Genomic DNA, 56,466 nt, shown 5'->3' with positions numbered 1-56,466 from the left:
GCCAGCGCGGCGGAAGTGGACAAGGATCGACTTCGTTTTTCACACGCACCATTGGTGATCGCGGTGGTTGCCAAGCTGGGACCCGACGACAAGATCCCGGCATCCGAACGGTTTTCATCGGCCTCCTGCGTTTGTTTCGCACTGCTGCAGGCGGCACAGGCGGCTGGCTTCGGGGCGCAGTGGCTGACCGGCTGGCCGGCCTACGATCCGGTCGTGCATGGCATCCTCGGCGTCGACGCGCAGGAAAAAATCGTCGGCTTCATCCACATCGGCACCCCGCAGCTCCAGGCACCGGAGCGCGAACGTCCCGACCCGCGCGCCCTGCTCAGCGACTGGACCCCGCAATGACCTTCGATCCGGCGCCGCCCGGCGCCCCTGCCGCCGTACCGACGCTCTATCTGGTCGATGCCAGCCTGTATGTCTTCCGCGCCTGGCATTCGATGCCGGACGACTTCCGCGACGCCGATGGCTGGCCGACCAACGCCGTGCACGGTTTCGCGCGCTTCCTGCTGGAGCTGCTGGAGCGCGAACGCCCGCGGCACATCGCCATCGCCTTCGACGAAGCGCTGGACAGTTGCTTCCGCAACGCGCTGTATCCGGCGTACAAGGCCAACCGCGACCCGGCGCCGGAACAGCTGCGGCGCCAGTTCGGCCACTGCAAGGCCCTGTGCCTGGCGCTCGGGCTGGTAGTGCTGGCCCACCGCGAATACGAAGCCGACGACCTGATCGGCAGCGCGCTGCATGACGCGCGCGCGCGCGGCTTCCGCGGGCTGATCGTCTCGGCCGACAAGGACCTGTCGCAGCTGCTGGGCGCGATCGACGAGCAATGGGATTACGCACGCGGCGTGCGCTGGGGTGCGGCCGGGGTCAAGGCGCGCCACGGGGTGCACGCGCACCAGATCGCCGATTACCTCGCGCTGTGCGGCGATGCGGTCGACAACATCCCAGGCGTGCCCGGCATCGGCGCCAAGACCGCGGCCGTGCTGCTGGCGCATTTCGAAAGCCTCGACGGTTTGCTGGCGCGCATCGACGAGGTGCCGTTCCTGCGCTTCCGCGGCGCGGCGCAGGCGGCGGCGAAACTGCGCCTGCACCGCGAGCAGGCGCTGCTGTGCCGGCAGCTGTCGACGATCGCGCTGGATGCGCCGCTGCAGGCGGCGGGCGATTTCCGCCGCAGCGACGCCGATGCGCCGACGCTTCTGGAGCTGTGCGATCGCCTGGGTTTTGGCCCCTTGACGCGGCGGCGCCTGCACGAAGCCTGTGGCCTGGCCTTCGCGCCCGCCTGAGGCAACGCGCCGCGACACATCGGCTCCGCTGACGGAACGATCACCCACGTTGGCTACGATCACGCAGGGAGGCGACATGGACCAGCCACGCACCGTCTACGAAGGCCGCTACCTGCGCATGGTCGTGCGCGGGCAGTGGGAGTACGTCCAGCGCACGCACGCCGACGGCATGGCGGTGATCATCATCGCCGTCACGCCGGACGATCGGGTGCTGTTCGTCGAGCAGTACCGGGTACCGCTGGATGCGCGCACGATCGAGATGCCGGCGGGCCTGGTCGGCGACGACCACGCGCACGACACCCTGGAAAGCGCCGCCCAGCGCGAGCTGGTCGAGGAAACCGGCTGGAAGGCGGACAAGGTCGTGGTGCTGCTGACCGGTCCGACCTCGTCAGGCATGAGCAGCGAGCGGATCGCCTTCTGCCGCGCCACCGGCCTGACCCGCGTCGGCGACGGTGGCGGCGTCGATGGCGAGGACATCGTCGTCCATGCCATCCCGCGCCCGGAGGCGCCTGCCTGGCTGATGGAACGGGCCCGCGAGGGCTTCGAGGTCGACCTCAAGCTCTGGGCCGGGCTGTGGATGATCGATCACAACCCCGACGGCAGCCCCGCCAGCGCGGCCAGGTGAGCGTGTGGTTGCCCCGCGGGGAACTTCGCCGAGGCTGCCTCAGGCTCGCACGTTCCCGCCGATGCCTGCGCGTCGAGCGCGGCTTCCCGCGTGCCGGCCGCACGCCGGCGCCGGGCCCCGCCTAGGCGAATCGATCCGTCGCCGAGACCAGTGCGTCGATGTTTTCCGCCTCGAATGCCGAATGCCCCGAGGTCGGGGAAACCAGCAGCTCCGCTTTCGGCCAGGCCTTGTGCAGGTCCCATGCGCTCTGGATCGGGCAGACGACGTCGTAGCGGCCGTGCACGATGACGCCGGGAATATCGGCGATGCGTCCGGCGTTGCGCAGCAGCTGGTCGTCGGCTTCGAAGAAGCCGCCATTGACGAAGTAATGGTTTTCGATCCGCGAGAAGGCGAGCGCGAACGCGGCGTCCTCATGGCCGATGATGAAACCCGGGTCAACGCGCAGGAAGCTGGTGGCGCCTTCCCAGACGCTCCAGGCGCGCGCCGCCTCCAACCGAGTGGCCTCATCGGGTGATGTCAGCCGGCGATGGTAGGCGGCGATGAAATCGTCGCGCTCCGCTTCCGGGATCGCATCGCGGTACGGCTCCCAGGCATCCGGGAACAATCGCGATGCGCCCTGCTGGTAGAACCACTCCAGCTCCCAGCGCCGCAGCATGAAGATGCCGCGCAGCACCAGTTCGCTCACGCGTTCGGGATGGGTCTGCGCATACGCCAGCGCCAGCGTCGAACCCCAGCTGCCACCGAACACCTGCCAGCGATCGATCGCAAGCGCGGTGCGCAGGCGCTCGATGTCGGCGACCAGGTCCCAGGTGGTGTTGTCGACCAGGTCGGCGTGCGGGGTGGAGCGGCCGCTGCCGCGCTGGTCGAACAGCACGATCCGGTACCTGGCCGGGTCGTGGAAGCGCCGCATCTTCGCGCTGCAGCCCGCGCCCGGTCCGCCATGCAGCAGCACCACCGGCTTGCCCTGCGGATTGCCGCACTGCTCGTAATAGAGCGTGTGGCGATCGTCGACCGGCAGCATGCCGCTGTCGAAGGGTTCGATGTCGGGATACAACGTCCGCATGTCGGCGTCCGGTCCGGTGGGGGCGACAGTCTAGCGCCGGGTCGATGAAGGCGGCAGCGGCGCTGCCCCCGGTAGGAGCGGCTTCAGCCGCGAGCTTGTGCGTGCAGGGTTGGCGTGGTTTGGTCCGGTGTCCTGCGGAGAGCTCGCGGCTGGAGCCGCTCCTACGGAACAACTGCCGATGATGGAACGTCCGGCCAACGCCCCGCGCTGACGCGATCGCGCGACTCCAGGTCGCGATGCGTGTCGACTGCCTCGAACCCGGCTTCCTGCAACAACGCGCGCACCGCCGTCCCCTGCGTCCAGCCGTGCTCGAGCAACAGCCAGCCACTGGGCACGAGATGCAGCGGCGCATCGGCAACGATGCGGCGGATCGCGTCCAGCCCATCGCCGCCGGAGGCCAGCGCCGCGATCGGCTCATGCCGCAGGTCGCCCTGCCGCAGGTGCGGATCGGCGGCTTCGATGTAGGGCGGATTGCTCGCGACCAGGTCGAAACGCGCCTCGCCCAGCGCCGCGCACCAGTCGCCGCGCTCGAAATGCAGGTTGGCGACCGCCAGGTGCCTGGCGTTGCCGCGCGCCACCGCCAATGCGGCATCGCTGGCATCGGTGCCGAGCACGCACGCGCGCGGGCGTTCGCGTGCCAGCGCGATCGCGATCGCGCCACTGCCGGTTCCCAGGTCGGCCACGCGCAGGTCGCGGTCACGTGGCAGGCGCGCCAGCGCCAGCTCCACCAGCAGTTCGGTTTCGGCACGCGGGATCAGCGTGTCCGAGGTCACCGCCAGCTCGAAGCTCCAGAAACCGCGCGTCCCGGTCAGGTAGGCGACCGGTTCGCCCGCCGCCCGACGCGCGACCAGCGCGTCGTAGCGCACGGCCGCGTCGGCATCGACGGCGGCGTCGGCATGCGCGTACAACCATGCCGGCGTGCGCGCCAACACATGCGCCAGCAGCCACTGCGCGTCGACCGCCTCGATCCGCGCGCAGGCCTGCCGCAGCAGGCCATCCACGCGTGCGCCGGGAACCGTTTCCATGGGCGCCATCCTACCGGCTGGGTCGCCGTCGGGCGCGGCCTGCCTGCCGCTACGGACGAAGACGACACCGCTGCCGTTTGCCCGCAGCGGAAACGGCGCTGGCCTCAGCGCTGCGGAAACTGCAGCGGCAGCCCCTGGCGCGCAGCCTTCTGCGCCGCGCACAGGTGGATCGCCTCGGCGGTCTGCCGCAGTTCCATCGGCCCGCCTTCGACGTCCTTCATCCGCTGCGCGAACTTGGCCTGCAGCTGCGCGGCATCGGCATCGCTGCACATGCCCTCGGCGTACACGCCGACCAGCCGTGCACCGGCCGGCGCCAGGCGCTTGTCGAGCGCGTCGAAGTTCGCATCCACCCACGCGCGCACCGCCGGACGCAACGCCATGTCGTCGGTCTGCTGCTCGGCGGCGATCAAGACCTCGTTGCGGCGCAGCAGCCCGGGCTCGGACACCAGCGCGCGCGCACGTTCGGCCAGCGCCGGATCGGTCGCGCTGCCCAGCGCGGCCAGCATCTGGCTGCGCACCACCGCATCCTCGCTGGCACGGAACTGGCGCTCGGCCGCATCGAAGGCCGGCGTGCCGCCATCGCGCACGGCCACCGCAAGCGCGGTGCCGCGCAGGTCCTGCGATGTCGCATCGAGGTCGAGCTTGCCATCGCCGTCCAGGCCGAGCACCGCTCGGCCCTGCTTGCCCAAGGCTTGGCGCACCGCCGGATCCTGCAGCGTGTCGGCGAAGAACGCAGCCAGCGTACCGCGCAGCAGGCGATCGTCATCCGGCTCGCCGGGCCTGGGGGCCAGGCCGAGCTGCTGCAAACGCGGACGATAGATCGCCGCGACCTTGGCGTGGAAGGCATCGCGCGCCGCGTCATCGGTGAGCAGGTGTTCGGCCATCCACTGCGTGCTGCCCATGCCGGCGGTGACCGTCTGGCGCACCGGCGCGGCGGCGAACTGCGGCAACGCCGCCAACAGTTGCGACGGCGTCAGCGCGCCGGCGCCGTAAGCCGCCGTGACCGAGTCGGCGAACATCCGCTGCTCGCGCTCGTCGAGGCTGGCGAAGGCGCCGGACAGCGCCTGCTGCAGCTTCGGTTCCAGTGCGAACCGGTAATAGCCCGCACCGTGCGCGTTGGGCATCACCCAGCTCGGGCACTGCTGCGCGTCGGTCAAGGGCAGGCGCGCGCTGGCCTCGAACACCAGCGCCTTCTGCTCGCGGATGGTGCCGCCGTCGGCATAACGCACCGTCAACGGGGTGCCCCAGGTCTGCGCGGCGCTGGCGGTCGACCCCAACGGCAGATAGCGCTGCTGCTGCAGCACCAGCGTCGGTTTGGCGCCCGCGCTGCAGTCCAGTGCGACCTTGACGAACGGGACGCCCGGCTGGTCGATGAAGCTGGAGAACGCCTTGCTGACGCCGGCCTGGTTTTCGCTTTGCGCTGCGACCGCGGCGATCAGGTCGGCGCTGGTGGCGTTGCCGCGCGCGTGCGCCTTCAGGTAATTGCGGATGCCGGTGCGGAATGCGTCCGGACCGATGTAGCTTTCGAACATCGCCAGCGTCGCCCCGCCCTTCTGGTAGGTGATGCCGTCGAAGGCGGACTGGATGTCGGTGAAATCCTTGATCGGCTCATGCACGCGGCGCGTGCTGGCCAAGCTGTCGGCGCCCATCGCATGGATCGCGCCTTCCAGCAGGCCGCGATCGGTGTGCGCATCCGGTTGCAGCTGGCCGTGGATCTTGTTCCCCATCCAGGTGGCGAAACCCTCGTTGAGCCAGATGTCGTCCCACCAGCGCATGGTCACCAGGTCGCCGAACCACTGGTGCGCGAGCTCGTGCGCACTCACGCCCCAGAAGCTCTGGCGGCGCGAGACCGCGGACGTTTCATCGGGGAACATCAGGCTGTCGCGATAGACGATCAGGCCGGCGTTCTCCATCGCCCCGGCCCAGAAATCCGGCGCAGCGACGTTGTCGAGCTTGTCGAACGGATACGGGATGCCGAAGTAGTCCTCCAGCGCGCGCACGATCTGCGGCGTGTGCGCCAGCGAGTAGTGCATGCGTCCGCCCTGCCCGTGCGCGGCGATCCCGCGCAGCGGGATCGGCGTGGTGCGCGCGCCGTTGGCGGCGATGTCCGGCCCCTGCGGGACATCCCACGGGCCAACCGCGAAGGCGATCAGGTAGCTGGGCAACGCCTGCGTGCGCGCGAAGTGGATGCGCTTCCAGCCCTTGCCGGCAGGCTCGCTGCGCGCCTCGGGACTGTTGGCCACCGCGACGTCACCCTGCGGCACCACCAGCGTGATGTCCCACGGCTGCTTGAAACTGGGCTCGTCGAAGCCGGGGAACGTGGTGCGCGCGCCCAGCGGCTCCATCTGGGTGATGACGTAGTCGCGGCCGTCGGGCTTGACCTTGTAGGCGCCCTGGAGCTCGCCGAACGGCGCGTCGTAGTCCATCTCGATCGCGCCCTTGCCGGCGGGGATCGTGCTGGCGCCGGTGACCTTGAGCACACCCGACACATCGGCCTCGCGGGTGGCCAGTGCGATCGGCGCGCCATGCGCGGGCACGAACCGTGCGCGGGTGACGTGCAGGCCGCGGCCATGCATCCAGATCGTGTCGGTGGCCTGGGCGACATCGACATCCATGCGTACCTTGCCGCTGAAGCGCGCCTGCGACGGATCGATCGTGAGTTCCAGCGCGACCTCGCTCGGGACGACGTTGCGCGGCAGCGGGCCGGTGGGCACGGCGTCGCCGGCGGCAGTCGCGGGCGCGGTGGCCGGGGTGACGGGCGTGGTGGCCGCGGCCAGGCCGGTGGCGGCGATCAACGCGGTGGCGAGCAGGTGGCGACGCAGGCGCATGTCGGGTTTTCCATGGCGAAATTCCGTCGAAGGTACCGGGAGCAAGCAGGCCACGGCCCATGACGAAAGTCCCGGTCGGGGGAACGAAGGCGTTGCGGATGGCTCCCGCGCTTGCGCCTGCAGCCGCTCATTGCGAGTCGCGCCCCAGGCGCGTGCCGTGTTCGGTCACGCCGCGCGACTGCGGCTTGCCAACGTGGATCGCGAGCGTGTCGCGGCCGAACGGCCATGGCAGCCGCCATGCCGGCGCCCGCGCTCGCCCTCGCGGTGAGGAAGCGATCAGCGCGCTTCAATCGCGCAGCGACAGCCCCAGGACCCAGCCACGACCCGGGGCAGGTTCGAAATAGCGCCCGTTTGCGTCATTGACGATCACCGCGCCGATGGCATGGCGGTCGAGCACGTTGTCCAGGCGCACGAAGCCGTCGAGCGTCATCCGCCCGATGCGCCAGTGCCGCTCCGCGCCAAGGTCCAGCAGCGCGTAACCGGGCGCGTCGGCCGTATTGCCGTCGTCGGCCTGGATGCGGGCGACCGCGCTTGCCTGCGCGAACAGATCCAGCACCGGCGTCGGCGCATAGCGCAGTTGCGCCCACAGCGACTGCGGCGCGGTGGCCGGGATGCGGTTGCCTGCGGCGACGTAGGTGTCGGGCTGCGCGCAGGGCGGCGCGCGGCAGGTGCCGAAGCCTTCGAGGTACCGCGCGTCCAGCCGGCTGTAGGCGAGCGCGTAACGCCAGCGTGCCGCCAGCGGACCGGATGCCGAGAGTTCCCAGCCGCGGCGCCGCGTGGTCGCCGCATTGGTGTAGGTGCTGCGGCCGCCGAGGTTGCTGGCGACGACGAGCTCATCGCGGGTGCGGCTGGCGAAGGCAACCAGGTCGAAGGCGTGTGCACCGCGCTGCCCGCGCAGCCCCAGTTCGGCACTGTGGGTGCGCGCCGGCCGCAGGGCGTCGTTGAGGCCGCTGCGGCCGTCGGCGCGGTAGCCCAGTTCGGCGAACGAGGGCGTCTCGAAACCGCGACCGGCATTGCCGTACACCTCCAGCCACGGCGTCGCCTGCCACGCCACGCCCACCACCGGGGTGGTCTGCGCGTAATGCAGCGCGCCGCTGTCATCGGGATTGCCGGGCGCGATGTAGGCGTCGCGCGAGCGGAAGTCGATGCGGCTGTGGCGGATGCCGGCCGTGGCCGACCAGCGCGGGGCGAAGGCCCAGCGCAGCTCGGCATAGGCATCGCGGTTGGCAACGCGGTCGCGCTGGTCGCGGCGCAATGCACCGACCACCCCGAGCGTGTCGCCGACGAAATTCTCGAAGCCCAGGCGATGCTCGCTGGAGCGCTGGCTCTCGATGCCGACGGTGAGGCCGAGCGCGCGGCCGCGCAGGTGGGCGTCGAGCTGCCAGCGCAGGTCGACGCCGGCATACGTCCGTGCCAGGTCGATCACCCCGCCGCCGCTGCCCGGCGCCACCTGCGCCATCGCGGGGATCGACAACATCTGGAAGGTGTCCCGCTGGCCGCCCCACGTCTCCAGCCGCAGCCGGTGGGCATCGCCCAGTGCCTGCACCAGCTGAAGCCCGACCTGGCTTTGGCGCACGCGCTTGCGGGTGTCGAAGGCCAGTGCGCCGGCGCTTGCGGCACGCGGAGCCGCCCGCGCCTGGGCCCAGGTCAGGCCCTGCGGATCATCGGCCGACAGGGCGAGCGTGTTGGCGGTCAGCGCGAGCTGCATGCCGCGGTCGCTGGCGAATAGCAGGCGCGCCTGCGCGGTGTCGCGCTGTGCGCGGCTGTGCCGGCGGTAGCCGCCGGTCGCGAAATGGCTCGCGTCCAACCGATAGCCGGTGCCGGGTGTCGCGTTGCCACCGGCGCTGCCATCGGCATCGGTTCCAGCGCGCAGGCCATGGTCATCACGCATCACTCCGGCGGAACCTCCATGGTCACCGCCGACCGCAACGTCGTCACCGCCGGCACCTTGGGCATCCGACCACGGCCCCGCCCACGACAGCGACTCGCGCAGCAGGCCATCACTTCCACCGGCCATGTCCGCGCTCCACCGCATCCGCGCGGGCGGATCGGCGCTGAAGAACTCGATCACACCGCCGGCGGCATTGCCGTACAGCGCCGAGAACGGACCGCGCAGCACCTCGACGCGGTCCAGCGCCTCCAGCGGCACATGCGACACCTGCCCCTGCCCGTCGGGCATCGTCGCGGGAATGCCGTCGGCGAAGACCTGCAAACCGCGCACGCCGAACGCCGAGCGCGCGCCGAAGCCGCGAATCGTCAGCTGCACGTCCTGGGCATGGCTCTGGCGATCGTGCGCGGCGACGCCCGGCACGCGCTCGAGCACTTCGGACACGCTGCGCTGCGCCCGCGCCGGCACGTCGGCGACGTGGACGCGGTCGAGCGACGCGGGTGTGCCCTGGAGCGTGCGCTGTCCAACGACGACGATGCCGGGCAACGTCGCCGTGCCGGCGGGCTCGTGTGCGCCTGCGGGGGTGGACAGCACGCACGCCAGCCCCATGCCGGCCACGGCCCGCCATCGGGGAGAGGTCGTCTGCGACATGCCGGCCATGAATGGGGGAGACCGGCAGACCATGCGCATTCAACGGTCGGCACCGCGTGACCGGGCGGGCGCGGGCACTCCTGCGCGCCGCGTCGCTGAATGCGAATCCCGCTGTTTTTTCAGCGTTTTCCGGCCGAATCCTTCACCAGCGCCGAAGCTCTGCTGGCCTATAAGCTTGGCCATGAACGAACCCGTCCTGGTGATCGTCGACGACGATCGCAGCTTCGCGGCCAAGGCCGCGGACCTCGCCCGCAGCCGCGGCTTCGCCACCCATGTCGCGCATTCGGTCGCCGAATCCGAACGCTTCGCCGGCATGCCGCGCGACCTGAGCCTGCTGGACGTCGACCTGCCCGACGGCTCCGGCTTCGACGTGCTGGCGAAATTCGAGCCGCGCGATTACGAGAAGATCGTGCTCGTCACCGGCCAGCCGAGCGTGGAGTCGGCCGCGCGCGCGGTGTCGTCGCAGGTGTCCGATTACCTGACCAAACCGCTGAGCCTGGAGAAGCTGGACCAGTTGCTGCGCGAAGTGTCGCTGCGGGTCTCGCGACGCAGCGCGGCGGCCAGCGACAGCAACCTGGGGCTGATCGGCGAAAGCCGCGCGATCGAGCGCCTGCGCGCGGAGGTGCTCCGGATCGCGCCCTGTGACCTGCCGGTCCTGCTCACCGGCGAAACCGGCACCGGCAAGGAAGTCGTCGCGCGCGCGTTGCATCGCGCCAGCGGCCGGCCCGGCCCGCTGGTGGCGGTGAATTGCGGCGCGGTGGCGCCGGAACTGCTCGCCAGCCAGCTGTTCGGCCACGAGCGCGGCAGCTTCACCGGCGCCAACGCACGCCACATCGGCGTCTTCGAGCAGGCCCAGCACGGCACGCTGTTCCTGGACGAGATCGCCGAGATGCCGGCGCAGCTGCAGGTGTACCTGTTGCGCGTGCTCGAGTCCGGCGCGGTGACGCGGGTCGGTGGCCATGCCGAGATCACGGTGGCCGCGCGCGTCGTCGCCGCGACCAACCGTTATCCGCAATCGGCGATCGCCAATGGCCTGCTGCGCGAGGACCTGTATTACCGCCTGGCCGGGTACGAGATCGCGTTGCCGCCGCTGCGCGATCGCGATGACGACATCGCGCTGCTGGCGCAGGTGTTCCTGGACGAACTCAATGCCGCCAACGCGACCCGGCGGCGGATGGATTCCCGCTGCGCGCAGGCCATGCGCGAACACGGCTGGCCCGGCAACGTGCGCGAACTGCGCAGCGCCGTCGCGCGGGCCTACTTCGGGAGCGACGGCGAGCTGGTGTCGGTGTTTCCACAGCGCTGCGGCCCGGGCGCCGACGACGCCGCCCAACTGGTGTTCCGTGTCGGCATGAGCTATGCGGAAATGGAAACCGCGATGCTGCTCAAGACGCTTGCCCGGTTCGACGGCGACAAGCGCGCCGCCGCGGCCGCGCTGGGCGTGAGCACCCGCACCATCCACAACCAGCTGGCGCGACTGAAGCATGTCGCCGCCGACGGCGAGCCCGATGCCCCGGCACCGGCGCAGGCCGCCGCGCGCACGGCCTGAGCGCGGTCAGACTTCCACCGGCAGCTCGGTCGACGCCCACGCGTCCCGCCAGGCGCGTGCCGACCGGGCGCTGCGCGCGCCCTCGTCGTCCTGGCACTGCAGTTTTTCCCAGACGCGCCGCGCGGCGGGTGCCGCGCTGGCCCACGGGATGCGCGACCGGCCGCGGATGCGCTGGTAGGCGGCAAGGATGTCCGGCTCGATGCTGTCGAAGTCGCGTTCCGGGTAGGCGAGGTATGCATGGATGCCGACGCGGATCGCCGGCTCCCATTCGTGGAAGAGGAACACCAGCTCGCTGGTCGCGCTGCCTTCGAGTTGCTGCCAGCACGACAGCGCGGCATCGATGTCGATGAGCACCGCGCCGCTCGTGGCGTCGTCGCCCGCCGTCGTCGGGCGCCCTTCACGCTGCTCCATGTCGCTTCCTCCGGTTTCGACCCGCCGCCGGTGTCCCGGCGCCGCATCAGCGTTGCTGGCCTCCCCGCATCGATGCCCCGCCGGCCTCGTCCTGGATGTCGCGATCGCTGCCGGCACCGGCACGGCTGCGCTGGCTGCGGGCTTCGCCGCCCTTGCGTCCGGCCTGGCGCGCTTCCTCGGAGGTGAATTCGTGCGCATGTCCGCTGGCGTGCGCGGCGCGGCCGCCCGCGCTGGCGATCTGCCGCTGCTGCTGGGCATCCATGCCGGCGAAACCGCGTCCCTTGCTGCGACTGGCGTCGTCCTGGCTGGCGTGGTCGTGGTTGCGATTGGGCACGTCGTACTCCTGGTGTCGTTGCGGTGGGGTGCGTTGCTGTCGCCGGCGACGCGCGCCGATGGCAGTCCGGCTGCAGAAGCAGCAGCAACCTTCGTGCCAACCGGCGTCGCGCAGGGGCACGGGCGTGACGAAGGCGCGCAGGCGATCGGCGCGATGCCGGACGCTGTGCGCGTGCCGCGCGATGCGGCCGTGCGCCGGATCGGGAGGAAACAATTTCCACCACGAAGGAAAAAACATCACGCCACGAGCCCGTGCCGACGCAGGAAAGCTCGACGCTGACCGGCTGTCGCGCGCTTCGGCGCTGGCACGGGAATTGCGCCTTTCATCTCCCATCTCCAGCCCAACCACGGAGGAACGCCTCGTGCAGGACAACCACCCCGCCGCGTCGGCTGCACGTGAACTCAAGGCCGCCGCGCGCGACGCGCTACGGATGGGTTCGCAGTGGGCACACACCGCACTTCAATGGGTCGAGGACAGGAGCCACGACATGAATAACCGCACCCGCGGACCAGGGCAGTACGAGCGCGCGCAGTCCGATCGCCATTCCGCCTCCGGCTACGGCACGGGCGAGTACGCAAGCGGCGCCGGGCACGGCGCCGAGCCCGACCGCAACACGGCCCACCTGTCGGGTGGACACCAGGGCGAGCACGCCGATGCCGATCGCGACATCCAGTCGCGCTACGCGAGCGGCGGCTACGCGCAGCACAACCAGGGCCGCGAAGGCAGCTATCCGCAGGCGACGTCGTTGCCCCCCGGCGAGGATGGCGATCGTGGCCACGACTTCGGTTTCGGATCCCCGTCGCGGCCGGCACGCAGCAACCCGGCCTCGTGGGTGGGTCGCGGTAACGAGCGCGACATGGCGCGCGCAAGCCGCGGCGATGACCGCGGCGATGCCGGCCATCGCGGGTTCGACACCCGGGACGTGCCGCGGTTCTACGGCCAGGGCACTGCGGGCGATACCCACGCCACCACTGACGGCACCAGCGGCCTTGGCGGGTACAGCCAGGAGGGTTACGGCGATGCCTCCAGTTGGCGCGATCCGAGGAGCCGCGAATCCTGGCGCGCGCAAGATGTCACCGGGCAGGGCCTGGGCGAGCGCGGCTACGGCGTGCGTGGCGCGACCGGGGCCGGCCGCGGCGGCTATCGCGGCCTGGGGCCGAAGAACTACACGCGCTCGGACGAGCGCATCCGCGACGACCTCAACGAGCGCCTGACCGACTCGGACGAGATCGATGCCAGCGGCATCTCGGTCGACGTCAGCAACGGCGTGGCCACCCTCACCGGCACCGTGGAGCAGCGCTGGATGAAGCATCGCGCCGAGGACCTCGCCGAAGCCTGCAGCGGCGTGCGCGACGTCAACAACCAGATCCGGGTGACGAATGCCTCCTCCCGGCCGCAGGAAAGCCGCGGCGCGATGGGCACCAGCGCAACGCAGGGCAGCGGTCGGGCCGGTGCTTCGACAAGTCCCGGTGGCGGTGCCAGCGGCCTGGGCCATTCGGGCGGCGGCGGCAGCACGTCTCCCTCCGCAGGCAGTGCCTCGACGGGGACGTCGAACCTGTCCACCGGAGCGGGCAGCACGCCCGGAAGCAGCGCGCGCTCCAGCGGAAGTCCCGGCTCGACCGTGGCGTAAGTCCGGCATGCGCTGGCTCGTCGCCAGCGCCGCCACGACACGGCCTGCCATGCGTCAACGTCACCTGTTTACCCACGTCGTCTGTTCCGCTTCGCAAGTCCCCCACCAGGAGATTCCCATGAACACCAAGACCCGCACGCTCGTCCCGCTCTCGATCGCCATCGCGGCCTGCCTGTTCGCCGCCGGCTGCCACAACAACGTCCGCGATGCCGACGAGACCGGCATGCAGTCCAGCACGTCGACGTCCACCACCGGCAACGGGCAGGACAGCACCACGACGACGACCAGCACCACCACCAACGGCACCGACAGCACGACGACGACCAACACCCAGGGCGATACCACCCAGGACGATTCCGGCCAGGACACCACCAATCCACCGACCTCGCCGTAAGCAACGTCCCGTACTGATGGAGTAAGCACATGAAGAAGACTCTTTCCACCTGCGCATCGCTGGCCGGCGCATTGCTGCTCGGCGCGACGCTGCTCACCGGCTGCAACAAGGGCGAACAGACCGCGGACAACGGCACCGCAGCCGACACCACGCCCACCGCGCCCGCCCAGCCGGCAGGTGTTGCCGCCGACACGTCGGCCACGGCCACCACCGCCCCGACCGACAACACCACGCCGGCCGACGCGACCACCGGCACGACGATGGGCAATGCCAGCGACATGGGCACGGCCGACGACGCCAGCTCCGGCACGACCGACACCAATGGCGCGACCACCACGCCGCCGCCTGCGGACATGCCCCAGCCGACGACACCTCCGCAGGACGACAGCAACCAGGTCCAGAACGCTCCGGCGGACAACCCGGATGCCAATCCCTGATCGAAGACCATCCGCTATGCGCCGTCGATGACGGGCACGCGCAGGAGAGCGCCATGAAACCGCTACTGCATCCCTTCAGCATCACACCGCTGGCTGCCGCCCTGTTCATCGGCGGCACGCTGCTGGCGGCATCGGGTTGCAAGAAGAACGACAACAACACCGCCGCCGACACCACGGCGCCCGCGGAGACCGCGCCGCCGGCCGGCGCCACCACCACGCTGCCGGCCGAGAGCGCAAACGGCATGGACAACGGCATGGATGCCAACGGCATGCCCACCAACGCCAGCAGCGCCAATGCAATGGCCGGCGCCGAGGCCGGCGCCATGGCCGGCGCATCGGCGATGGATGCGCTGGCGTCCGGACCGGTCGAGGACACCCAGTTCTATACCCAGGCGATGATGGGCGGCCAGAAGGAAATCGCCGCCTCGCAGCTGGTCGAGCAACAGGGCAGCAACGCCGACGTCAAGAAGGCCGCCAGGAAGATCGAAAGCGACCACAAGGCGTTCGGCAAGAAGGTCGAAGCAGCGGCGGCTGGGAAGGTCACGCCACCGGCGTCGGAGAGCATCAGTACCATCGCGCTGGAGGGCAAGACCGGCGCGGACCTGGACAAGGCGTATGTCGACGAGATGGTGACCGATCACCAGAAGACGATCGCGATGTTCGAGAACGCGGCGAAGAACGCCAGCACCCCCGAGGCGAAGAAGCTCGCCGAGGCCGGCCTGCCGACGCTGCGCGATCACCTGAAGATGGTGCAGGACCTGCAGCAGAAGCTGGGCGCCAACCCGTAACGCGCCGATTGGGATCGCCGCGACGACAGCGACGCGCCGGCATCGAAGGATGCCGGCGCGTCGTCGTCCGGCCGGCCGGAAAGCGATGCTGGCGAACGCTTCATCGCAACTTCGCCAGCGAACCCTGCAATGCGGCGGCGAGTGCGGCATCGCCGTTGACCATGTCGGCCCATGCCAGTTCGAGTCCTTTGCGCCGGCCCTTTTCGACCAGTTTCAGGCCGTGCGGATCCAGCGTGAGCGTGTAGGCGCGATCCTCGATCATGACTTCGCGCCGCAATGGCTTGTCCAGTGGCGTCATGCGCCCTCCCAGGGTGATCGGCCGCTTTCGCAGCCGGTTTCGCAGCTGGTTTCGCGCTGCTTTCATTTCGCCGCGCACAGCATGGACCTGGCTCATCCACGTGGAGTGAACCCATGTCCGACAGCAAGCGTGAACTGACCACCCCCAACGGCGACGCGCGCTACGTGCGGCGCGATGAACAGGGTCGCTTCAAGGAATCCGACGACGTCGGCCGCTCGCTGGCGCAGGATCGGCGCAAAGACGCCAGGACCGAGGTGAAATCCGGGCAGGGCGATCGGGGCGACCAGGCGAAGCGGTAACCCGGAGCGGGCGGTGTGAGCAGTGGGATGCGTGCAGGACGCAACAATGGCGCGTGTTCCTGATTCAGGACCAACCGCCCCTGCTGGCGTCGGGCCGCGAATGGCGGCACGCACCTGAATGCGTGTCGCCGGATCCGGACCGTGATCCGCCGGGCTGTCGCATCGGTTGATACGCGAACCGGCCAGCATCGGGAATGGCCGCTCAGATTCGCCTGGATTTCAATGCCGGCTGCAAGGTTCAGCCGCGCGCCGGCGTGGGGCGGGATAATGCCGCGATGTCGCCATCGCCCTCCGCGCCGGCGGTCGATCCGGGCTTCCATCCCGCGGTCACCGCGTGGTTCCAACGCAGCTTTCCCGCGCCGACCCAGGCGCAGGCGCAGGCGTGGCCGGCGATCGCATCCAGCCGCAACACGCTGGTGGCGGCACCCACCGGCTCGGGCAAGACACTCACGGCCTTCCTTGCCGCGATCGACGCCCTGGTGCGCGAAGGCCTCGCGGGCGAGCTGCCCGATGTCACCCAGGTCGTCTACGTCTCGCCGCTGAAGGCGCTGTCCAACGACATCCACATCAACCTGGAGGCGCCGCTGCAGGGCATCCGCGACGAACTCGCGCGGCAGGGGCTGCCGGACGTCGAGATCCGCACCGCGGTACGTACCGGCGACACGCCGCAATCCGAGCGCGCGCGGCTGCGCAAATCGCCGCCGCACATCCTGGTCACGACGCCGGAATCGCTGTACGTGCTGCTGGGCTCGGAGTCCGGCCGCGCGATGCTGGCTTCGACCCGCACCGTCATCGTCGACGAGATCCACGCGATGGTGTCGAGCAAGCGCGGCAGCCACTTGGCGTTGTCGCTCGAGCGCCTGGAAGCGCTGTGCGGGCGACGGTTGACCCGGGTCGGGCTGTCGGCGACGCAGAAGCCCATCGATGACGTCGCGCGCTTCCTGGTCGGCAGCGCGGCGGTGGCGAACGACGGCACGCCCGACTGCGCGATCGTCGACATCGGCTACACCCGCCGGCGCGACCTGGCGCTCGAACTGCCGCCGGTGCCCCTGCAGCCGGTGATGTCCAACGAGCAGTGGGAGCTGGTGTACGCACGCGTGGCCGAACTGGTCGAGGCGCATCGCACCACGCTGGTGTTCGTCAACACCCGGCGCATGGCCGAGCGCGCATCGCGCCACCTGGCCGAACGCCTGGGCAAGGACGCCGTTGCCGCGCACCACGGCAGTTTGGCGAAGGAGCTGCGGCTGGATGCCGAGCAGCGGCTCAAGCGCGGTGATTTGAAGGTCCTTGTCGCGACCGCTTCGCTCGAGCTCGGCATCGACATCGGTGACGTCGACCTCGTCATCCAGCTCGGCTCACCGCGCTCGATCGCAGCGCTGCTGCAGCGCGTGGGCCGCGCCGGGCACCAGGTCGGCGGCGTGCCCAAGGGGCGGGTGTTCCCGCAGTCGCGCGAGGACCTGGTCGAATGCGCGGCGCTGCTGGATTGCGTGCGCCGTGGCGAGCTCGATGCGCTGATCATGCCGGTCGCGCCACTGGACGTGCTGGCGCAGCAGATCGTGGCCGAGGTCTCGGCCACCGAGTGGGGCGAGGACGCCCTGTACGACTGGACGCGGCGCGCGTGGCCCTATGCGCAGCTGCCGCGCAAGGACTTCGACGCCGTGGTGCGCATGCTGGCCGAAGGCTTCAGCACCCGCCGCGGGCAACGCGCCGGCTACCTGCATCGCGACGCCGTGCACAAACGCCTGCGCGGCCGCAAGGGTGGGCGGATGACCGCGGTGATGTCCGGCGGCACCATTCCCGACACCGGCGACTACAACGTCATCCTCGAGCCGCAGGCGACGACGATCGGCAACGTCAACGAAGACTTCGCGATCGAAAGCATGGCCGGCGACATCTTCCAGCTGGGCAACGCCAGTTACCGCATCCTGCGCGTCGAACCCGGGCGCGTGCGGGTCGAGGATGCCCAGGGCCTGCCGCCGAGCATTCCATTCTGGCTGGGCGAGGCGCCCGGACGCAGCGATGAACTCTCGATCGGCGTGTCGCGCCTGCGCAGCGAGATCGCCGCACGGCTGCCGCAGGGCGACGAAGCGGTGATCGCGTGGCTGGTGGACGAGGTGGGCATGGTGGCCGAAGCCGCACGCCAGCTGGTCGATTACTTCGCCCGCCAGCAGGCGTCGCTGGGGATGATGCCCACGCGCGAGACGCTGGCGATGGAGCGCTTCTTCGACGAATCCGGCGGCACCCAGCTGGTCATCCATTCGCCCTACGGCAGCCGCATCAACCGCGCCTGGGGGCTGGCGCTGCGCAAGCGCTTCTGCCGCACGTTCAACTTCGAACTGCAGGCGGCGGCCACCGAGAACGCGATCGTGCTGTCGCTGTCGACCAGCCACAGCTTCCCGCTGATCGAGGTCGCCCACTACCTGCATTCCAACAGCGCCTGCCACGTGCTGGTGCAGGCGTTGCTGGACGCGCCGCTGTTCGGCGCGCGCTGGCGCTGGAATGCGACCACCGCCCTGGCGCTGCCGCGTTTCATCGGCGGGAAGAAGGTCGCACCACAGCTGCAGCGGATGAAATCCGAGGACCTGCTGGCGACCGTCTTCCCCGATCAGGTCGCCTGCGCGGAGAACCTGGTTGGCGAACGCGAGGTCCCCGATCATCCGCTGGTCGCGCAGACGCTGGACGACTGCCTGCACGAAGCGATGGATGCCGAAGGCTGGCTGGCGTTGCTGCGCAAGCTCGAATCCGGCGAAGTCGGCATCGTCGCGCGTGACCTCACCGCGCCCTCGCCGTTCGCCGCCGAGGCGCTCAACGCCAAGCCCTATGCCTTCCTCGACGACGCGCCACTGGAGGAGCGGCGCACGCAGGCGGTGATGAGCCGCCGCTACGGCGATGCCGAGAGCGCTGATGACCTCGGGCGGCTGGATCCGGGCGCGATCGAGTCGGTGCGCGAACAGGCCTGGCCGCAGGTGCGCGACGCCGACGAGATGCACGACGCGCTGATGGGACTGGGCTGCGTCACCGGGGACGAAGCGCAGGCCAACGGCTGGGGCCAACTGCTGCATGGCCTGGCCAGGGCCCATCGCGCGACACGGCTGCGCCCCTTTCCCGTCCGGACAGGGGTTGGGGTGAGGGCGCGTCGAAGCGGGAACGCGCCGCTTGCGAATGGCATCGCCGAAGCACCTCAAGACGCGCCGATCCGCGAATCCTGCACGGGCCAGCGTTCAATCGCCGGAGATGAAGAAAGCAGCCTCTGGTTCGCCGCCGAACGCCTGCCACAGGCCCGGGTGCTGTATCCGGATGCCGCGTGCGTGCCGCCTATCGAGGCGCCGGCGGAGTTCGCCGACCAGGTCTGGCCGCGCGATACCGCCGCACTCGAACTCGTGCGCGCGCGCATGACCGGGCTGGGCCCGACCACCGCCGATGCGCTGGCGACATCGCTCGTGCTCGCACGCGCCGACATCGACCTGGCGCTGCTCGCGCTGGAGACCGAGGGTTACGTCATGCGTGGCCGCTTCACCGCCGCCGCCTGTGCCGACAGCGCCAGCGAGGAGGAATGGTGCGAACGCCACCTGCTCGCGCGCATCCATCGCTACACCATCGGCAGGCTGCGACGCGAGATCGAACCGGTCGAACCGCGCGACTTCATGCGCTTCCTGCTCGACTGGCAGCGCGTGTCCGCATCCACGCGCGTGAGCGGGCCGGAGGCTCTGGCTGGCGTGCTCGCGCAGCTGGAGGGCTTCGAGGCGGCTGCTGGCGCTTGGGAAACCGAACTGCTGCCGGCGCGGGTGAGCGACTACGCGATTTCCTGGCTCGACGACCTGTGCACCGCCGGGCGCGTGGCCTGGACGCGGCTGCGAGGTGCGAGCACCCAGGCCGAGAGCGGTGGCCGCGCCGCGCCGGTGCGCGCGACGCCGATCGTGCTGCTGCCGCGGCGGCAACTGGCGCTGTGGACGCGGCTGAGCGCCGGCCAGCGCGAAGAGGCGCCCGCGCTGTCGTCGCGCGCGCAGAAAGTGGCCGACGTCCTGCACGACCATGGCGCCTCGTTCTTCGACGAACTCGTTGGCGAGGCGCACCTGCTGCGCACCGAACTGGAGGACGCGCTGGCCGAACTCGTCGCCCGCGGACGCGTGCACTGCGACAGCTTCGCCGGGCTTCGCGCGCTGCTGGTGCCGCAGTCCAAACGGCCGTCCAACCATGCGCGCCGTGGGCGGCGGATGGCGCTGCTCGGGATCGAGGATGCCGGTCGCTGGACCTTGACGCGACGCGCGGGTGTCACCACTGCCGATCGGGGTGTTGGCGACGGCGCGAATCCGCTGGCGATGGATCCATCTCGCGGCGCAAGCGCGCCATCGCCAAACCCCCGCCTGCGCGCAAGCAACGACAGGAAGCACGCGCCCGCCGCCGAGGACGTCGAACACGTCGCCCGTACCCTGCTGCGCCGCTATGGCGTCGTCTGCTGGCGGCTGCTCGAGCGCGAAGCGGCATGGCTGCCGCCGTGGCGGGACTTGCTGCGCGTGTACCACCGCCTGGAAGCCCGCGGCGAAATCCGCGGCGGGCGTTTCGTGTCGGGACTCAGTGGCGAGCAGTTCGCGCTGCCGGAAGCGATCGCGTCGCTGCGCGGCGTCCGCAAGCGCGAGCATGATGGGGCGATGCTGGCGCTGTCGGCGCTGGATCCCCTGAACCTGGTCGGCACCCTGCTGCCCGGCGCAAAGCTGCCACGCCAGCCCGGCGCGCGCTTCGTCCTGCGCGACGGCCTGCCATTGGCGACGCTGGTGGCGGGCCAGGTGGAATTCCTCGCAGGCCTGTCGCCCGAAGAGCAGCGCGCCGCGCGCAAGCTGCTGCTGCGCGAGCCGGATTCGCACCTGCCGCTTGCAACCCTTTCCCCGGGCATCGCCTTGCGCTAGGCCCGCGCGCGAGCGTGGTTCGCACAGTGCACGCAAGCGGTCTTCAACCGGCGTCCACGACCGCGACGGATGATGCGCCATGGCCACGCGCAGAGCCGCGCCTCGCAAAGCTCGTGCACCGCGCAAACGCGCGGTCCCGTGGCGGAAACACGCGTCAGTACATTTCGTACTCGAGCTGGAAGCGCACCGTGACATCCGGCGCGGCCTGGTTCATTCCGCCGAGCACGGCGGCGTTGTAGCCGAACTTGTCGCCGCCGGGCAGTCGCTTCACGCCGAACAGCGCCGGACCGAGGATGTGCGAATCATCGTCGCCCAGGTGGTCCATGGTGCCCAGCCCGCCGAAGCCCTGCACGCCGAATTCCAGCGCCTCGTTGCCGCGCCACTTCACCTGCCAGGAGTAGTCCAGTTCGGTGTCGCCGCCGGCGCCATGCCCGACTTCGTGCTCGAAGAAGAGGTTGAGGTTGGCGACCGTGGGGCCGACTTCCTTCTGGAACATCGGCCCGATCTTGATCTCATCCGGACCGGCGGCGAAGCTGTGCTCGTATTCGGCGAACAGCCCGACGTCGGCCCAGTGTTTGCCCTGCTCGGTCAGCACGAACACGTTCTCCCATTCCCAACCTTCCAGCGCGCCACGGTTGCCATCCTCGGAGGCGTATTCAAGCACCGCTTCGGTCCGCCACCAGTTGGTGACGCCATAGCCGACATCGAACACGAACGCATGCTCCTGCGGCGCGCGATCGAAATCTCGCCAGCCGCCGCGGAATTCGAATTCGGTTTCGCCCTGCTCCACCACAGGCGCATACACGGTGTCGGCGGCACCGGCGAAGACCATGGGGCTCAGCGGAGCCAGGCTCGACAGCAGCAGGGCTTGCAGCAACAGGTGGCGCTTGGAAGTCATGTGGTTTCGTCAGGTTGAGCGAAGGGAACGGGCGCGCTGGCGCGCGCCCGGGGTGGGTGGAAACGGGGGTTGCCTGGCGCTTACCTGGCGATCAGCGCGCCCTGCGCGGTGTCCATGTGGAACTCGCCGAAGAACGGATAGCGGCCCGGCTTCAGCGGACCGACGTAGACCTGGATCGTGCCCTTGCCGGTGACGACCTTCTCGCGATTGAGCTCGTGGCTTTCGAACTCTTCCGGCGTCGCGTCCTCATTGACCACCAGCAGCTTGATCTTGGTGTTGGCCGGCACCGCGAGCTCGGCGGGGACGAAACGATGGTTGCGGATCACCAGCGTGATTTCCGGCGGCGACGCCGCCTGCACGGCCGAGGCCAGCAACAGCGCGGGCAGCAGGCACGACCATGGGGCATGTTTGGACACGCGCGAATCCTCAGGCGGTTGGATCAGGGAGGGCGGAGACGACGGGCGCCGAGCGCGGCGCGGCCAGGCGCGCGCCGCCGCTCAACAGCACCACGACCGTGAGGTAGAACAGCACCTGCATGCCACTGGGCTGGGCGCTGTAACCGATCAGCGCGTGCAGGGCGTGCCCCAGCCACACGTCGTCGGCCAGCAGCCAGCTGCTGTCCCACAGCGGATCGGCGAAGGTCGGCAGCACGTCGGCCTGGGTCAGGAAGCCGGCCGCGGCGGCGGCCAGCCCCGCCGCCAGCAGGATCAGCAGTCCATTGGTGGCGCGGAAGAAATGCCGCATCGGAATCCGCAGCAGGCCGGCGTACATGCCCACCCCGACCGCAACGCCGCTGAGCAGGCCGAGCACGCCGCCACTGACGAGGTCGGCCGAGGCCGAGCCGCCGGCGACCATGCCGTAACCGAACAGCACCACTTCGGAGCCTTCGCGCAGGACCGCAAGCGCGACGACGATCATCAGCGCCGTCATCGGCCGCCGTCCGGCGGAGACGTCGTCGCCGAAGCGTCCGGCCTCGGCCGCCAGCGCGCGGCCGTGGCGAGCCATCCACACCACGTGCCAGCCGATCATCGCGGCGGCCGCGAGCAGCACGCCAGCGTTGAACCATTCCTGGCCCATGCCGCTCATGGCCTCGGCCAGGCGCCCGGCGCAGGCAGCAACCACGCCGGCCCCGGCGCAGCCCACGGCCAGGCCCGAGCCGATCCAGCGCCAGCGTCCGGGGACGCCACGGGTCGCGGCGGCCACGATGCTGACGATCATCGCCGCCTCGAGCACCTCGCGGAACACCAGGATCCAGATCGCGAACATGACGCCTCCCGAACAATGGTGCGAATGATAACGGTTATCATTACGTCATTGCAAGCGGGGAGCACGCGCGGCGGCCGTCCTCAGGCCGAAGCCACGCCCTGCTCCAGCGTCACCGCGACGGCATGCACCACCGCGGCGATCTTCAACGTGCTCTGCACGCCCTGGGCGCTGATGTCGTGTTCGCGAACCACGCGCTCGTGCGAATCCAGGCACGCGCCGCAGCCATTGATCGCCGACACCGCCAGCGACGCCAGCTCGAAGGTGATCTTGTCCAGCCCGGAATTGGCGATGACGTTCATCCGCAGCCCGGTGCGCAGGGTGCCGTATTCGTCGTTGTGGATCAGGTGCGTGGCGCGGTAGTAGATGTTGTTCATCGCCATCATCGCCGCCGCCGCGCGCGCACCGGAGATCTCTTCGGGCGACAAGTGCTCGGCCGCGAACGTCTCCAGCGCGCTGACCAGCGGCGCGTGCCGCGCGGCGATCGAGGATGCCAGCGCGATCGCGCGCACCTGCTTGCCGTCCAGTCCCGTGGCGCCGGTGTCGCTGAGCACGGAGTCGAGGTTGAGCTTGAGGTCCTTGGCGTAATCGGGAAGCGTGTTGCGCAGCTCGGTGAGGTTCATGGGGGACTCCTGTTCCAGGTTCGATGCCGCAGGAAACGATGCTTTGAAAAAGCAAAGGCGGCCGAAGCCGCCTTTGCACCCGCGCGACCGGGGGAGGGGGGACCGCCAGGGAGGGAGCGGTGTTGTCGCGCTGGCAAACGGGGCGCCTAACCGACCTTGAGCGTGTCTTCGCCCTTGTGCCAGTTGCACGGGCAAAGCTCGTCGGTTTGCAGCGCATCGAGCACGCGCAGCACTTCTTCCGGGTTGCGGCCGACGCTGCCGGCGGTGACGTAAACGAACTGGATCACGCCATCGGGATCGACGATGAAGGTCGCGCGCTGCGCCACGCCGTCATCGCCCAGGACGCCCAGCGCGGACACCAGCTCGCGCTTGATGTCGGCCAGCATCGGGAACGGCAGCGCGTTGAGGTCCTTGTGGTGCGTGCGCCAGGCGTGGTGCACGAACTCGCTGTCGGTCGAACCGGTCAGCAGCTGCGCGTCACGGTCGGCGAAGGCCTGGTTGAGCTTGGCGAAGCCGGTGATCTCGGTCGGGCAGACGAAGGTGAAGTCCTTGGGGTAGAAGAACACCACCAGCCACTTGCCCTTGTAGGTGTTGTTGTCGATGTCGACGAAGGCGGTGTTGAGGTCGTTGGAAACGGTCGCCTTGAGGTTGAACTGGGGGAATTTCTGGCCGACGGTCAGCATCGTGGATGGACTCCTGTCTGGGGGTGGTCGCCCTGGCGGGCTGGAGGGGTACGCCGGCTAGTCTGCGCGGCGGGGTTTGATTGGGGAAATGGATTGTTCCTATCATATCGATAGCCTGGCCTTATGGCCTGCGACGGACGCACGTCCTTGGGGGAGCGATGAACCTGCGTGACCTGCGATATCTGGTCGCCCTGGCCGATCACAAGCATTTCGGCCGCGCGGCCGAGGCGAGCTTCGTCAGCCAGCCGACGCTGTCCACCCAGATCCGCAAGCTCGAGGAAGAGCTGGGCGTGTCGCTGGTCGAGCGTGCGCCGCGCCGCGTGATGCTGACGCCGGTGGGGCGCGAGATCGCGGAACGCGCGCGCCGGATCGTCGCCGACGTCGCCCAGATGGGCGAGGTCGCGCGCCGCAGTCGCGACCCCGAAGCCGGCAGCGTGCGCCTGGGCGTGTTCCCCACGCTCGCGCCCTACCTGTTGCCGCACGTGCTGCCGGGCGTGCGCGCGCGCTTCCCGCGGCTGGAACTGCTGCTGGTGGAGGAAAAGACCGACGCGATCCTGGCGCGCCTGCGCGATGGGCGGCTGGACGCCGGCATCCTCGCCCTGCCCGTGCACGACGACCAGTTGCATGTCGAGCCGCTGTTCGAGGAGCCCTTCGTGCTCGCGGTGCCGCAGGCGCACCGGCTGGCCAGCCGCGACGCGCCACTGGTGCTGGCCGACCTCGACCACGAACCGCTGCTGCTGCTGGAAGAAGGCCATTGCCTGCGCGACCAGGCGCTGGACGTGTGCCGCCTGGCCGGGGCCAACGAGCGCGACGGCTTCCGCGCCACCAGCCTGGAAACGCTGCGGCAGATGGTCGCCGCCGGTGTCGGCAGCACGCTGCTGCCGCTGCTCGCGGTGCAGCCGCCGGTGCCGCCGTCGCCGGACATCCGCCTGCTGGCGTTCCGCGGCAAGCCGCCGAGCCGCTCGCTGGCGATGGTGTGGCGGCGCAGCTCGGCGATGGGGGGCTTCCTGCAGCAACTGGCCGATCAGTTCCGCAAGGTCGATCCGGCGCTGTTGCGGACGCTGCCGACCGCCGATGCGGCTGTAGCGGCAGGTCAGCGGAAGCGGGCTTCGCACGGCCGGCGGGGCAAGCCATGAGCCTGCGCGGCTGGATGTGGCTGGCGCTGGCGTTGTCGGCGCTGGGCTGGTGGTATTCGCCGCTGTCGCCGCGGGTGCCGGCGGTCGCCGCCCCGGCACCGGGCGCAGTGGCTCGCTGCCCGATGCCGCCGCGGCTGGATGCCGATGCCCCGCCGCTGCAGTCGCCGGTTCCACGCTCGCTGGGACTGTTTCCGCTGGCGGTGGCGCAATTGCAGCCGCTGGCCGGCTTCAGCGTCCGTGCGCGCGTGCTGTCGCGCGAGGATTACCACTTCGGGCGCGAGTCACAGCTGTCGCCCACCGACCTGGCGCTGGGCTGGGGGCGCATGGTCGACGATGCCGTCCTCTCGCACTTGTCGATCCGCCAGTCCTCGCGCTGGTACGAATATCGCTGGCGCGGAGACCCGCCGCTTCCGGCCCCGGAGATCGCGCGGTCCAGCGCAAACATGCACATGATTCCCGCCGACGCCGAGGTCGCCGCCCGATTGCATCGCGTGCGCGAAGGCGACCGGATCCGGGTCGATGGCTGGCTGGTGGAAGCCGACGCGCCCGATGGCTGGCACTGGCGCAGCTCGCTGACCCGCGACGACGTCGGCGGCGGCGCCTGCGAGGTCGTCTACGTCTGCGCGATCACGCCGTTGTAGCGAAAGAAGATCCGGTTCGGCAGCCGCGCGACGGGCGTGCTTACGGCGCGAGCCCGACCGGGCAGCTCACGCCGGTGCCGCCGAGGCCGCAATAGCCACGCGGATTCTTCGACAGGTATTGCTGGTGCTCGTCCTCGGCGTAGTAGAACGTTGGTGCCGGATACATGATCTGAGTCGTGATCTTCCCCAGTCCCGCGTCCTCCAGTCGCTGCTGGTAGGCATCGCGGCTGGCGATCGCCGCGTCGTATTGCGCCTGCGTGTCGCAATGGATGGCCGAGCGGTACTGGGTGCCGGCGTCGTTGCCCTGGCGCATGCCCTGGGTGGGGTCGTGGCTTTCCCAGAACGTGGCCAGCAGCTGCCCGAACGACACCAGCGCCGGATCGAACACCACCAGCACCACTTCCGCATGGCCGGTCTGGCCGCTGCAGACTTCGCGGTAGTCGGCATTGGGGGTGTACCCGCCGGCGTAGCCCGCCGCGGTGGTCACGACGCCCGGGATCGACCAGAACTTGCGCTCGGCGCCCCAGAAACACCCCATGCCGAATTGCACCCGCTGCATGCCGGCGAAGTCGTCGCGCAGCGGCCGCCCGTGCACGTGGTGCCGGTTGTGCAGGGGCCGCCCGGCCGCGCGGCCGGGCAAAGCGTCCTCCGCACGCGGCATGCGCTGCTTGTCAGCACCGATCGCCAGGCTGGACAGTCCGAACATGCGCATCGCTCCATGGCCGTTGATCCACCACTATGCGGTCGTTGCGCCTCGGTTCAAGTGAACACGGCCGGAGCGACCTGGACGCAGTTGCGACCCGCCCGCTTGGCGCTGTAGAGGGCCTGGTCGGCGCGCTTGACCGTCGCGTCGGGCGTGTTTTCCGCCTCCAGCCGCGTGGCCACGCCGATGCTGACGGTCATGCGCTCGGCCTGGTTTTCGTGCCGGAAGGCATGCCGCTCGACGGTCGCCCGCAGGCGTTCGGCGACCTCGCGCCCATCGGCGCCGCCACGGCCGGGCAACAACACGATGAATTCCTCGCCACCGTAACGCCCGAGCACGTCGCCGGGTTCGAGCGCACCACGCAGCGCCGCCGCCACTTCCCGCAGGCACTGGTCGCCGCCGGAATGGCCGAGCCGGTCGTTGACCGCCTTGAAGTGGTCGATGTCGATGAACAGCAGCGACAACGGCTGCCGCTGCTGGTGCGCCTGGGCGAACGTGCGCGCCAGCCAGTGATCCATGCTGCGGCGATTGAAGGTGCCGGTCAGTGCGTCGAGTTCGGCCGAGCGCCGCAATTGCGCGGCGGCCATCGAGTCGTCCGCCTGCATGGTGGCAAGGCGCAGGAACTCGCCGGCCAACGTCATTTCCTCGGTGCTGAAACCTTCGCTGCCGGAACGCTGCAACAACAGCACGCCCCAACCGGGGGCGCGGATCGACAATGGCACCAGCGCTTCGATGCACGGCAGGCCATCGTGCTGCGCGACCTGCTGCAATGGCGTGCCCTGCATGGCCAGCCGCTTGAGGGCGAGCTTGCGCATCGCCACCAGGTCGTGCACGCGCGGCATGCACGCGTCCGGCTCAACCACCTGCACGTCATGGCCGTGATAGCCGAAGGCGATCACCGCCGCCCAGTCGGCGGGAACCTGCGGCGCCAGGTGCTGGAGCAGCAGGCGGAACGCAGTCCACTCGATGTCGGCGCCGTCCATCCCGCGCAGGCGCGACTGCAAGGTGACCGTCAGGTCGGCGCGGGCGGCTTCGCGCGCCATCCGTCGCTCCGAATCCAGCCGCGCCAACTGGTCGCGATCGCGCTCGTTGCGGAATTCGCCAATGCGGCTCAGCAGGCCGACCATGAGGATCGCCAACGTCACCACGATCGCCACCTGGTAACCGAAACGCGTCCATGCCGCGTCCAGCAGCCAGCCCTGCGACAGCCCCGCGCGGACCGCCGCGGCCGTTCCGGTAACCAGCATCATCAGCAGCGACGCCGTGGCCAGCGGCACGTGGCGGCGCAGCGCACCGGCCAGGGTCGCGATCGCGAGCAGGCCCGCGCCCAGCAGCGCCAGCCACACCAGCGTCGACAGCAAGGGATCCAGCGCCTGCAGGTCGACCAGACAGACGCATGCAAGGCCGACCAGGACCAGGCAATAACGGTCCAGCCAGCGGCGCGCGCCCACCGCGCCGCGCAGTCCGGCATAGCGCAGCAGCACCTGCAGCGCGGATGCGGCGAACAGCAGCGACAACGTCCACAGCCCGGACATGCCCCAGTGCGCAAGCACTCCCAGGCCGGGCACCTGGTAGAGGTGGCCATTCTGCGCGGCGAGCAGCACCAGCCCGGCGGCGGTGCAGGCGAACAAGGCCAGGAAGGAGCGTTCGCGGGCCGCCGAATTCAGTGCCAACGCCAGCAACGCAAGCACGAACAGGCCGGCGTAGATCGCGCTCTCGAGTGCGACGCCGCGGCGCGCGAGCTGCATCGCATTGGCTTCGCGCATCACTCGCGGCCGCAGCGACACCCGTTCGTCGCTGGAGGCATGCAGCCGCAGCGTGACCGGGCCCCGCCAGTCGCCCGGCAGCGCCAGCAGGAATCCACCGGGCAGGACGCCCTCGTCGGCGGCGGGCGCGAAGAAATGCCGTTGCGTGCTGGACCAGCCGTCGCCTTCGAGCCACAACGACTCCAGCGGATCACGGCCCATCCAGACCACCCAGCGCGAAGCTCCGGGATCGGGGGCCGGCAACGCGAAGCGCAGGATCGCCACCCCCGACCCGGGGCCGATCGCAAGTACGCGCCCATCGTCGCTGACCCCGGCGCCCGGACCGGCCTGCATCCGCAGGCCCACTTCGCTGGCCGGAACGCGGTTGGCCGCCAGCACGCCGACCACCGACAGCACCAGCAGCCAGGCCAGCCCCACGACCAGCAACCGGTGCTGCCAATCAGCGTGCATGGGGCGCGTGGCCTGTCACGCGGGCAAGGGATCGTCGGGCCAGGGCGTCGGCGCTTCGGTCGCGGGGGCTCCCGCCACCAGCGGCAGCCGCTGCACCAGCGCATCGGCTGCTTCGGCGCAGCTGGGCGGGACGCAGACCGTCAGCAGGCCGCTGGCCGGCAACTCGCCGACACCGCCCAGCAGCGCCTGGCCGAGTACGAATGCCGGCATCCCGGCCTGCTCGATCGCCATCCGCACCAGGTGCGCGTCGAACAGGTTGTCTGCGCGGTAGACCACATGCATCGGCTTTCCCCCTGTCGGAAAGCGGGTAGCAACATGCGTGCCAAACGTAACAGAAAGGCCGTGCCGGACGCGTCCGGTTACACTTCCGGGCTCCCCGCCGCCCCCTTTCCCGTGCCGTCGACCCCCTCCGACCCCCGCCGCGTCGCCGAAACCGCCCCCGCCGCCGGCGATACCGGCGCGCGCCAGGATTTCATCCGCGCCATCGTCCGCGACGACCTCGCCAGCGGCCGCATCGCGGCCCCGAAGACCCGTTTCCCGCCCGAGCCCAACGGCTACCTGCACATCGGCCACGCCAAGGCGATCTGCCTGGATTTCGGCATCGCCGGCGAGTTCGGTGGCAGCTGCAACCTGCGCTTCGACGACACCAATCCGGCGCGGGAGGATCCCGAGTACGTCGCCGCGATCCGGGACGACGTGCGCTGGCTGGGCTTCCAGTGGCAGTCGCTGCGCCACGCCTCGGACTACTTCGAGGTCTTCTACCTGGCTGCGGAAAAACTGGTGCGCCAGGGCGACGCCTTCGTCTGCGACCTGAGCGCCGACGAGGTGCGCGCCTACCGCGGCACGCTGACCGAGCCGGGGCGCAATTCGCCCTTCCGCGACCGCAGCGTCGAGGAAAACCTCGACCTGTTGCGGCGCATGCGCGCCGGCGAATTCGCCGACGGCGCGCGCACGCTGCGCGCGAAGATCGACATGGGCGCCGGCAACATCAACCTGCGCGACCCGGCGCTGTACCGGATCAAGCACGTCGAGCACCAGAACACCGGCAACGCGTGGCCGATCTATCCGATGTACGACTTCGCGCATTCGCTGTCCGATGCGATCGAAGGCATCACCCATTCGCTGTGCACGCTGGAGTTCGAGGACCACCGCCCGCTGTACGACTGGTGCGTGGACAAGGTCGATTTGGCGCACGCGCCGGAACTGCTGGCGCCGCTGCTCGCGCGCGGGCTGCCGAACGAGGCCGGCAAGCCGCGCCAGATCGAGTTCTCGCGCCTGAACTTCAACTACACCGTGATGAGCAAGCGCAAGCTGCTGGCGCTGGTCAACGATGGCCTCGTCGATGGCTGGAACGATCCGCGCATGCCGACGCTGCAGGGCATCCGCCGCCGCGGCTACACGCCGTCGGCGCTGCGGCTGATGGTCGATCGGGTCGGCGTGAGCAAGCAGAACTCGCTGCTGGACATCTCGATCCTGGAAGGCGCGCTGCGCGACGACCTCGACGCCGCGGCGCCGAGGCGGATGGCGGTGGTCGATCCGGTCAAGCTGGTGCTGACCAATGTCCCGGACGACTTCGAGGAGGCGTTGACGTTCTCCAACCATCCCAAGGATGAGGGCTTCGGCCAGCGCGAGGTGCCGTTCGCGCGCGAACTGTGGATCGAACGCGACGATTTCGCCGAAGTCCCGCCCAAGGGTTTCAAGCGCCTGACCACCGGCGGCGAAGTGCGCCTGCGCGGCGCCGGCATCGTGCGCTGCGATGCGGTGGTCAAGGATGACGCGGGGCGCATCGTCGAACTGCAGGGCACCCTCGACCTCGACTCGCGGCCCGGGATGGAAGGTGCCAACCGCAAGATCAAGGGCACCATCCACTGGGTCAGCGCGCGCCATGGCGTGGCGGCGGACATCCGCCTCTACGACCGGCTGTTCACGGTGCCGGATCCGGACAGCGACGAACCGCGCAAGAGTTATGTGGACTTCCTCAACCCCGATTCGATCCGGGTCGTGCGCGGCTATGTCGAGCCGGCGGCGGCACAGGCCGCCGCCGAGCAGGCGTTCCAGTTCGAACGCGTCGGTTATTTCGTCGCCGACCGCTACGACCACCGCCCCGACGCGCCGGTGTTCAACCGCAGCGTGACCCTGCGCGATACCTGGAGTGGCGGCGCCCAACCGTAACCGGCCGCGACGATGCCCGGCCGTCGTGCCAGGCATCGGTGCCGAAGTTCGAACGTCGCGGCCCATCGCTATGATGCCCACGCCTGCCTAGCCGCGGCCCAGCCGCCCCGGAGTTGCCATTCCAGCCGTCCAAGCCACCGACGCCGGACTGCTGTGCTACTGCCGCGCAGGATTCGAACCCGAACTGGCCGCCGAACTCACGCAACGCGCGGCCGAAGCGGGCGTTGCCGGCCACGCGCGCACGCAGCGCGGCAGCGGCCACGTGGTGTTCGCGGTTGCCGACAGCGATGGGCCCGGCGATGCTGGCGCTGCGGCCGCGGCCTTGTCGCAGGCGTTGCCCTGGCGCGAGCTGATCTTCGCGCGACAGAAGCTCGTGCTGCTGGCGGAACTGCGCGACATCGATCCGCGCGATCGCATCGCGCCGATCCTCGATCGGCTGCAGGGCCTGCCTGCCTTCGGCGAATTGTGGGTCGAGCATCCCGACACCGACGCGGGCAAGCCGCTGGCCGGGCTCGCGCGCAGTTTCGGCAATGCGCTGCGCCCGGCGCTGCGCAAGGCGGGCCTGCTCAGCGCGCGCGAAGATGCACGCCGCGTGCGGTTGCATGTGTTCCTGCTTGAGGGCAACCACCTGCTGCTCGCCGCCGGAGATCCGGGCGACAGCGCGCCGTGGCCGCTGGGCATTCCACGCCTGCGCATGCATGCCGAGGCGCCCTCCCGCTCGGCCCTCAAGCTGGAGGAGGCGTTGCTCGTGCTGCTCGACGGCGATGAGCGCGCGCGGCTGCTGCAGCCGGGCATGCGCGCGGCCGACCTCGGCGCCGCGCCCGGTGGCTGGAGCTGGGTACTGGCGCGACAGGGACTGCAGGTCACCGCCATCGACAACGGGCCACTGCGCCAGCACCTGCTCGACAGTGGCCGCGTCGAACACCTGCGTGCCGATGGTTTTGCCTGGCAACCGGCTCGCGCGCTGGACTGGATGGTGTGCGACATGGTCGAGCAGCCACGGCGCGTCGCCGAGCGCATGGCAACCTGGCTGCGCGAAGGCTGGTGCCGCCACGCGATCTTCAACCTCAAGCTGCCGATGAAGAAACGCTGGCAGGAAACCCAGGCCGCACTGGAGGCGTTCGTCGAACAGGCGCAGCAGCCATTGGCGCTGCGCGCGCGCCAGCTCTACCACGACCGCGAAGAGATCACGGTCTTCGCCAGCGTGCTGCGCAACCGCGATCGTCCCCGCGGCGATCGATCCTGAGCGCGGCTGGTGCTGCGAATCCATCGGCGTGCGGCGGGTTTCTCGCATCCGCGTGCGCGTGAAATCTTGCCTTCGCCGTCATCAAGGCCCCCGGCGGCTGAAGCGCCCGCGCCAATGGCAGGCCATGCGCACGCTACCCCTGCGGTTGACACCGACTTGACTTAATGGGAGCTAGCGTCGCCGCGTCCCCCACGTTCCGAGGTTCCGATGAAGACCAAGATGCATGCCCTGACGCTGGCCGTGCTCGCGACACTGGGCGTGGCCGGTGCCGCCTTCGCCCAGGACGCCCCCCCGCCGCCCGCGCCGATGCCGGACACGCCGCCGCCCATGACTCCGCCGGTGCCGCCGGTGCCACCGATCACGGGCGCCGATGCGCCCACGCCACCGGTCCCGAATGCGCCGGACGTGCCACCGGTTCCGGATGCGCCACCACCACCGCCGTCGATGGGCACCGCGCCCGCGCCGCCGCCACCGATGCCTCCGTCTTCGGACATGGCACCGATGCCCCCGATGTCGACCACCCAGGGCAGCACCACCGATGCCGGCAGCCAGGTGACCGTGACTTCGCACCCGGGCAATTCGATCTCGAGCAACTACCACGTCGATTTCGATGCGATGGACGCCAACCATGACGGCAACATCAGCCGCGTCGAAGCCCACGGCAATGCCGACCTGATGCGCGAATTCCACGTGGTCGACAGCAACCACAACGGCCGCCTGAGCAAGGAAGAGATGAAGGGCTGGCTCGACTGAGCCTTGCGTCGCGCGCCTGGCAGCAACCGGCGCGCACCATGGACGCTGGATGATTACGATGGACGCCCCGCAGCCGCGGGGGGGTTCGTTTATCACGCCTGCTCAGCAGCCAGAAGCGTGGCGCCAGAGCAGGTGCGCCAGTGGTGGCAGCCGCCCGCCCATGCCCAGCAGTCGCCCGCGCAGCAGCGTCGCGGCCACGCCGTCGTTGCTGAAAGCGCGGTTGATCGTATCGAAGGCATGCGCGGCCACGGCATTGTCGCTGCGCCGCGCGCGGGCCCAGCGCGCCAGTCGCGTCGGCGACGCCCAGTCCGCGCGCCGTGCCTGCGCCTGCGCGATGCTGTCGCGCAGCGCGGCGACGTCGCGCAGGCCGAGGTTGACGCCCTGCCCGGCCAGCGGATGCACGACGTGCGCGGCGTCGCCGAGCACCAGCACCCGATCGTGATGCAACTGTTGCGCCAGTTGCCGGCGCAACGGGAAAGCCGCGCGCCGCGAGCGCAACCGCATGTCGCCCAACTGGGCGTCGAAGGCACGTGTCAGCGCGGCGTTGAACGCATCTTCGTCCAGCGCCTGCAGGCGCGCGGCTTCGGCGTCGGGCAACGTCCAGACGATCGATCCCATATGCCCGGGACGGCCATCGGGCCCGCCCGCGGCGCAAGGCAGCAGCGCCAGCGGCCCGCTCGGCAGGAAGCGCTGCCAGGCGGTGTCGCGATGCGGCTGCGCGGTTTCGACGTAGGCCACCAGGCCGCGCTGGCCGTAGTCGTGGCGCTGCACCTCGATGCCGGCGAGCGCACGCAGGCTGGATTCGGGGCCATCGACCGCCAGCGCGATGCGCGCATCGACCCGGCTGCCATCGTCCAGGCGCAGGCGCACGCCATCGGCGTCGCGCTCGAGTGCGTCCACGCGCGCCGGGCACTGCAGGCGCACGCCTGCCGCCGGCAGCGCGGCGGTGAGGCGATCGACGAGCAGGCCGTGCTCGACGATCCAGCCCAGTTCGCGCCGCCCGAGCGCATCGGCGTCCAACGACAGCATCCCGCCACCGCCGGCGTCCCACACCCGCATGTGCCGGTAGGGCTGCACGCGCGCGGCGGCGACCTGCGTCCAGACGCCGAGGCGGTCGAGCAGGGCCGCGTTGTCCGGCGCGAAGGCATACACACGAAGGTCCGGCGCATCGGCCCGCCAGGGGGGCGGCGCCTGCGCTTCGACCAGCGCCACGTCCAGCCCGAGGCTGGCCAGCGCCAGCGCCGCGGTGCAGCCGACCACGCCGCCGCCGACGACCGCCACGTCGCGCTGGTTGCGGCGCGCGCTCACGCCGGCGCCCGGCACAGCCGCGGCACGTCGCCGCGATAGCCCATCGCGCCACCGACCAGCATCGCCTGCAGCCACGGCGCGCGATCGATGGCGAACAAGCCCAGGCTGCGCAGCGGGCCCAGCGCCGACGATGGATCGGACGTGATCCGCGCCAGACCGTCGGAGAAGGCGAACGTGCGCGCGTGGTCTTCGGCGCGTCGGCGCGCGTACTCGGCAAGCACCCCCGCGCTGCCAGGATCGTCGCGATGCGCGTCGATCGCTTCGGCCAGCGTCAGTGCATCGCGCAGGCCGAGGTTGAATCCCTGCGCGCCGATGGGATGCAGCGTCTGCGCCGCATTGCCGACCAGGACGGCGCGCGCGGCGGTCAATGCGGTCGCCCGCAAGGCGATCGCCGGATACCGGCTGCGCGGCCCCACCGCGATGAAGCGGCCCGCGCGCCAGCCAAAGGCCTGCTGCAGGCGCTCGAGGAAGCCGTCGTCGTCCAGCGCCGCAACCGCGTCGGCGTCGGCCGCATCGACGCCGTGGACCAGGCCGAAATGGCCATCGCCGCGCGGCAGCAATGCGGTCGGCCCGTGCGCGCCGAAGCGTTCCCACGCACTGCCATCGGGCGCGCGCGCCGCGCGCAGTCGGGCGACGAACAACACCTGCCCATAATCGTGTCGCCGCGCGTCGATCCCGAGTGCGTCGCGCACCGCGCTGCCGCTGCCGTCGGCGCCGACCAGCAACCGCGCGGACAACGCGTGCTCGCCGGTGTCGTCGACGATGCGCACGCGCCGCCCGTGTGCGTCGCCGTCCTCGATACCAAGGAAACGCGCGGGTCGGTAACGCATCAGCCGCGGCAGTTCCGCCAGGCGCGCCTCCAGCGCCTGGCCGAAGTCGCGCGCGACCACGACCTGTCCGAACGCGTCGCGACCGTAATCGCGCGCCTCCAGCACCACGCGGCCGAAGTCGCCCTGGCGGCTGACGTGGATGCGCCGGATCGGCGGCGCTGGCGCGTGCAGCTTGCCCAGCACGCCCAGGGCGGTCAGCGCATTCACCGTCGCATCGGCGAAACTCAGGTTGCGCTGGTCGAACACCGGCGGCAGCGCACCCGCGGCGGCTTCCACCTGCGCCACGTCCAAGCCGCTGTCGTGCAATGCAATCGCCAGGCTCGCGCCGACCAGGCCGCCGCCGACGATCAGCACGTCATGCCGGTGACCGCCGAGACGGTCCCCGGCGGTGCGTGGCGTGTCGATGGAGGCTGGCGGCATGCGGATGAAAGGCCGCGGGACGGGTGGGTTATGCTACCGGTTCCCGTCGCAACACCTGCAAGAACACATGAATCGCCCTGTCGCTGCCGCCTTCGCCCCCGGTCCGCTGGTCCTTGCCGGCCTGATCATCGTCGCCGCGTTGACGCGCCTGCTACCGCATCCGCCCAACGTGTCGCCGGTGGAAGCGATCGCGCTGTTCGGTGGCGCGTATTTCGCCTCGCGGCAATGGGCCGCCGTCGTGCCGCTGCTGGCATTGCTGGTGTCGGACCTTGCGCTGGGCGCGATCCACGGTGCCGGCTACGCGAGCTACCTGGGCAGCGTGAGTTTCTGGTCGGTGTATGCCTGCGTCGCGCTGTCTGTGGTGCTCGGCTTCGGGCTGCGCGGCAAGGTCGGCGGCGCGCGCCTGCTGGGCTATGCGGTGACCGGATCGGTGCTGTTCTTCGCGGTGACAAACTTCGCTGCCTGGCTGTCCGACCCGCTGTATCCGAAGACCGCCGGCGGCCTGGTCGCGGCGTACATCGCGGGCATCCCCTTCTTCCGCTGGACGCTGCTGGGCACGCTGGGCTATTCGGCATTGCTGTTCGGCGGTTTCGCCGTGCTGCGCCGCCGCGCGCCGGCGCTGCGGCTGCAGACAGTGTAGTCCAGGCTGGCGGCGGAGCCACTTCCGCCGCACCTGTCCACGGCAATCGCCGCTTCATTCCAGTCCAGGGCGTCCTTCCCGCATGGGCAACCGCCTCAGCAAGATCTACACCCGCACCGGCGACGACGGCAGCACCGGCCTGGGTGATGGCAGCCGGGTGGCCAAGGATTCGGCGCGGGTCACCGCCTACGGCACCATCGACGAGGCGAATTCCGCGATCGGCCTGCTGCTGGCGGTTCCGGTGGATAGCGATATCGCCGCACTGCTGACCACGGTGCAGCACCAGCTGTTCGATCTCGGCGGCGAGCTGTGCATCCCCGGCCACGCGGCGATCTTCGATGCCGACATCCAGGCACTGGAAGACGTGCTCGACAAGTACAACGCGACGCTGCCTCCGCTGAAGGAGTTCATCCTGCCCGGCGGTGGCGAGGCGGCCGCACGCTGCCACGTGGCGCGCACCATCGTGCGGCGCGCCGAACGCGAGACCGTCACCCTCGCGCGCCATGAACCGGTGCGCAGCGAGGCGATCGGCTACCTCAACCGGCTGTCGGACCTGCTGTTCGTGCTGGCGCGGGTGCTCGCGCGCGCCAGCGGCCACGGCGAGACGTTGTGGAAACACGATCGCCGCAAGCTGTGAACGCACCGCCGCGCGCCGCAATCGCATCACCGCTGCGGGTCTACACCCACGCGGCGTGCCTGGCGCATGACACCGGACCGGCGCACGCCGAGCGTCCGCAACGCCTGGCCGCCGTCACCGATGCGCTGCACGAAGTCTTCGCCGATCGGCTCGACTGGCATGAGGCGCCGCTGGCGGGCGAGGCGGAACTGTTGCGGGCACATGCACCGTCGCTGCTGCAGGCCGTGCTCGCCACCACGCCGCGCGAGCGGATCCTGCTCGACCCCGATACAGTGCTGTCGCCCGCATCGGCCCCGGCCGCATTGCGCGCGGCGGGCGCGGCGATCGCCGCCGTCGATGCGGTGCTGGCCGGCGACACCCTGCGTGCGTTCTGCGCGGTGCGACCTCCCGGCCACCACGCCACCCGCGATACCGCGATGGGGTTTTGCCTGTTCAACAGCGTCGCGGTCGCCGCATTGCATGCGCTCGACGCGCACGGACTCACGCGGGTGGCGATCGCCGATTTCGACGTCCACCACGGCAATGGCACCCAGGCGATCTTCGAGCACGATCCGCGGGTGCTGTTCGCCAGTTCGCACCAGATGCCGCTGTATCCGGACAGCGGGCACGCCGAAGAGCGGGGCGTGGGCAACATCATCAATGCGCCCTTGCCGCCCGGAGCGGCGGGCAATGCCTTCCGCGACGCCTGGACCACGAACCTGCTGCCGGCGCTGGACGCGTTCGCGCCGCAGTTGCTGCTGGTGTCGGCCGGCTTCGACGCCCATCGCCGCGACCCGTTGGCGCAGTTGGAACTGGAGGCGGACGACTATGCCTGGTTGACGGGGCAGCTGGCTGCGGTCGCCGACCGCCACGCGGGCGGCCGGATCGTGTCCCTGCTCGAAGGTGGCTACGACCTGCAGGCGCTGCGCGAATGCGCGGTCGCGCACGTCGGTGCGCTGGCCGGCATCGCTCCGGCCTGATTTCCGCGCGTCGCCCCGCCAAGCCAGCTCCGGCCGCTTGAATCGCGCATGGCCGTGGCTCGGCGCTGGCCGCTGTCATTGCCGCCCCCACAGCGATACGGCAAGCTAGCGGACCGCTTTCCATGACGGATGCCCGCGTGCGCCGAACTTTCCGCCTGCTGCCGCTGCCGTTGTGCATCGCCCTGTCCCTGGCTGCGCACGCGGCGGATCGCAACAAGCCCGAAGACTGGCGCCTTTGCCCGATCCAGGACGCCGTGCCGGCGTTCCCCGATGCGCCCGAGCCGCAGGCCCCCGGCGCCCCAGGCCAGGTCGAAGGCGCGGCGGCGCCAGGCACGGAGCCGGGCGCCGATGCCGGGACGCTGGCGTCCATGCCTGGAACGCCCGTTCCACCTGACGCCGTGGCGCCTGCTTCCGACGCGTCCGAGCCTGCGGCGACCACGCCACCGTCCGCACCGCCTGCGGTGGCCGTCGCCCCGCAGACCACCACGCCGCTGGACGAGGCCGCGGCGACCACCGCGCCGGTGGCCGATGCGACCACCGGTACGGCCGCCGTGGCGCCCACCACTCCGGTCGCCGTCGACGGCACCGTCGTGCCGCGACCCAAGGCACCGCAACGGATCGAACAGCCGACCGATATCGCCGGCGATGAACTCACCGGCACCTACGAAAATCCCGAATACCACGGCAACGTCGTGCTGCGTCGCGCCGACCAGTTCCTCGGCGCCGACAACCTGGATTTCCACAGCGAAACCGGCAAGTACGTCGCCCAGGGCTCGGTGCGTTACCAGGATTCGGGCATGCGCCTGGTCGCCGATCGCGCCGAAGGCGACCAGAACACCGACACCCACAACATCCAGGACGTGCGCTACCAGCTCATCGCCCGTCGCGGCAATGGCGGCGCCGAGCACATCGAGATGCACGGCGCGCAGGGCGCGCTTTATGGCGCGACCTACTCGACCTGCCCGCCCGACGAGCGCATGTGGGAGCTGCGCGCGCAGCGCATCGACGTCAATACCGACGAAGGCACCGGCGTGGCCCGCAACGCGGTGCTGCACGTGGGTTCGGTGCCGGTGCTGTACGTGCCGTGGTTCCCGTTCCCGATCGACAACCGCCGCCGCACCGGCCTGCTCTCGCCGACGATCGGCATGTCCAGCCGAAACGGGTTCGATTACAAGCAGCCCTATTACCTGAACCTGGCCCCGAATTACGACCTCACGCTGTATCCGCGGCTGATGACCGACCGGGGGGTGCAGCTGGGCGCCGAATTCCGCTATCTCACCGACACCGGGCGGGGCGTATTCGATGCCGCCTACCTGCCCAATGACCGCCTGACCGACCGTGGTCGCCAGGACGAGATCGACCGCAACATCAATCCCGACAACTGGCGCGACGACAATCGCGCACTGCTGCACTTCTCCGGATCGCAGGACCTGTCCGACAACTGGCAGGTCCGCACCCGCCTCAACTGGATCAGCGACGCCCGCTACCTGGAGGACTTCAACAACAACCTCGATGGCGCGACGCCGTTCGAGATCACCAGCACGGTCGGCCTGTACGGGCGCGGGCGCTACTGGAATGCCGGGCTGACCGCCAACCACCACCAGCTTGCCGATTACACCCTGCGCGAGTCGGTGCTGCCCTACAACAAACTGCCACGCGCCTACTTCACATGGGAGCAACCGTTCGGGGTGTTCAAGGCCGGCGTCGATGCCGAGGCGGTGCGCTTCCAGGATCCGGTCCAGGCAGGCGGCAGCCGCATCGATTTCAAGCCTTTCATCAGCATGCCGCTTGAAGGAGCCAGCTGGTTCGTGACCCCGAAGTTCGCCTGGCGCTATACCGCCTACGACGTCGACCAAGGGAAGGCGATCAATGGCAACACCAGCCCCAGCCGTGCCCTGCCGATCGCATCGCTGGATGCGGGCATGTACTTCGATCGCGACATGAAGTGGGGCGGCGACAGCTACCTGCAGACGCTCGAACCGCGGCTGTTCTACCTGCGGGTGCCCTATCGCTACCAGGGCGATATCCCGCTTTTCGATACCCGGCCGATGACGTTCAGCTGGGGCCAGTTGTTCCGCGACAACCGCTATACGGGGCCGGACCGGCAGACCGACGCCAACCAGGTCACGCTGGCGATGACCAGCCGCTTCCTGCGCCAGGCCGACGGCCATGAAAAGCTGGCGGTCAGCCTCGGCCAGATCCGCTACCTGGACGACAGCCGGGTCGTCACCGTCCTTTGCACCAGTCCCAATCGACCGCGCAACTGCGAGACACCGGCCGACCGCGGCAGTTCGGCGTGGGTGGCCGACGCCGACTGGAACATCAACGACCGCTGGTCGGTCGGCGGCTCCTACCAGTGGGATCCGAAATTCCGCCGCCAGGACCTGGCCAGCTTCCGTACCCAATACCTGGTCGGCGACGAAGGCGTCGTCAACCTCGGCTACCGCTACCGGCGCAACCTGCTCAAGCAGGCGGATTTCTCGTTCCTGTATCCGGTCAGCCGCTCCTGGAGCCTGATCGGCCGCTATTACTACTCGCTGCGCCGCACCGCGACGGTCGAGCCCAAGCTGCTCGAAGCCATCGCCGGCATCCAGTGGGACAGCTGCTGCATGGCCGTGCGGCTGGTGGAGCGCCGCTACATCCACAACCGCCAGGGCGAGCTCAACAACGCGCTGCAACTGGAAATCGAATTCAAGGGCCTCGGCTCGGCCGGACCGGACACGGAGCGCCGTCTACGCCGTGCTATCCTCGGATACGACCGCGAAGATCTCTACCTCGTCTCGCCCACGGATTTCACCGACAGCGGCGATGCTGACGACAACTCCCCCGACCTGAACCCATGAACAAGCCGTTCGCCTGTCTCCTTGCCCTGACGCTGGTGCTGGCCAGCATCGCGATGCCCGTCCGCGCCCAGGTTCAACCCCTGGACCGCATCGTGGCGGTCGTCGACGACGACGTGATCCTGCAGAGCGAGCTCGATCGCGCCGTGCAGAACGTCCGCGACCAGTACGCCAGCCGCCCCGACCAGCTGCCACCGGCAGACATCCTGCGGCGGCAGGTGCTCGAGCGCCTGATCCTGGTGCGTCTCGAAGTGGCACGGGCGGCGGAGACCGGCATCCGCGTCAGCGACCAGGATGTCGACGCCGCCGTCGCCAACATCGCGCGGCAGAACCGCATCACCCCCGAGCAGATGCGCGCCCAGCTGGCGCAGCACGGCCAGAGTTTCAGCGCCTATCGCAATTCCCTGCGCGACGAGCTCACGGTGCAACGCCTGCATCGCGCCTTTGCCCAGAGCCGCATCAGCGTCACCGATGCCGAAGTCGACGCCGCGCTCGCGGCGCAGGCCAATGGCGCGGCGCAGTACCACCTGGCGCATATCCTGGTCGCGCTGCCCGAAAACCCGACGCCCGAGCAGATCGCCACCGCCAGGACCAAGATCGACGGCATCAAGCAGCTGATCGACAAGGGCGAAATGGATTTCTCCGCCGCCGCCGTGCGCTATTCGGACAGCAGCAATGCGCTTGAAGGCGGCGACCTTGGCTGGCGCAGCCTGGACGAGATCCCGGGGGCATTCGCCGAGGTCATCCGCAGCATGCAGCCTGGCCAGGTGATCGGCCCGACCCGTGGTGCCAGCGGCCTGCAACTGCTCAAGCTGGTGGAAGTCCGGGACGCGTCCAGTGCCCCGCCGCAGATGGTCACCCAGTACCACGTCCGCCACATCCTGGTCCGCACCGGCGGCACGGTCAGCGTCGCCGAGGCCAAGGCCAAGGCCGACACGCTGGCCGCGCGGCTTGCCGGCGGGGCCGACTTCGCCGAACTGGCCCGGGAAGCGTCGGACGACGCCAAGAGTGCCGGCAAAGGTGGCGACCTGGGCTGGATCATGCAGGACACCTACGGTGCCGAATTCGGCGGCCACGTGGCGGCGCTGCAGGACGGCCAGGTCTCCTCGCCGTTCCAGTCGCCTGCCGGTTGGCACATCGTCGAGCGCATGGGCAGCCGCCAGGCCGATGTGAGCGACGAGAACCGCCGCGCCCAGATCCGCGAGACGATCGGCCAGCGCAAGCTCGAGGACGAGTGGAACCGCTACCAGCGGGTGATGCGCAACGAAGCTTTCGTCGACATCCGGCTGGATGCGGACGCCGCGGGTGCCAGCCCGGGTGATACCCCCGCCGCGCCTTCGGGCAGCCAGGCCCCGGCGGCGCCCGCCGCCACCCAGGAAACCGCGCCGCCCCCACCCTCGGCGGACAGCGGCGGCTAGGTGACGCGCCCGCGGCTGGCGCTGGTTCCGGGTGAGCCGGCCGGCGTCGGTCCGGAATTGTGCGTGCGCGCGGCACAGCGCGCGTGGGATGCCAGCCTCGTGGCATTCGGCGATCCCGGCGCCCTGCAACGCGCCGCCGCTGCCCTGGACCTGCCGCTGCAACTGGTCGCCGCCGACGCCACCGCGTCGCCCGGCATCCTGCCGCTCGTCGAAATTCCCGCGCCGGTGGCGGTCGCTTTCGGCACGCCCGACCCACGCAATGCGGCCGCGGTGATCGCCAGCCTCGAGCGTGCGGCCAGCGCCTGCCTGGGCGGCGAATTCGACGGCCTGGTCACCGGCCCGGTACACAAGGCGGTCATCAACGACGGCGGCATCGCCTACAGCGGCACCACCGGACTGCTGGCCGAGCAGGCCGGCTGCGAGGTGGTGATGATGCTGGCCAACGACATCGTCCGCGTGGCGCTGGCGACCACCCACCTGCCGCTGCGCGCGGTTGCCGATGCCATCACTGCCGACGGCCTGGCGCGCACGTTGCGGATCGTGGATGCCGCGTTGCGCAGCGACTTCGGCATCGCATCGCCGGTGATCGCGGTGCTCGGCCTCAACCCGCACGCCGGCGAGGACGGCCACCTGGGACGCGAGGAACGCGACCTGATCGAGCCCCTGCTCGGCCGCCTGCGCGCCGAAGGCATGCACCTTCCGGGACCGCTGCCGGCCGACACCGCCTTCCTGCCGCAGAAGCTGCGCGACTTCGACGCGGTGCTGGCGATGTACCACGACCAGGGCCTGCCGGTGCTCAAGTACAGCGGCTTCGAGCGCGCGGTGAACCTGACCCTCGGCCTGCCCTACCCGCGCGTCGCGGTCGACCATGGCACGGCGCTGGACCTGGCCGGCCGCGGACTCGCGGATCCCTCGAGCCTGTTCGCGGCGATCGAGCGCTGCACGCAGCTGGCGCTCACGCGCGCGGCCCGGCGCGCCGCCGCATGAGCCGCCCGCCGCAGGTCGATCGCCGCGATGCCGACGGCTTCCGCCGCGATGCCAAGAAGCACCTCGGCCAGAATTTCCTCCACGAGCGCAGCGTCGTCGATCGCATCGTGCTGGCGATCAATCCCAGGCCGGGCGACCACATCGTCGAGATCGGCCCCGGCCAGGGCGCGCTGACCTTCCCGCTGCTCGATCGCCACGGCGCGCTGACCGCGATCGAATTCGACCGCGACCTGCTGCAGCCGCTCGCCGCCGCCGCCCAGTCCCACGGCACGCTGACGCTGGTGCCGGCCGACGTGCTGTCGGTCGACTTCAGCGCGCTGGCCGCGGGCACGCCGCTGCGGCTGGTCGGCAACCTGCCCTACAACCTGTCCTCGCCGATCCTGTTCCATGCGCTGGAGCACGCCGACGCCATCGTCGACATGCATTTCATGCTGCAGAAGGAAGTCGTCGAGCGCATGGCCGCGCCGCCCGGCAACAAGGTCTACGGGCGCTTGAGCGTGATGCTGCAGGCCTACTGCACGGTCACGCCCCTGTTCACGGTCGGCCCCGGTGCGTTCCGCCCGGCGCCGAAGGTCGATTCGGCGGTGGTGCGGCTGGTGCCGCGCGCGCCCGCGCAGGTCGGCATCGACGATCCCCGCCGCTTCGCCGACATCGTCCGCGCCGCCTTCGGCCAGCGGCGCAAGACGCTGCGCAATGCGCTGCACGGGGTGCTCGACGGCGACGCCATCCTCGCCGCGGGCGTGCGTCCCGATGCGCGCGCCGAGCAGCTGCACGTCGACGACTTCATCCGCCTGGCCAACCTGCGCGCGCCCTAGCCCACGCGTTCACGCGCGGCGATTACACTGCGCGGCATGAGCCAGGACCACGCCTTCACGATCGACGTCGCCACGCGTTACCTCGACGAGCAGTCCGAGCCCGAGCAGGACCGCTACGTCTTCGCCTACACCATCCACATCCGCAACAACGGCAGCGTGCCGGCGCGGCTGCTGGGCCGGCACTGGGTGATCACCGATGCCAACGGCCAGGTGCAGGAAGTCACCGGCGAAGGCGTGGTCGGCGAGCAGCCGTGGCTGCGGCCGGGCGAGGACTTCTCGTACACCTCCGGCGCCGTGCTGGAAACGCACCTGGGCACGATGCAGGGCAGCTACGAGATGCTGGCCGACGACGGCACCCGCTTCGACGCGCCGATTCCGCAATTCACGCTGTGCGTGCCGCGAACGCTGCATTGACGCGGCATGACGGGACCAGGATGAGCCCCGCATGAGCATCTGGGCAATCGGCGACCTGCAGGGCTGCTACGGACCGACCCGGCGCCTGCTCGAGCGCATCGGCTTCGATCCGGCGGCCGACACGCTGTGGTTCTGCGGCGACCTGGTCAACCGTGGCGGCGAGTCGCTGGAGACCCTGCGCCTGGTGCATTCGTTGCGCGACAGCAGCGTCGTCGTGCTGGGCAACCACGACCTGTCGCTGCTCGCGGTGGGCGAGCGCAGCCGCGACGAGCAGCGCAAGGTGAACCCCGACCTGCAGCGCGTGCTCTTCGCCGAAGATGGCGACACGCTTCTGGACTGGTTGCGCCGCCAGCCGCTGGTACATGTCGACCGCGCGCTGGGCTGGATGATGGTGCACGCGGGACTGGCACCGAAATGGACCACGACACTGGCGCTGCGGCATGCGCAGGAAGTCGAGGCGCGGCTGCGCGGCGACGGTTACCGCAAGCTGCTCAAGAACATGTACGGCGACCGCCCGAGCTGGTCGCCGAAGCTCACCGGCAGCGATCGCGACCGCGCGATCATCAACGTGTTCACCCGCCTGCGTTATTGCACGCCGCGCGGGCGCATCGCCTTCGACGAGAAAGGCGCGCCCGGCTCGCAACCGGCCGGGCTGTATCCGTGGTACGCGGTGCCCGGTCGCGTGGAGCGCGACCTGAAGATCGTCTGCGGCCACTGGTCGACGCTGGGACTGTTCATCGGCAACGGCGTGCACATGATCGACACCGGCGCGGTCTGGGGCGGCAAGCTCACCGCCCTGCAACTGGATACCGACGAGCTGCGCGTGGTGCAGGTGCCCGGACGCGACGTGCCGGCGCAGGTCCACAAGCCGCGGCAGGCATCGCACGGACCGGGGCGGCCGGCGATCCGCAACGCCTGATTCTGCCCGGGCCGCGTGGCGTTACGCCCGCCGGACGTAATCCACGAATTCGAAGTCGAACGCATGCTTCGCGTCCGCGGCATGCGCCTGTCGCGACACCACCTGCCAGCGCGCCGGATCGAAGCGCGGAAAGAATGCGTCGGCGTCGTCGACGACGGTGTCGACCCAGGTCAGTTCCATCCGCGTGGCCAGCGGCAGCGTGAGGGCGAAGACCTCCCCGCCGCCGATCACGACCAGCGCGCCGGCCTCGCGGCCGATCGCCAGCGCCGCGTCCAGCGTCGCCACCGCTTCCATGCCGTCGAACGGGGCGACGCCATGGCGGGTCAACACCACGTTGCGGCGGCCCGGCAATGCGCGGCCGAGCGACTCGGCGGTGCGACGCCCCATCAGGATCGGCTTGCCCAGCGTCAGCGCCTTGAAGCGCCGGAGGTCGGCGGGCAGGTGCCACGGCAGCGCGTTGCCCTTGCCGATGGCGTGGTGGCGATCGAGCGCCGCGACCAGGCTGACGTCCATCACGTATTCATCCAACGCCAATTGCGCAGTCGCGCGGCACCTTGCGGCATGCACCGGCCCCCGTCGGTTTCAAACCGCCACCGGCGCCTTGATCGCGGGCAACGGGTCGTAGCCTTCGATCGCGATGTCGTCGAATTCGAACGCGAACAGGTCGCGCACCTGCGGGTTGAGCTTCAGCGCCGGCAACGGCCGCGGCGTGCGCGCCAGCTGCTCGCGCGCCTGCTCGAAGTGGTTGGAATACAGGTGCGCATCCCCGAGCGTATGCACGAAGTCGCCCACGCCCAGCCCGCACACCTGCGCGACCATGTGCGTGAGCAGCGCGTAGCTGGCGATGTTGAACGGCACGCCGAGGAAGATGTCGCCGCTGCGCTGGTAGAGCTGGCAACTCAGGCGGCCGTCGGCGACGTAGAACTGGAACAGCGTATGGCAGGGCATCAGCGCCATCCGCGGCAGGTCGGCCACGTTCCACGCGCTGACGATCAGCCGGCGGGAGTCGGGATTGCGCCGGATCTCGTCCAGCACCCATTGCAGCTGGTCGATCTCACGCCCGTCGCTGCCGGTCCAGCGCCGCCACTGCTTGCCGTAGACCGGGCCGAGTTCGCCGTCGGCGTCGGCCCACTCGTCCCAGATCGAGACCTTGTTGTCGCGCAGGTAGGCGACGTTCGTCTCGCCTTTCAGGAACCACAGCAGTTCGTGCACGATCGAGCGCAGGTGCAGTTTCTTGGTGGTGACCAGCGGGAAACCCTGCGCGAGGTCGAAGCGCATCTGCCAGCCGAACACGCTGCGGGTGCCGGTACCGGTGCGATCGGCCTTTTCGGTGCCGTGCTCCAGCACGTGGCGCAGCAGGTCGAGGTATGGCTTCATCGCGGCGCCGCCATCAGCGGGCGTCGGCCGCGAGCGGCTGCGGGCGCAGCGTCGGCGCGCCGAACGAACGCCACAGGCAATACAGGCCGAAGGCGATCACCGGCAGTTCCAGCACCTGGCCCATCGTCAGCCAGCCGAAGGCGAGGTAGCCCAGCTGCGCGTCCGGTACGCGCACGAACTCCACCAGGAAGCGGAAGCAGCCGTACATCAGCGCGAACAGCGCGGCGATGCGATACCGCGGCCGGGGCTTGCGCGAATAGACCCACAGCACCACGAACATCACCAGCCCTTCCAGCGTCGCCTCGTACAGCGGCGAGGGATGGCGCGCGTACTGGTCCAGCGCGCCGGCGGCGTAGGCCGCCTGCAACCGCGCCGGCGTCCAGCCGATGAACTCCGGCGCGGTGGGGAAGATCACGCCCCAGCCGGCGTGGGTGAACTTGCCCCACAGCTCGCCGTTGATGAAGTTGCCGATGCGGCCGAAGCCCAGCCCGGGCGGCACCAGCGGCGCGATGAAGTCGGCGACGTCGAAGAAATGCAGCCCCTGCCGGCGCGACCACCACCACGCGGCCACCAGCACGCCGAGCAGGCCGCCGTGGAAACTCATGCCGCCCTGCCAGATCTTCAGCACGTCCAGCGGATGGGCGATGTAGGCGGACAGGTCGTAGAACAGGATGTATCCGATGCGCCCGCCCAGCACCACGCCGAGCATGCAGTAGAACAGCAGGTCGCCGTAGCCGGCTTCGTCGACGCCCGGCAGGCGCCCGGCGCGGATGCGCAGGCGGCCGAGGAACCAGCACGCCGCGAACGCCAGCAGGTACATCACGCCATACCAGTGGATCTGCAATGGCCCGAGCGCCAGGGCGACGGGGTCCAGCTGGTGCAGGTAGATCATGCGCGATGCGTGTCCGGGTCAGGAAAGGAGGGCGCCGGCGGGCGGGGCCATTTTGCCCGACCCCGCCCGCCTGTAGCGACCGCGGGCCGGCGTGCGTTCAGAGCAGCCTGGGCAGGTCGGGCAACTCATTGTGGTCGAGGTCGCCTTCATCGCGCGGGAAAATCGCCGCCAGCAGCGCCGACACGCGTTCGATCGCGACCAGCGCCGCGGCTTCGGCTTCGCCGCGAGCCAGCCGCTGCTCCATCTGTGCGCAGACGCCGCGCCATTGTGCGTCGTCGATGCAGGCGGCAACGCCGCGATCGGCGACGATCTCGATCCGGTGGTCGGCCAGCAGCAGGTACACCAGCACGCCGTTGTTGGCCTCGGTGTCCCATACCCGCAGCCGCGCGAAGGCCTCCAGGGCGCGGGCACGCGCGTCATGGCCGGCGATGACCGCCGCCAGCGGCAGCGACGACTCGACCGCGAAGCAGACCTGCCCCCGGTGCGCGCGTTCGCCCTGGGCGATCCGGTCGGCGATCCGCTGCAGGCTGTCGGCCGGATACAGCGCATGCGCAGGGCGTGCGAACAGGTGCCGCAGCAGGCGCGCGAGGTCCAGCGCCATCACCAGCTCCCCGAGGCGCCGCCGCCTCCGCTCATGCCGCCACCACCCGACCAGCCGCCACCGCCGCCAAAACCACCCCCGCCAAATCCGCCGCCGCCGAAACCGCCGAATCCGCCGCCGCGCGCGAAGCCGCCGGCAGACGGCCGGGCCAGCGCGAGGAAGAAGCCGATCGCCGCGCCGATGCCACCGACCAGCAGCAGCGACGAGATCAGCCATGCGGCCGCGCCGGCGACGCCCGCGCCGAGCACGCCGCGCAGCAGCGACGGCGCGCGGCCGAAGATGCCGCGCACGATCTGGGCGACGGCGAAGGCCACGACCAGGGCGAACACCCAGTCGCCGCCGTCACGGCCGGCCGGGGTGTTGTCGGCCATCGGCGCGGGCAGCGGTTCGCCATCGATGAGCCGGGTGAGCGCCGCCGTCGCGTCGGCCAGGCCGCCGGCATAATCGTCGGCGCGGAATTTTGGAACCAGGTATTCCTGGATGATCCGGTTGGCGATCGCGTCCGGGATCGCGCCTTCCAGCCCGTAGCCCGGCTCGATGCGCACGCGGCGATCGTCCTTGGCCACCACCACCAGCACCGCGTCGTCAACGCCCTTTCGACCGAGCTTGTACTGGTCGAAGGCGCGCGTCGTGTACTGCTCGATCGCCTCGGGCTGGGTCGTGGGCACCATCAGGATCTGCAACTGGCTGCCCTTGCGCTGCTGCAGCGCGAGCGCCTGCTGGACCATCGATTGCTTCTGCGCCGCAGTCAGCGTGCCGGTGGTGTCCACCACCGGCGAATCCAGCGGCGGAATCGGCGCCAGCGCCTGCGCCCATGCCATCGCCGCAACCAGCAACAGCGCTGGCAACGCCAGCCAACGCGGGCCGGGACGCTTCATCCCGTCACGCGCGGTGGCCGGGGACGCCTGCGGGGCCACTCAGCCCTGCGGCGCGGGCGATACGGGCGCCTGCGACGAAGGTGCCTGCTGCGGGGGCAACGGCTGCGACATCGGCGGCGCCTGCGTCGGTGCCGGCGCCGGTGCGCCGAAATCCACGCTGGGTGCCTGCTGGATCTGCTGCTCGTTCTCGACCGTGAAGTTCGGCTTGGTCTGGTAGCCGAACATCTTCGCCGTCAGGTTCTGCGGGAACGAGCGGATATAGGTGTTGTAGTCCTGCACCGCCTGGATGTAGCGGCCGCGGGCGACGGTGATGCGGTTCTCGGTGCCTTCCAGCTGTGCCTGCAGGTCGCGGAAGGACTGGTCGGCCTTGAGGTTGGGGTAGTTCTCGGTCACCACCAGCAGGCGCGACAGCGCACTGGACAGTTCGCCCTGCGCCTGCTGGAACTGCTGCAGCGACGCGGCGTCATCGGCATTGACGTTGATCTGGCTGACCCTGGCGCGCGCCTGCGTCACTTCGGTCAGCACGCGCTCCTCGTGCGATGCGTAACCCTTGACGGTATTCACCAGGTTCGGGATGAGGTCGGCGCGCCGCTTGTACTGGTTGATCACTTCCGACCAGCCCGCCTTGACCGCCTCGTCCTTCTGCTGGATCTGGTTGTAACCGCAACTGCTGAGCAGGCAGGCGAGGACGAGGATCAGGACCGCACGCACTGGCGAGATGACGCGCATGGCAGCACTCCGTGGCGAGAACTGGATTGGCGGGGCATTGCAGCATCGCCCGGGGCGCCGTGCAACGGGCGTCAATCCGCGTGCTTGGCGGCGCGTGCGCGGTGCTTGGCCCACAGGTTGAGCCCTTCCACCAGCGCGGAAAAGCCCATCGATCCATAGACATAGGCCTTGGGGACGTGAATTTCCAGGCCCTCGAGCACCAGGTAGGCACCGATCAGCACGATGAAGGCCAGCGCCAGCATCTTGACCGTCGGATTGTTCTCGATGAACCGGCCCAGCGGCTTGGATGCCCACAGCATCACGCCCACCGCCAGCAGGATCGCCGCAACCATCACCGCGACGTACTGCTCGGCCATGCCGACGGCGGCGATCACCGAATCCAGCGAGAACACGATGTCGATCACCGCGATCTGCGCGATCACCGCGAAGAAGGAATTCGCCGGCCGGGTATGGACGTCCTCGGACTCCGGCTCACCGACGATCTGGTCGCGGATTTCGAGCGACCCCTTGAACACCAGGAAGATGCCGCCCAGCAACAGCACCAGGTCGCGCACCGAGAAGCCGTGGCCCATGACCTGGAACAGGTCTTCCTTCATGTGCGCCAGGAACGCCAGCGTCAGCAGCAGCGCAACCCGGGTCACGCAGGCGGCGGCAATGCCGAACTTGCGCGCGCGTTCGCGCTGGGCCTGCGGCAGCTTGCTGACGGCGATCGAGATGAACACCAGGTTGTCGATGCCGAGCACGATTTCGATCGAGCTCAGCGTGACCAGCAGGATCCACGTCTGCGGGTCGGCCAGCATGGCAAGGCTCATCGGACCCTCACAGATAACGCGGCGCGAGGATCAGCGCCCAGGTCAGCACGACGTTGGCCATCAGCACGAACACCGCCGCCGAGCCCATGTCCTTCGCGCGCCCCGCCAGTTCATGGTGCTCGGCGCCGTAACGCTCGATCACCGCCTCGATCGCCGAGTTCAACAGTTCGGCGGCCAGCACCAGCAGGCCGCTGCCGACCAGCAGCACGCGCTCGATCGGGGTCTGCCCCAGCCAACAACCCAGCGGTCCGAGCACCACCAGCAGGTAGACCTCGAGCCGGAACGAGGACTCGTACAGCCACGCGAAGCGCAGGCCCTGCAGCGACCATTTCGTCGCCAGCAGGATGCGCCGCGGACCGCGCGGCAGGTGGCCGAACGCGTCAGCCACGATCAGGCCGCCGGCCGGAACGAAACGTCGAGTTCCTTGACCGCCTTGACGTCGTCCAGGCGCCGCACCGGCATCGTGTAGGGCGCGCCCTTCATGCGTTCGGGATCCTCGCGCGACTCGGCCAGCAGGCCCGCCATCACTTCAACGAATTCGTCCAGCGTCTGCCTGCTTTCGGTTTCCGTCGGCTCGATCAGCAGGCACTCGGGCACCAGCAGCGGGAAGTAATTGGTCGGCGCGTGGATGTTGTGGTCCAGCAACGCCTTGCTGAAGTCCAGCGCGGTGATGCCGTTGGCTTTCTTCTGCGGCTGCACGGTGACGATGAATTCGTGCGACGCGCGGCGCTCCGGATACGCGAGCGTGAAGCCGGCCTTGCGCAGCTGCGCGGCCAGGTAATTGGCATTGAGCGTGGCGTACTCGGCAACCCGGGTCATGCCTTCGCGGCCGAGCATGCGCGCGTAGACATAGGCGCGGATCAGCACGCCGGCGTTGCCGGCGAAGGCCGACAGGCGGCCGATCGTCTGCGGGCGATCCTTGCGGCGCAGCCAGCGGTAGCTGCCGTCGTCGTTCTTCGCGACCATCGGGATCGGCAGGAACGGCTTGAGCCGTTCGCTCACGCCGACCGCGCCCGCGCCCGGGCCACCGCCGCCGTGCGGCGTGGAGAAGGTCTTGTGCAGGTTCATGTGGATCGCATCGAACCCCATGTCGCCGGGACGCACCTTGCCCAGGATCGCGTTGAGGTTGGCGCCGTCGTAATACAGCAGGCCGCCGGCTTCGTGCACGAGCCTGGCGATCTCGACGATGCGGCGTTCGAACACGCCGATCGTCGACGGGTTGGTCAGCATGATGCCGGCGGTCTTCGGGCCGAGCACCGACTTCAGCGCCTCGACGTCGACATCGCCGTTGTCCAGCGTCGGGATCTCGCGCACCACGCAGCCACACATCACCGCGGTCGCCGGATTGGTGCCGTGCGCCGCATCGGGGACGATGATCTCGTTGCGCGCCAGGTCGCCGCGCGACTTGTGGTAGGCCATGATCATCGCCACGCCGGCGAATTCGCCCTGCGCGCCGGCCATCGGCGCCAGCGACACGCCGCCTTTCATGCCGGTGACCTCGGCGAGGATTTCCTGCAGGTCGTGCATGCATGACAGGAAACCCTGCGACAGCAGGTCGGGCGCGTAGGGGTGGCGATTGGCGAAGCCGTCCATCAGCGCGATCGAATGGCAGGCGCGCGGGTTGTACTTCATCGTGCACGAACCCAGCGGGTAGAAATTCGTGTCGATCGAGAAGTTCTTGCGCGACAGGTTGGTGTAGTGGCGCACGACCTGCAGCTCGGACACTTCCGGCAAGCCGACCGGGGTGGTGCGCAGCAGCGACTTCGGGATGTCGGACGGCACCGGCGAGGCGGCCGGGTGCTGGGCATCGGCGCTGCGGCCGGGCTGGGACTGCTCGAAGATCAACATGGGGCGTGTGGGGTCCGGGAAGGGCCAGGCAGGCGGCGGCAAGCCCCGGATTTTGCCACAAGCGCCCGCCTGCGCCCCAGCAGCCGGCCGGCGACCGTGACTTTCGGCAGGGTGTCCTCCGGGCTGTGCGTGCTATCGATGCGGGATTGCCCGAGGGGGGCGCTTGCCGGACAACCATGAACACCACCGCCACTTCCACCCGCGCCAACGCCATGGCCCCGCGACCGAGCCAGACCAGGTCCTTCAGCACGATCTTCCTGATCGAGATGTGGGAGCGCTTCGGCTACTACGGCATGCAGGCGCTGATCGTCTATTACATGGTCCAGCGCCTGGGCTTCACCGACGACCGCGCCAACCTGGTCTGGGGCGCGGCCGCGGCCCTGATCTACGTCGCCCCGGCGATCGGCGGCTGGATCGGGGACAGGATCCTCGGCACGCGGCGGACGATGCTGCTGGGCGCGGTGATCCTGACGGCCGGGTACACGCTGATGGTCGTGCCGGGACAGAGCGTGTGGTTCCTGTTCTGCGCGCTGGGCGTGATCGTGGTCGGCAACGGCCTGTTCAAATCCAATGCCGGCAACCTGGTGCGGAAGATCTACGAGGGCGACGATTCCAAGATCGACAGTGCTTTCACGATCTACTACATGGCCGTCAACCTGGGGGCGATGATCTCCCAGTACCTGACCCCGTGGTTGAAGGACTACTTCAACGCCAACTCCAGCAACGGCCTGGGCTGGCATATCGCATTCGGCGTCTGCGCCTTCGGCCTGCTGATCGGGCTCACCAACTACGCGGTGATGCGCAACGCCATGTCGCACATCGGATCGGCGCCCGACGAGCGCCCGATGCCATGGGGCAAGCTGGGCCTGGTGCTCGCCGCCGGGATCGCGGTGGTCTTCGCGTCGGCCTACATCCTGCAGCACGAAGCCGTGGCGCGCGCGTTCGTCTACGTCGCGGGCGTGGTCGTGCTGGGCATCTTCGCCTACCTGATCGCCATCGCCGGCCGGAGCGAGCGCGCCGGCCTGATCGCCGCGCTGGTGCTGACCGTGCAGACGGTCTTCTATTTCATTTTCTACCAGCAGATGTCGACCTCGCTGAATCTCTTCGCCCTGCGCAACGTCGATCCGGCGTTCAACGTCTTCGGGGTGCACCTGTGGGATTGGTCGCCGGCCCAGTTCCAGGCCTTCAACCCGACCTGGATCTTCATCCTCAGCCCGGTCCTGGCCTGGGCCTACACGGCCGCGGGCAAGCGCAACAAGGATCTGTCGATCGCCGCGAAGTTCGCGCTCGGATTCGCGATCGTGGCGGCCGGCTTCTTCATCTACGGCGCCTCGGGACACTTCGCCGCGCCCGATGGCCGCGTGTCTTCCTGGCTCATGGTCTGGGGCTATGGCGCGATCTCGCTGGGCGAGCTGCTCGTCAGCGGGCTCGGCCTTGCCATGGTCGCGCGCTACGTCCCGGCAAGCATGGGCGGCTTCATGATGGGTGCCTACTTCGTCGCCTCCGGCATTTCCCAATATCTCGGCGGCGTCGTCGCGACCTACGCCAGCATCTCGGCCGTCAACAGCACCGATCCGCTGGCCAGCCTTCCGATCTACACCAGCCTGTTCAACAAGCTCGGCTTGGCGGCGCTGGTGTGCACGGTGATTGCCGTGGCCGTGTTGCCGCTGATGAAGCGCTTGTCGACGGCCCATCAATGCAGCCAGGCACTGCCACCGGCCGTTGCCGGTATGCCGAGCGTCGCTGCCGAGGAGTGACTGCAATGCGGCGGCGACGGCAACACGCAATGAAATGCGTGCCTGGAAGGCAATCAGAGCCTTTGGCCATCCTTGACTCCATGCATCCGTAGCCCGGGTGAGCGCAGCGCACCCGGGAGGAATCCCGCCCTGGGTGCGGCTTCGCCTTACCCGGGCTACGCCATCACGTCGACCGACATCCGCCCGACGCCGTACGGAAAGCCGGAGGGCCAAGTCACTGGATCCGAACTTCCGCCGGGATGCCGGCCCCCCGGCGCGCAAGCTCCCGCTTCATCGACAACACGCAAAACGCCAGCCTACTGCTGCCGCAACGCCTCGATCGGATCCAGCAGCGACGCCTTGCGCGCCGGGTAATAGCCGAAGAACAAGCCCGTCGCGATCGAGAATCCAGCCGCCAGTCCGACCACTTTGCCGTTGAGCGCCACCGGCAACGATCCGAATTTCCCGACCAGCAGCGCGCCGACCATCCCCAGTGCGATGCCGATCACGCCGCCGATCAGCGAGATCAGCATCGCCTCGGCCAGGAACTGCTTCCGGATATCGCCCGGCCCCGCGCCGACCGCCATCCGCAACCCGATCTCGCGGATGCGTTCGGTGACCGACACCAGCATGATGTTCATGATCCCGATCCCGCCGACGATCAGCGAGATGCCCGCCACCGCGCCCAGCAGCAGCGACATCAGGCGCGTGGTCTGAGTGCGCGTGGCGACGATCTGCGCGATGTTGCGCACGCTGAAGTCGTCGTCGTCGCCCGGCTGGATCTTGTGCCGTTGCCGCAGCAGCGCCTCGACTTCGGTCTGCACATACGACAGGTCTTCGGCGCGGGCCACGCCGAGGGAGATCTGCTGCACCGCGCCCGGCGGCAATGCGGTCGCGCCGGACAGCCGCCGCCGCGCGGTTTCCAGCGGGACGACGACGAGGTCGTCCTGGTCCTGGCCGAAACCGCCCTGCCCCTTGGCTTTCAACGTCGCCACCACGGTGAACGGCACCCGCCCCAGGCGCACGCTCTGGCCGACCGGATCATCGTCGCCGAACAGCTGCCGCGCGACGGTATCGCCCAGGATCACCGACTTCGCGGCGCCGCTGTAGTCGCGCGCATCGAACGGCTGGCCGCTGGCGATGACCCACTCGTTGATGTCGAACCAGTCCGGCTGCACGCCCTGCCACTGCGTGGACCAGTTGTTCTCCGCGTACACGACCTGGGTGCCGCCGCGCAGCGAGGCGGCGACGTATTGCACCTCGGGGATTTCCTTGCGGATCGCATCGGCATCCTCCACCGACAGCGTGTAGCGACTGCCCGCCGCCAGGCGCGCGCCACCGCCGCCGACGCCGCTGCCGCCGCTGATGTCCAGCCGGTTGGAACCCAGCCCGGACACCAGCTTGTCGATTTCCGCCTGCGTGCCCTGGCCCACCGAGACCATCACGATCACCGCGGCGATGCCGATGATCACGCCCAGCGAGGTCAGCGCACTGCGCATCCAGTTGCCGCGCAGGGCGAACACCGCGGTGCGCAGCACTTCCAGGAAGTTCATGCGCGCGGTCCCGGCACGTGCGCCGCATGCAGTTCGCCATCGCGCATCTCGTAGATACGGTCGGCGTGCGCGGCGACCTCGGCGTCATGGGTGATCAGCACCACGGTGCGGTCTTCGTCACGCAGCCGCTTGAACAGGGCGAGGATCTCCTCGCCGGTGCGGCTGTCGAGGGCGCCGGTAGGCTCGTCGGCGAGCAGGATCGGCGGCCGGTTGATCAGCGCGCGGGCGATCGCGACGCGCTGCTGCTGGCCGCCGGACAATTCGCCCGGCCGGTGCTGCGCGCGCGCGGCCAGCCCGACCGCGTCCAGCGCGGCCCGCGCCCGCTGCAGGCGTTCCTCGCGCGGCACGTTGGCGTAACCCATCGGCATGGCGACGTTCTCCAGCGCGCTCATCCGCGACAGCAGGTTGAAGCCCTGGAAGACGAAGCCGATCTTCTCCAGCCGCAGGTCGGCGCGCTGCTCGGCATCCAGGCTGGCGACGTCGATGCCGTCGCAGTGGTAGCTGCCGGCGCTGGGCGTGTCCAGGCAGCCGATGAGGTTCATCAGCGTCGACTTGCCTGAGCCAGACGGACCCATGATGGCGACGAATTCACCGCGCTCGATGCGCATGTCGACGTCGTGCAGCGCGACCACCTCGGCCTCGGTGCCGGCCGAGTACACCTTGCACAGGCCCTGGGTGCGGATGACGGCCACGCGTGCTCCCGTTGCGGCCATGGCCGGCGCGATCACGGCGCCGCCGGCGCGCGTTGGGCGCCGACGATGACCTGGTCGCCGGCATGGATGTCGCCGGAGACCTCCGTGTTGCTGCCATCGGACGCGCCGATGCGGACGATGACCTGCTTCGGCTTGTCGTCGACCAGCAGGTACAACGGTGCGCGACGCGCGCTGGCGATGTTGGCGACCGCGCTGTCCCAGCGCTGCTGCTGTGCCGGTGTGAGCGTGGCACGGAACGCGGCGAACTGCTGGGCCATGCGCTCGAGCATGCGCTGGCGCAGCGCGCCCTGGTTGCCGCTGTCGCCGCCGCCGGCACGACGCTGCCCACCACCGCGGCCACCGAACAGCGACGCGCCGCCACTGCCCGCGACCGGCGTTGGCGCGCCGCGCCGGGCGGCC

At 69.7% G+C, this 56,466-nt stretch carries 52 protein-coding genes and 2 pseudogenes (1 of these 54 only partly in view); 25 read left to right on the top strand and 29 right to left on the bottom strand.

Annotated features, from left to right (window positions below; genetic code table 11):
* From G7B67_RS07380 to G7B67_RS07370, 3 genes are all read left to right on the top strand, one after another.
* Window positions 1–348 carry the 3' portion of a nitroreductase family protein gene (locus tag G7B67_RS07380; protein ID WP_166210214.1) on the top strand. Its footprint begins 225 nt before the window's first position, so the window shows 348 of its 573 coding nt (coding positions 226–573); its start codon lies off the left edge, out of view; it ends in the stop codon at window positions 346–348.
* Window positions 345–1,283, top strand: a complete 939-nt coding sequence (locus G7B67_RS07375; protein WP_166210211.1) for a 5'-3' exonuclease — start codon at window positions 345–347, stop codon at window positions 1,281–1,283. The genes G7B67_RS07380 and G7B67_RS07375 overlap by 4 nt, the downstream gene beginning before the upstream one ends.
* Before the next feature lie 76 nt (window positions 1,284–1,359).
* Window positions 1,360–1,908, top strand: coding sequence for an NUDIX hydrolase (locus G7B67_RS07370; RefSeq protein WP_166210208.1), 549 nt, complete (start codon window positions 1,360–1,362; stop codon window positions 1,906–1,908).
* Between the two features lie 121 nt (window positions 1,909–2,029).
* Here the strand turns inward: G7B67_RS07370 and pip are convergent, their stop codons facing one another.
* From pip to G7B67_RS07350, 4 genes are all read right to left on the bottom strand, one after another.
* On the bottom strand, window positions 2,030–2,971 hold the full coding sequence (gene pip, locus G7B67_RS07365; RefSeq protein ID WP_166210205.1) for a prolyl aminopeptidase: 942 nt from the start codon (window positions 2,969–2,971) through the stop codon (window positions 2,030–2,032).
* A 161-nt stretch (window positions 2,972–3,132) separates the two neighbouring features.
* The gene (gene prmC / locus G7B67_RS07360) at window positions 3,133–3,996 is read right to left on the bottom strand and encodes a peptide chain release factor N(5)-glutamine methyltransferase (protein ID WP_166210202.1); all 864 of its coding nucleotides are present in this window, start codon (window positions 3,994–3,996) and stop codon (window positions 3,133–3,135) included.
* A 104-nt stretch (window positions 3,997–4,100) separates the two neighbouring features.
* The gene (locus tag G7B67_RS07355) at window positions 4,101–6,824 is read right to left on the bottom strand and encodes a M1 family metallopeptidase (RefSeq protein ID WP_166210199.1); all 2,724 of its coding nucleotides are present in this window, start codon (window positions 6,822–6,824) and stop codon (window positions 4,101–4,103) included.
* Window positions 6,825–7,110: 286 nt separating this feature from the next.
* The gene (locus tag G7B67_RS07350; RefSeq protein WP_279303967.1) at window positions 7,111–9,363 is read right to left on the bottom strand and encodes a TonB-dependent receptor family protein; all 2,253 of its coding nucleotides are present in this window, start codon (window positions 9,361–9,363) and stop codon (window positions 7,111–7,113) included.
* Window positions 9,364–9,544: 181 nt separating this feature from the next.
* Between G7B67_RS07350 and G7B67_RS07345 the strand changes: the two genes are divergently transcribed.
* Window positions 9,545–10,912 carry a sigma-54-dependent transcriptional regulator gene (locus G7B67_RS07345; RefSeq protein ID WP_166210193.1) on the top strand — a complete coding sequence of 456 codons (1,368 nt, stop codon included), beginning with the start codon at window positions 9,545–9,547 and terminating at the stop codon, window positions 10,910–10,912.
* Between the two features lie 6 nt (window positions 10,913–10,918).
* Here the strand turns inward: G7B67_RS07345 and G7B67_RS07340 are convergent, their stop codons facing one another.
* Entirely contained in the window at window positions 10,919–11,323 is a 405-nt protein-coding gene (locus G7B67_RS07340; RefSeq protein ID WP_166210190.1) for a hypothetical protein, read from the bottom strand.
* A gap of 46 nt (window positions 11,324–11,369) precedes the next feature.
* Window positions 11,370–11,585: a KGG domain-containing protein gene (locus G7B67_RS13570; RefSeq protein ID WP_166210261.1), complete on the bottom strand. Its 216-nt coding sequence runs from the start codon at window positions 11,583–11,585 to the stop codon at window positions 11,370–11,372.
* Window positions 11,586–12,144: 559 nt separating this feature from the next.
* Here G7B67_RS13570 and G7B67_RS07330 point away from each other — a divergent pair.
* The 4 genes from G7B67_RS07330 (at window position 12,145) to G7B67_RS07315 (ending at window position 14,906) form a co-directional block, all read left to right on the top strand.
* On the top strand, window positions 12,145–13,287 hold the full coding sequence (locus tag G7B67_RS07330) for a BON domain-containing protein (RefSeq protein ID WP_166210187.1): 1,143 nt from the start codon (window positions 12,145–12,147) through the stop codon (window positions 13,285–13,287).
* A gap of 118 nt (window positions 13,288–13,405) precedes the next feature.
* Window positions 13,406–13,681 carry a hypothetical protein gene (locus G7B67_RS07325; protein WP_166210184.1) on the top strand — a complete coding sequence of 92 codons (276 nt, stop codon included), beginning with the start codon at window positions 13,406–13,408 and terminating at the stop codon, window positions 13,679–13,681.
* Window positions 13,682–13,710: 29 nt separating this feature from the next.
* Window positions 13,711–14,118, top strand: a complete 408-nt coding sequence (locus G7B67_RS07320; protein ID WP_166210181.1) for a hypothetical protein — start codon at window positions 13,711–13,713, stop codon at window positions 14,116–14,118.
* A gap of 53 nt (window positions 14,119–14,171) precedes the next feature.
* The gene (locus G7B67_RS07315; RefSeq protein ID WP_166210178.1) at window positions 14,172–14,906 is read left to right on the top strand and encodes a DUF4142 domain-containing protein; all 735 of its coding nucleotides are present in this window, start codon (window positions 14,172–14,174) and stop codon (window positions 14,904–14,906) included.
* A gap of 100 nt (window positions 14,907–15,006) precedes the next feature.
* On the opposite strand, the gene G7B67_RS07310 is transcribed toward G7B67_RS07315, so the two are convergent.
* Complete coding sequence (locus G7B67_RS07310; protein WP_166210175.1) at window positions 15,007–15,204, bottom strand: hypothetical protein; 198 nt, start codon at window positions 15,202–15,204, stop codon at window positions 15,007–15,009.
* A gap of 113 nt (window positions 15,205–15,317) precedes the next feature.
* Between G7B67_RS07310 and G7B67_RS07305 the strand changes: the two genes are divergently transcribed.
* Both G7B67_RS07305 and G7B67_RS07300 read left to right on the top strand, forming a co-directional pair.
* Entirely contained in the window at window positions 15,318–15,503 is a 186-nt protein-coding gene (locus tag G7B67_RS07305; protein WP_166210173.1) for a hypothetical protein, read from the top strand.
* 275 nt (window positions 15,504–15,778) lie between these two features.
* A complete protein-coding gene (locus G7B67_RS07300; protein ID WP_166210170.1) occupies window positions 15,779–20,407 on the top strand; it encodes a DEAD/DEAH box helicase in 4,629 nt (1,542 codons plus the stop codon).
* Between the two features lie 154 nt (window positions 20,408–20,561).
* On the opposite strand, the gene G7B67_RS07295 is transcribed toward G7B67_RS07300, so the two are convergent.
* The 5 genes from G7B67_RS07295 to G7B67_RS07275 form a co-directional block, all read right to left on the bottom strand.
* Window positions 20,562–21,305, bottom strand: coding sequence for a hypothetical protein (locus tag G7B67_RS07295; RefSeq protein WP_166210167.1), 744 nt, complete (start codon window positions 21,303–21,305; stop codon window positions 20,562–20,564).
* 80 nt (window positions 21,306–21,385) lie between these two features.
* Window positions 21,386–21,721 carry a cupredoxin domain-containing protein gene (locus G7B67_RS07290; RefSeq protein ID WP_166210164.1) on the bottom strand — a complete coding sequence of 112 codons (336 nt, stop codon included), beginning with the start codon at window positions 21,719–21,721 and terminating at the stop codon, window positions 21,386–21,388.
* Window positions 21,722–21,731: 10 nt separating this feature from the next.
* The gene (locus G7B67_RS07285; protein WP_166210161.1) at window positions 21,732–22,571 is read right to left on the bottom strand and encodes an FTR1 family iron permease; all 840 of its coding nucleotides are present in this window, start codon (window positions 22,569–22,571) and stop codon (window positions 21,732–21,734) included.
* An 80-nt stretch (window positions 22,572–22,651) separates the two neighbouring features.
* Complete coding sequence (ahpD, locus tag G7B67_RS07280) at window positions 22,652–23,191, bottom strand: alkylhydroperoxidase, AhpD family (RefSeq protein ID WP_166210158.1); 540 nt, start codon at window positions 23,189–23,191, stop codon at window positions 22,652–22,654.
* A gap of 146 nt (window positions 23,192–23,337) precedes the next feature.
* Window positions 23,338–23,874 carry a peroxiredoxin gene (locus G7B67_RS07275; RefSeq protein ID WP_166210155.1) on the bottom strand — a complete coding sequence of 179 codons (537 nt, stop codon included), beginning with the start codon at window positions 23,872–23,874 and terminating at the stop codon, window positions 23,338–23,340.
* A 158-nt stretch (window positions 23,875–24,032) separates the two neighbouring features.
* Here G7B67_RS07275 and G7B67_RS07270 point away from each other — a divergent pair, with 158 nt between their 5' ends.
* Window positions 24,033–25,010 carry a LysR substrate-binding domain-containing protein gene (locus G7B67_RS07270; RefSeq protein WP_166210152.1) on the top strand — a complete coding sequence of 326 codons (978 nt, stop codon included), beginning with the start codon at window positions 24,033–24,035 and terminating at the stop codon, window positions 25,008–25,010.
* Window positions 25,007–25,651 carry a hypothetical protein gene (locus tag G7B67_RS07265; protein WP_166210149.1) on the top strand — a complete coding sequence of 215 codons (645 nt, stop codon included), beginning with the start codon at window positions 25,007–25,009 and terminating at the stop codon, window positions 25,649–25,651. The genes G7B67_RS07270 and G7B67_RS07265 overlap by 4 nt, the downstream gene beginning before the upstream one ends.
* A 40-nt stretch (window positions 25,652–25,691) precedes the next feature.
* Here G7B67_RS07265 and msrA read toward each other — a convergent pair whose 3' ends face one another.
* Genes msrA through G7B67_RS07250 form a run of 3 tightly spaced genes read right to left on the bottom strand, consistent with a single transcriptional unit; the run spans window position 25,692 to window position 28,852 of the window.
* Window positions 25,692–26,357 carry a peptide-methionine (S)-S-oxide reductase MsrA gene (gene msrA, locus G7B67_RS07260; protein ID WP_166210146.1) on the bottom strand — a complete coding sequence of 222 codons (666 nt, stop codon included), beginning with the start codon at window positions 26,355–26,357 and terminating at the stop codon, window positions 25,692–25,694.
* Between the two features lie 53 nt (window positions 26,358–26,410).
* A complete protein-coding gene (locus G7B67_RS07255; protein WP_166210143.1) occupies window positions 26,411–28,570 on the bottom strand; it encodes a GGDEF domain-containing protein in 2,160 nt (719 codons plus the stop codon).
* A gap of 15 nt (window positions 28,571–28,585) precedes the next feature.
* Entirely contained in the window at window positions 28,586–28,852 is a 267-nt protein-coding gene (locus G7B67_RS07250) for a putative signal transducing protein (protein WP_166210140.1), read from the bottom strand.
* 192 nt (window positions 28,853–29,044) lie between these two features.
* On the opposite strand from G7B67_RS07250, the gene G7B67_RS07245 reads away from it, so the two are divergent.
* From G7B67_RS07245 to G7B67_RS07235, 3 genes are all read left to right on the top strand, one after another.
* On the top strand, window positions 29,045–30,742 hold the full coding sequence (locus G7B67_RS07245; RefSeq protein ID WP_243412287.1) for a glutamine--tRNA ligase/YqeY domain fusion protein: 1,698 nt from the start codon (window positions 29,045–29,047) through the stop codon (window positions 30,740–30,742).
* A gap of 118 nt (window positions 30,743–30,860) precedes the next feature.
* On the top strand, window positions 30,861–31,988 hold the full coding sequence (gene rlmM, locus G7B67_RS07240) for a 23S rRNA (cytidine(2498)-2'-O)-methyltransferase RlmM (protein WP_166210258.1): 1,128 nt from the start codon (window positions 30,861–30,863) through the stop codon (window positions 31,986–31,988).
* Window positions 31,989–32,195: 207 nt separating this feature from the next.
* Window positions 32,196–32,741 (top strand): EF-hand domain-containing protein, encoded by a 546-nt coding sequence (locus tag G7B67_RS07235; protein WP_166210134.1) that lies wholly within the window; start codon window positions 32,196–32,198, stop codon window positions 32,739–32,741.
* A 102-nt stretch (window positions 32,742–32,843) separates the two neighbouring features.
* Here G7B67_RS07235 and G7B67_RS07230 read toward each other — a convergent pair whose 3' ends face one another.
* Together G7B67_RS07230 and ubiH are read right to left on the bottom strand one after the other, a co-directional pair.
* On the bottom strand, window positions 32,844–34,049 hold the full coding sequence (locus G7B67_RS07230; RefSeq protein WP_243412285.1) for a UbiH/UbiF family hydroxylase: 1,206 nt from the start codon (window positions 34,047–34,049) through the stop codon (window positions 32,844–32,846).
* A complete protein-coding gene (gene ubiH, locus G7B67_RS07225) occupies window positions 34,046–35,299 on the bottom strand; it encodes a 2-octaprenyl-6-methoxyphenyl hydroxylase (RefSeq protein WP_166210128.1) in 1,254 nt (417 codons plus the stop codon). Before ubiH ends, G7B67_RS07230 begins: the two co-directional genes overlap by 4 nt.
* A 67-nt stretch (window positions 35,300–35,366) precedes the next feature.
* Between ubiH and G7B67_RS07220 the strand changes: the two genes are divergently transcribed.
* From G7B67_RS07220 to G7B67_RS07180, 9 genes and pseudogenes are all read left to right on the top strand, one after another.
* Window positions 35,367–35,939, top strand: coding sequence for a DUF6580 family putative transport protein (locus G7B67_RS07220; RefSeq protein WP_166210125.1), 573 nt, complete (start codon window positions 35,367–35,369; stop codon window positions 35,937–35,939).
* An 82-nt stretch (window positions 35,940–36,021) separates the two neighbouring features.
* Window positions 36,022–36,576 carry a cob(I)yrinic acid a,c-diamide adenosyltransferase gene (locus G7B67_RS07215; protein ID WP_166210122.1) on the top strand — a complete coding sequence of 185 codons (555 nt, stop codon included), beginning with the start codon at window positions 36,022–36,024 and terminating at the stop codon, window positions 36,574–36,576.
* Window positions 36,577–36,608: 32 nt separating this feature from the next.
* Window positions 36,609–37,535, top strand: coding sequence for a histone deacetylase family protein (locus G7B67_RS07210; RefSeq protein WP_166210255.1), 927 nt, complete (start codon window positions 36,609–36,611; stop codon window positions 37,533–37,535).
* Window positions 37,536–37,672: 137 nt separating this feature from the next.
* Window positions 37,673–40,378 carry an LPS assembly protein LptD gene (gene lptD / locus G7B67_RS07205; protein ID WP_243412284.1) on the top strand — a complete coding sequence of 902 codons (2,706 nt, stop codon included), beginning with the start codon at window positions 37,673–37,675 and terminating at the stop codon, window positions 40,376–40,378.
* A pseudogene (locus G7B67_RS07200) lies at window positions 40,375–41,797 on the top strand (peptidylprolyl isomerase). Before lptD ends, G7B67_RS07200 begins: the two are co-directional and overlap by 4 nt.
* A complete protein-coding gene (pdxA, locus tag G7B67_RS07195; RefSeq protein ID WP_166210116.1) occupies window positions 41,794–42,780 on the top strand; it encodes a 4-hydroxythreonine-4-phosphate dehydrogenase PdxA in 987 nt (328 codons plus the stop codon). The pseudogene G7B67_RS07200 and the gene pdxA overlap by 4 nt, the downstream one beginning before the upstream one ends.
* Window positions 42,777–43,595 (top strand): 16S rRNA (adenine(1518)-N(6)/adenine(1519)-N(6))-dimethyltransferase RsmA, encoded by an 819-nt coding sequence (rsmA, locus tag G7B67_RS07190; RefSeq protein WP_166210113.1) that lies wholly within the window; start codon window positions 42,777–42,779, stop codon window positions 43,593–43,595. Before pdxA ends, rsmA begins: the two co-directional genes overlap by 4 nt.
* A 36-nt stretch (window positions 43,596–43,631) precedes the next feature.
* Window positions 43,632–44,009: a Co2+/Mg2+ efflux protein ApaG gene (gene apaG, locus G7B67_RS07185; protein ID WP_166210110.1), complete on the top strand. Its 378-nt coding sequence runs from the start codon at window positions 43,632–43,634 to the stop codon at window positions 44,007–44,009.
* Window positions 44,010–44,040: 31 nt separating this feature from the next.
* A complete protein-coding gene (locus G7B67_RS07180) occupies window positions 44,041–44,928 on the top strand; it encodes a symmetrical bis(5'-nucleosyl)-tetraphosphatase (RefSeq protein ID WP_166210107.1) in 888 nt (295 codons plus the stop codon).
* Window positions 44,929–44,949: 21 nt separating this feature from the next.
* On the opposite strand, the gene G7B67_RS07175 is transcribed toward G7B67_RS07180, so the two are convergent.
* From G7B67_RS07175 to gcvPB, 9 genes are all read right to left on the bottom strand, one after another.
* Window positions 44,950–45,441 (bottom strand): dihydrofolate reductase, encoded by a 492-nt coding sequence (locus G7B67_RS07175; protein ID WP_166210250.1) that lies wholly within the window; start codon window positions 45,439–45,441, stop codon window positions 44,950–44,952.
* A 69-nt stretch (window positions 45,442–45,510) separates the two neighbouring features.
* The gene (locus G7B67_RS07170; RefSeq protein ID WP_166210104.1) at window positions 45,511–46,305 is read right to left on the bottom strand and encodes a thymidylate synthase; all 795 of its coding nucleotides are present in this window, start codon (window positions 46,303–46,305) and stop codon (window positions 45,511–45,513) included.
* Between the two features lie 13 nt (window positions 46,306–46,318).
* Entirely contained in the window at window positions 46,319–47,197 is an 879-nt protein-coding gene (gene lgt, locus G7B67_RS07165; protein ID WP_166210101.1) for a prolipoprotein diacylglyceryl transferase, read from the bottom strand.
* Between the two features lie 97 nt (window positions 47,198–47,294).
* Complete coding sequence (locus G7B67_RS07160) at window positions 47,295–47,798, bottom strand: TPM domain-containing protein (protein ID WP_166210098.1); 504 nt, start codon at window positions 47,796–47,798, stop codon at window positions 47,295–47,297.
* Window positions 47,798–48,676: a TPM domain-containing protein gene (locus G7B67_RS07155; RefSeq protein ID WP_166210095.1), complete on the bottom strand. Its 879-nt coding sequence runs from the start codon at window positions 48,674–48,676 to the stop codon at window positions 47,798–47,800. The genes G7B67_RS07160 and G7B67_RS07155 overlap by 1 nt, the downstream gene beginning before the upstream one ends.
* Before the next feature lie 39 nt (window positions 48,677–48,715).
* Window positions 48,716–49,405: a LemA family protein gene (locus G7B67_RS07150; protein WP_166210092.1), complete on the bottom strand. Its 690-nt coding sequence runs from the start codon at window positions 49,403–49,405 to the stop codon at window positions 48,716–48,718.
* A 71-nt stretch (window positions 49,406–49,476) separates the two neighbouring features.
* Window positions 49,477–50,217 (bottom strand): TerC family protein, encoded by a 741-nt coding sequence (locus tag G7B67_RS07145; protein WP_166210089.1) that lies wholly within the window; start codon window positions 50,215–50,217, stop codon window positions 49,477–49,479.
* 7 nt (window positions 50,218–50,224) lie between these two features.
* Window positions 50,225–50,605, bottom strand: coding sequence for a diacylglycerol kinase (locus tag G7B67_RS07140; RefSeq protein WP_166210086.1), 381 nt, complete (start codon window positions 50,603–50,605; stop codon window positions 50,225–50,227).
* Window positions 50,606–50,607: 2 nt separating this feature from the next.
* Complete coding sequence (gene gcvPB, locus G7B67_RS07135) at window positions 50,608–52,065, bottom strand: aminomethyl-transferring glycine dehydrogenase subunit GcvPB (RefSeq protein WP_166210083.1); 1,458 nt, start codon at window positions 52,063–52,065, stop codon at window positions 50,608–50,610.
* A 176-nt stretch (window positions 52,066–52,241) separates the two neighbouring features.
* Here gcvPB and G7B67_RS07130 point away from each other — a divergent pair, with 176 nt between their 5' ends.
* The gene (locus G7B67_RS07130) at window positions 52,242–53,822 is read left to right on the top strand and encodes a peptide MFS transporter (protein ID WP_243412283.1); all 1,581 of its coding nucleotides are present in this window, start codon (window positions 52,242–52,244) and stop codon (window positions 53,820–53,822) included.
* Window positions 53,823–54,118: 296 nt separating this feature from the next.
* Here the strand turns inward: G7B67_RS07130 and G7B67_RS07125 are convergent, their stop codons facing one another.
* From G7B67_RS07125 to G7B67_RS07115, 3 genes and pseudogenes are all read right to left on the bottom strand, one after another.
* Window positions 54,119–55,354, bottom strand: a complete 1,236-nt coding sequence (locus G7B67_RS07125; RefSeq protein WP_166210080.1) for an ABC transporter permease — start codon at window positions 55,352–55,354, stop codon at window positions 54,119–54,121.
* Complete coding sequence (locus G7B67_RS07120; RefSeq protein WP_243412282.1) at window positions 55,351–56,046, bottom strand: ABC transporter ATP-binding protein; 696 nt, start codon at window positions 56,044–56,046, stop codon at window positions 55,351–55,353. The genes G7B67_RS07125 and G7B67_RS07120 overlap by 4 nt, the downstream gene beginning before the upstream one ends.
* A gap of 32 nt (window positions 56,047–56,078) precedes the next feature.
* A pseudogene (locus G7B67_RS07115) lies at window positions 56,079–56,466 on the bottom strand (efflux RND transporter periplasmic adaptor subunit); the annotation flags it as partial.

Source organism: Cognatiluteimonas telluris (assembly GCF_011320095.1).
Taxonomy (GTDB): domain Bacteria; phylum Pseudomonadota; class Gammaproteobacteria; order Xanthomonadales; family Xanthomonadaceae; genus Cognatiluteimonas; species Cognatiluteimonas telluris.
The sequence above is the reverse complement of the archived record's forward strand: the minus strand, read 5'-3'. Positions and strand labels throughout refer to the sequence as shown.

Bases quoted from the DNA above. Each gene is read 5' to 3' on its own strand.
- G7B67_RS07375 (WP_166210211.1), top strand. From the start codon at position 345: ATGACCTTCGATCCGGCGCCGCCCGGCGCCCCTGCCGCCGTACCGACG.
- G7B67_RS07370 (WP_166210208.1), top strand. From the start codon at position 1,360: ATGGACCAGCCACGCACCGTCTACGAAGGCCGCTACCTGCGCATGGTC.
- pip (WP_166210205.1), bottom strand. From the start codon at position 2,971: ATGCGGACGTTGTATCCCGACATCGAACCCTTCGACAGCGGCATGCTG.
- prmC (WP_166210202.1), bottom strand. From the start codon at position 3,996: ATGGAAACGGTTCCCGGCGCACGCGTGGATGGCCTGCTGCGGCAGGCC.
- G7B67_RS07355 (WP_166210199.1), bottom strand. From the start codon at position 6,824: ATGCGCCTGCGTCGCCACCTGCTCGCCACCGCGTTGATCGCCGCCACC.
- G7B67_RS07350 (WP_279303967.1), bottom strand. From the start codon at position 9,363: ATGTCGCAGACGACCTCTCCCCGATGGCGGGCCGTGGCCGGCATGGGG.
- G7B67_RS07345 (WP_166210193.1), top strand. From the start codon at position 9,545: ATGAACGAACCCGTCCTGGTGATCGTCGACGACGATCGCAGCTTCGCG.
- G7B67_RS07340 (WP_166210190.1), bottom strand. From the start codon at position 11,323: ATGGAGCAGCGTGAAGGGCGCCCGACGACGGCGGGCGACGACGCCACG.
- G7B67_RS13570 (WP_166210261.1), bottom strand. From the start codon at position 11,585: ATGGATGCCCAGCAGCAGCGGCAGATCGCCAGCGCGGGCGGCCGCGCC.
- G7B67_RS07330 (WP_166210187.1), top strand. From the start codon at position 12,145: ATGAATAACCGCACCCGCGGACCAGGGCAGTACGAGCGCGCGCAGTCC.
- G7B67_RS07325 (WP_166210184.1), top strand. From the start codon at position 13,406: ATGAACACCAAGACCCGCACGCTCGTCCCGCTCTCGATCGCCATCGCG.
- G7B67_RS07320 (WP_166210181.1), top strand. From the start codon at position 13,711: ATGAAGAAGACTCTTTCCACCTGCGCATCGCTGGCCGGCGCATTGCTG.
- G7B67_RS07315 (WP_166210178.1), top strand. From the start codon at position 14,172: ATGAAACCGCTACTGCATCCCTTCAGCATCACACCGCTGGCTGCCGCC.
- G7B67_RS07310 (WP_166210175.1), bottom strand. From the start codon at position 15,204: ATGACGCCACTGGACAAGCCATTGCGGCGCGAAGTCATGATCGAGGAT.
- G7B67_RS07305 (WP_166210173.1), top strand. From the start codon at position 15,318: ATGTCCGACAGCAAGCGTGAACTGACCACCCCCAACGGCGACGCGCGC.
- G7B67_RS07300 (WP_166210170.1), top strand. From the start codon at position 15,779: ATGTCGCCATCGCCCTCCGCGCCGGCGGTCGATCCGGGCTTCCATCCC.
- G7B67_RS07295 (WP_166210167.1), bottom strand. From the start codon at position 21,305: ATGACTTCCAAGCGCCACCTGTTGCTGCAAGCCCTGCTGCTGTCGAGC.
- G7B67_RS07285 (WP_166210161.1), bottom strand. From the start codon at position 22,571: ATGTTCGCGATCTGGATCCTGGTGTTCCGCGAGGTGCTCGAGGCGGCG.
- ahpD (WP_166210158.1), bottom strand. From the start codon at position 23,191: ATGAACCTCACCGAGCTGCGCAACACGCTTCCCGATTACGCCAAGGAC.
- G7B67_RS07275 (WP_166210155.1), bottom strand. From the start codon at position 23,874: ATGCTGACCGTCGGCCAGAAATTCCCCCAGTTCAACCTCAAGGCGACC.
- G7B67_RS07270 (WP_166210152.1), top strand. From the start codon at position 24,033: ATGAACCTGCGTGACCTGCGATATCTGGTCGCCCTGGCCGATCACAAG.
- G7B67_RS07265 (WP_166210149.1), top strand. From the start codon at position 25,007: ATGAGCCTGCGCGGCTGGATGTGGCTGGCGCTGGCGTTGTCGGCGCTG.
- msrA (WP_166210146.1), bottom strand. From the start codon at position 26,357: ATGTTCGGACTGTCCAGCCTGGCGATCGGTGCTGACAAGCAGCGCATG.
- G7B67_RS07255 (WP_166210143.1), bottom strand. From the start codon at position 28,570: ATGCACGCTGATTGGCAGCACCGGTTGCTGGTCGTGGGGCTGGCCTGG.
- G7B67_RS07250 (WP_166210140.1), bottom strand. From the start codon at position 28,852: ATGCATGTGGTCTACCGCGCAGACAACCTGTTCGACGCGCACCTGGTG.
- G7B67_RS07235 (WP_166210134.1), top strand. From the start codon at position 32,196: ATGAAGACCAAGATGCATGCCCTGACGCTGGCCGTGCTCGCGACACTG.
- ubiH (WP_166210128.1), bottom strand. From the start codon at position 35,299: ATGCCGCCAGCCTCCATCGACACGCCACGCACCGCCGGGGACCGTCTC.
- G7B67_RS07220 (WP_166210125.1), top strand. From the start codon at position 35,367: ATGAATCGCCCTGTCGCTGCCGCCTTCGCCCCCGGTCCGCTGGTCCTT.
- G7B67_RS07215 (WP_166210122.1), top strand. From the start codon at position 36,022: ATGGGCAACCGCCTCAGCAAGATCTACACCCGCACCGGCGACGACGGC.
- rsmA (WP_166210113.1), top strand. From the start codon at position 42,777: ATGAGCCGCCCGCCGCAGGTCGATCGCCGCGATGCCGACGGCTTCCGC.
- apaG (WP_166210110.1), top strand. From the start codon at position 43,632: ATGAGCCAGGACCACGCCTTCACGATCGACGTCGCCACGCGTTACCTC.
- G7B67_RS07180 (WP_166210107.1), top strand. From the start codon at position 44,041: ATGAGCATCTGGGCAATCGGCGACCTGCAGGGCTGCTACGGACCGACC.
- G7B67_RS07175 (WP_166210250.1), bottom strand. From the start codon at position 45,441: ATGGACGTCAGCCTGGTCGCGGCGCTCGATCGCCACCACGCCATCGGC.
- G7B67_RS07170 (WP_166210104.1), bottom strand. From the start codon at position 46,305: ATGAAGCCATACCTCGACCTGCTGCGCCACGTGCTGGAGCACGGCACC.
- lgt (WP_166210101.1), bottom strand. From the start codon at position 47,197: ATGATCTACCTGCACCAGCTGGACCCCGTCGCCCTGGCGCTCGGGCCA.
- G7B67_RS07160 (WP_166210098.1), bottom strand. From the start codon at position 47,798: ATGGCGCTGGACCTCGCGCGCCTGCTGCGGCACCTGTTCGCACGCCCT.
- G7B67_RS07155 (WP_166210095.1), bottom strand. From the start codon at position 48,676: ATGAAGCGTCCCGGCCCGCGTTGGCTGGCGTTGCCAGCGCTGTTGCTG.
- G7B67_RS07150 (WP_166210092.1), bottom strand. From the start codon at position 49,405: ATGCGCGTCATCTCGCCAGTGCGTGCGGTCCTGATCCTCGTCCTCGCC.
- G7B67_RS07145 (WP_166210089.1), bottom strand. From the start codon at position 50,217: ATGAGCCTTGCCATGCTGGCCGACCCGCAGACGTGGATCCTGCTGGTC.
- gcvPB (WP_166210083.1), bottom strand. From the start codon at position 52,065: ATGTTGATCTTCGAGCAGTCCCAGCCCGGCCGCAGCGCCGATGCCCAG.
- G7B67_RS07130 (WP_243412283.1), top strand. From the start codon at position 52,242: ATGAACACCACCGCCACTTCCACCCGCGCCAACGCCATGGCCCCGCGA.
- G7B67_RS07125 (WP_166210080.1), bottom strand. From the start codon at position 55,354: ATGAACTTCCTGGAAGTGCTGCGCACCGCGGTGTTCGCCCTGCGCGGC.